This is a genomic window from Ruegeria sp. CDSB013, from assembly GCF_059611165.1.
In genome coordinates this window covers 112481-167659 of record NZ_JBXWPA010000002.1, presented here as the reverse complement: position 1 = coordinate 167659, position 55179 = coordinate 112481, and the positions used below count along the sequence as shown (strand labels likewise).

59 protein-coding genes and 1 tRNA gene (2 of these 60 only partly in view) are annotated in these 55179 nt (G+C 56.9%); 24 read left to right on the top strand and 36 right to left on the bottom strand.

Annotated features, from left to right (window positions below):
• From AC2FJF_RS04320 to AC2FJF_RS04300, 5 genes are all read right to left on the bottom strand, one after another.
• Window positions 1-534: the start of a vWA domain-containing protein gene (locus AC2FJF_RS04320; RefSeq protein ID WP_496723271.1), read on the bottom strand. Its footprint begins 651 nt before the window's first position; the window shows 534 of its 1185 coding nt (coding positions 1-534); it begins with the start codon at window positions 532-534; the stop codon falls past the left edge of the window.
• Between the two features lie 3 nt (window positions 535-537).
• Window positions 538-708, bottom strand: coding sequence for a hypothetical protein (locus AC2FJF_RS04315; RefSeq protein ID WP_186437468.1), 171 nt, complete (start codon window positions 706-708; stop codon window positions 538-540).
• Between the two features lie 3 nt (window positions 709-711).
• On the bottom strand, window positions 712-2079 hold the full coding sequence (locus tag AC2FJF_RS04310; RefSeq protein WP_496723269.1) for a DUF2927 domain-containing protein: 1368 nt from the start codon (window positions 2077-2079) through the stop codon (window positions 712-714).
• Window positions 2076-2525, bottom strand: a complete 450-nt coding sequence (locus tag AC2FJF_RS04305) for a GNAT family N-acetyltransferase (protein WP_496723267.1) — start codon at window positions 2523-2525, stop codon at window positions 2076-2078. Before AC2FJF_RS04305 ends, AC2FJF_RS04310 begins: the two co-directional genes overlap by 4 nt.
• Window positions 2526-2641: 116 nt before the next feature.
• Window positions 2642-3487 carry an AAA family ATPase gene (locus AC2FJF_RS04300; protein WP_496723264.1) on the bottom strand — a complete coding sequence of 282 codons (846 nt, stop codon included), beginning with the start codon at window positions 3485-3487 and terminating at the stop codon, window positions 2642-2644.
• 372 nt (window positions 3488-3859) lie between these two features.
• On the opposite strand from AC2FJF_RS04300, the gene dksA reads away from it, so the two are divergent.
• Entirely contained in the window at window positions 3860-4282 is a 423-nt protein-coding gene (gene dksA, locus AC2FJF_RS04295) for an RNA polymerase-binding protein DksA (RefSeq protein WP_058274529.1), read from the top strand.
• 70 nt (window positions 4283-4352) lie between these two features.
• Complete coding sequence (locus tag AC2FJF_RS04290; protein WP_496723262.1) at window positions 4353-5504, top strand: FAD-dependent monooxygenase; 1152 nt, start codon at window positions 4353-4355, stop codon at window positions 5502-5504.
• 4 nt (window positions 5505-5508) lie between these two features.
• On the opposite strand, the gene xth is transcribed toward AC2FJF_RS04290, so the two are convergent.
• The gene (xth, locus tag AC2FJF_RS04285; protein ID WP_496723260.1) at window positions 5509-6288 is read right to left on the bottom strand and encodes an exodeoxyribonuclease III; all 780 of its coding nucleotides are present in this window, start codon (window positions 6286-6288) and stop codon (window positions 5509-5511) included.
• Window positions 6289-6348: 60 nt separating this feature from the next.
• Window positions 6349-6672, bottom strand: coding sequence for a HesB/IscA family protein (locus tag AC2FJF_RS04280; protein WP_496723258.1), 324 nt, complete (start codon window positions 6670-6672; stop codon window positions 6349-6351).
• A 76-nt stretch (window positions 6673-6748) separates the two neighbouring features.
• Between AC2FJF_RS04280 and AC2FJF_RS04275 the strand changes: the two genes are divergently transcribed.
• Window positions 6749-7891 (top strand): deoxyguanosinetriphosphate triphosphohydrolase, encoded by a 1143-nt coding sequence (locus AC2FJF_RS04275; protein WP_496723256.1) that lies wholly within the window; start codon window positions 6749-6751, stop codon window positions 7889-7891.
• On the opposite strand, the gene AC2FJF_RS04270 is transcribed toward AC2FJF_RS04275, so the two are convergent.
• Complete coding sequence (locus tag AC2FJF_RS04270; RefSeq protein WP_496723254.1) at window positions 7892-8443, bottom strand: putative pterin-binding protein; 552 nt, start codon at window positions 8441-8443, stop codon at window positions 7892-7894.
• 131 nt (window positions 8444-8574) lie between these two features.
• Here AC2FJF_RS04270 and argS point away from each other — a divergent pair, with 131 nt between their 5' ends.
• From argS to AC2FJF_RS04240, 6 genes are all read left to right on the top strand, one after another.
• Window positions 8575-10320 (top strand): arginine--tRNA ligase, encoded by a 1746-nt coding sequence (gene argS / locus AC2FJF_RS04265; RefSeq protein WP_496723252.1) that lies wholly within the window; start codon window positions 8575-8577, stop codon window positions 10318-10320.
• 39 nt (window positions 10321-10359) lie between these two features.
• Entirely contained in the window at window positions 10360-11472 is a 1113-nt protein-coding gene (locus AC2FJF_RS04260) for an SPOR domain-containing protein (RefSeq protein WP_496723250.1), read from the top strand.
• Window positions 11469-12476, top strand: a complete 1008-nt coding sequence (gene nagZ / locus AC2FJF_RS04255; RefSeq protein WP_496723248.1) for a beta-N-acetylhexosaminidase — start codon at window positions 11469-11471, stop codon at window positions 12474-12476. Before AC2FJF_RS04260 ends, nagZ begins: the two co-directional genes overlap by 4 nt.
• On the top strand, window positions 12466-13260 hold the full coding sequence (locus AC2FJF_RS04250; protein WP_496723246.1) for a segregation and condensation protein A: 795 nt from the start codon (window positions 12466-12468) through the stop codon (window positions 13258-13260). Before nagZ ends, AC2FJF_RS04250 begins: the two co-directional genes overlap by 11 nt.
• Window positions 13253-13909: an SMC-Scp complex subunit ScpB gene (gene scpB, locus AC2FJF_RS04245; protein ID WP_496723244.1), complete on the top strand. Its 657-nt coding sequence runs from the start codon at window positions 13253-13255 to the stop codon at window positions 13907-13909. The genes AC2FJF_RS04250 and scpB overlap by 8 nt, the downstream gene beginning before the upstream one ends.
• Before the next feature lie 63 nt (window positions 13910-13972).
• Entirely contained in the window at window positions 13973-14143 is a 171-nt protein-coding gene (locus AC2FJF_RS04240) for a hypothetical protein (RefSeq protein WP_159089934.1), read from the top strand.
• A 52-nt stretch (window positions 14144-14195) separates the two neighbouring features.
• Here AC2FJF_RS04240 and AC2FJF_RS04235 read toward each other — a convergent pair whose 3' ends face one another.
• From AC2FJF_RS04235 to AC2FJF_RS04200, 8 genes are all read right to left on the bottom strand, one after another.
• Window positions 14196-15275 carry a 2'-deoxycytidine 5'-triphosphate deaminase gene (locus AC2FJF_RS04235; RefSeq protein WP_496723242.1) on the bottom strand — a complete coding sequence of 360 codons (1080 nt, stop codon included), beginning with the start codon at window positions 15273-15275 and terminating at the stop codon, window positions 14196-14198.
• 61 nt (window positions 15276-15336) lie between these two features.
• Window positions 15337-15413: transfer RNA gene (locus tag AC2FJF_RS04230), tRNA-Pro, on the bottom strand.
• 61 nt (window positions 15414-15474) lie between these two features.
• On the bottom strand, window positions 15475-16107 hold the full coding sequence (locus AC2FJF_RS04225; protein WP_496723240.1) for a MerR family transcriptional regulator: 633 nt from the start codon (window positions 16105-16107) through the stop codon (window positions 15475-15477).
• 18 nt (window positions 16108-16125) lie between these two features.
• A complete protein-coding gene (gene ihfA / locus AC2FJF_RS04220) occupies window positions 16126-16428 on the bottom strand; it encodes an integration host factor subunit alpha (RefSeq protein ID WP_496723238.1) in 303 nt (100 codons plus the stop codon).
• Window positions 16429-16524: 96 nt separating this feature from the next.
• Complete coding sequence (locus AC2FJF_RS04215; RefSeq protein ID WP_109311337.1) at window positions 16525-17496, bottom strand: beta-ketoacyl-ACP synthase III; 972 nt, start codon at window positions 17494-17496, stop codon at window positions 16525-16527.
• Between the two features lie 21 nt (window positions 17497-17517).
• The gene (gene plsX, locus AC2FJF_RS04210) at window positions 17518-18606 is read right to left on the bottom strand and encodes a phosphate acyltransferase PlsX (protein WP_496723236.1); all 1089 of its coding nucleotides are present in this window, start codon (window positions 18604-18606) and stop codon (window positions 17518-17520) included.
• A gap of 24 nt (window positions 18607-18630) precedes the next feature.
• Window positions 18631-18837, bottom strand: coding sequence for a 50S ribosomal protein L32 (gene rpmF / locus AC2FJF_RS04205; RefSeq protein ID WP_037316137.1), 207 nt, complete (start codon window positions 18835-18837; stop codon window positions 18631-18633).
• 206 nt (window positions 18838-19043) lie between these two features.
• Window positions 19044-19580 carry a YceD family protein gene (locus AC2FJF_RS04200; RefSeq protein WP_496723234.1) on the bottom strand — a complete coding sequence of 179 codons (537 nt, stop codon included), beginning with the start codon at window positions 19578-19580 and terminating at the stop codon, window positions 19044-19046.
• An 84-nt stretch (window positions 19581-19664) separates the two neighbouring features.
• Here AC2FJF_RS04200 and AC2FJF_RS04195 point away from each other — a divergent pair, with 84 nt between their 5' ends.
• From AC2FJF_RS04195 to AC2FJF_RS04185, 3 genes are all read left to right on the top strand, one after another.
• Window positions 19665-20138 (top strand): outer membrane protein assembly factor BamE, encoded by a 474-nt coding sequence (locus tag AC2FJF_RS04195; protein WP_496723232.1) that lies wholly within the window; start codon window positions 19665-19667, stop codon window positions 20136-20138.
• 98 nt (window positions 20139-20236) lie between these two features.
• Window positions 20237-20971, top strand: a complete 735-nt coding sequence (locus AC2FJF_RS04190; RefSeq protein WP_496723230.1) for a GNAT family N-acetyltransferase — start codon at window positions 20237-20239, stop codon at window positions 20969-20971.
• Window positions 20972-21038: 67 nt separating this feature from the next.
• On the top strand, window positions 21039-22847 hold the full coding sequence (locus tag AC2FJF_RS04185; protein WP_496723855.1) for an ABC-F family ATP-binding cassette domain-containing protein: 1809 nt from the start codon (window positions 21039-21041) through the stop codon (window positions 22845-22847).
• On the opposite strand, the gene AC2FJF_RS04180 is transcribed toward AC2FJF_RS04185, so the two are convergent.
• The 5 genes from AC2FJF_RS04180 to AC2FJF_RS04160 all read right to left on the bottom strand — a co-directional run bounded on the left by AC2FJF_RS04180 (window position 22844) and on the right by AC2FJF_RS04160 (window position 28194).
• On the bottom strand, window positions 22844-23395 hold the full coding sequence (locus tag AC2FJF_RS04180; RefSeq protein WP_496723228.1) for a sugar O-acetyltransferase: 552 nt from the start codon (window positions 23393-23395) through the stop codon (window positions 22844-22846). The two genes, AC2FJF_RS04185 and AC2FJF_RS04180, sit on opposite strands and share 4 nt — an antisense overlap.
• A gap of 9 nt (window positions 23396-23404) precedes the next feature.
• Complete coding sequence (locus tag AC2FJF_RS04175; RefSeq protein WP_496723226.1) at window positions 23405-24160, bottom strand: 3-hydroxyacyl-CoA dehydrogenase; 756 nt, start codon at window positions 24158-24160, stop codon at window positions 23405-23407.
• A gap of 520 nt (window positions 24161-24680) precedes the next feature.
• The gene (locus AC2FJF_RS04170) at window positions 24681-25463 is read right to left on the bottom strand and encodes a hypothetical protein (RefSeq protein ID WP_496723224.1); all 783 of its coding nucleotides are present in this window, start codon (window positions 25461-25463) and stop codon (window positions 24681-24683) included.
• Between the two features lie 117 nt (window positions 25464-25580).
• Window positions 25581-26834, bottom strand: coding sequence for a tyrosine--tRNA ligase (gene tyrS, locus AC2FJF_RS04165; protein WP_113790252.1), 1254 nt, complete (start codon window positions 26832-26834; stop codon window positions 25581-25583).
• Window positions 26835-26925: 91 nt separating this feature from the next.
• Window positions 26926-28194, bottom strand: a complete 1269-nt coding sequence (locus AC2FJF_RS04160; protein WP_496723221.1) for an MFS transporter — start codon at window positions 28192-28194, stop codon at window positions 26926-26928.
• Between the two features lie 209 nt (window positions 28195-28403).
• On the opposite strand from AC2FJF_RS04160, the gene AC2FJF_RS04155 reads away from it, so the two are divergent.
• Window positions 28404-29462, top strand: coding sequence for an anhydro-N-acetylmuramic acid kinase (locus AC2FJF_RS04155; protein ID WP_496723853.1), 1059 nt, complete (start codon window positions 28404-28406; stop codon window positions 29460-29462).
• Window positions 29463-29634: 172 nt separating this feature from the next.
• On the opposite strand, the gene AC2FJF_RS04150 is transcribed toward AC2FJF_RS04155, so the two are convergent.
• Window positions 29635-30156: a TetR/AcrR family transcriptional regulator gene (locus AC2FJF_RS04150; protein WP_496723218.1), complete on the bottom strand. Its 522-nt coding sequence runs from the start codon at window positions 30154-30156 to the stop codon at window positions 29635-29637.
• A 187-nt stretch (window positions 30157-30343) separates the two neighbouring features.
• Between AC2FJF_RS04150 and gntH the strand changes: the two genes are divergently transcribed.
• The 3 genes from gntH (at window position 30344) to AC2FJF_RS04135 (ending at window position 34634) form a co-directional block, all read left to right on the top strand.
• The gene (gene gntH, locus AC2FJF_RS04145; RefSeq protein WP_496723215.1) at window positions 30344-31537 is read left to right on the top strand and encodes a guanitoxin biosynthesis MBL fold metallo-hydrolase GntH; all 1194 of its coding nucleotides are present in this window, start codon (window positions 30344-30346) and stop codon (window positions 31535-31537) included.
• Window positions 31538-31768: 231 nt separating this feature from the next.
• Window positions 31769-33358, top strand: coding sequence for a hypothetical protein (locus AC2FJF_RS04140; protein ID WP_496723212.1), 1590 nt, complete (start codon window positions 31769-31771; stop codon window positions 33356-33358).
• A 52-nt stretch (window positions 33359-33410) separates the two neighbouring features.
• Entirely contained in the window at window positions 33411-34634 is a 1224-nt protein-coding gene (locus tag AC2FJF_RS04135) for a HupE/UreJ family protein (protein WP_496723210.1), read from the top strand.
• A 197-nt stretch (window positions 34635-34831) separates the two neighbouring features.
• Here AC2FJF_RS04135 and AC2FJF_RS04130 read toward each other — a convergent pair whose 3' ends face one another.
• The gene (locus AC2FJF_RS04130) at window positions 34832-35881 is read right to left on the bottom strand and encodes a GFA family protein (RefSeq protein WP_496723208.1); all 1050 of its coding nucleotides are present in this window, start codon (window positions 35879-35881) and stop codon (window positions 34832-34834) included.
• A 302-nt stretch (window positions 35882-36183) separates the two neighbouring features.
• On the opposite strand from AC2FJF_RS04130, the gene AC2FJF_RS04125 reads away from it, so the two are divergent.
• Window positions 36184-37215: a GlxA family transcriptional regulator gene (locus AC2FJF_RS04125; RefSeq protein ID WP_496723205.1), complete on the top strand. Its 1032-nt coding sequence runs from the start codon at window positions 36184-36186 to the stop codon at window positions 37213-37215.
• Here AC2FJF_RS04125 and AC2FJF_RS04120 read toward each other — a convergent pair.
• The 9 genes from AC2FJF_RS04120 to AC2FJF_RS04080 all read right to left on the bottom strand — a co-directional run bounded on the left by AC2FJF_RS04120 (window position 37193) and on the right by AC2FJF_RS04080 (window position 46237).
• Window positions 37193-38125 carry a 3-hydroxyacyl-CoA dehydrogenase NAD-binding domain-containing protein gene (locus AC2FJF_RS04120; protein WP_496723203.1) on the bottom strand — a complete coding sequence of 311 codons (933 nt, stop codon included), beginning with the start codon at window positions 38123-38125 and terminating at the stop codon, window positions 37193-37195. The genes AC2FJF_RS04125 and AC2FJF_RS04120 overlap by 23 nt on opposite strands.
• A complete protein-coding gene (locus AC2FJF_RS04115) occupies window positions 38125-38865 on the bottom strand; it encodes an SDR family NAD(P)-dependent oxidoreductase (RefSeq protein WP_496723200.1) in 741 nt (246 codons plus the stop codon). The genes AC2FJF_RS04120 and AC2FJF_RS04115 overlap by 1 nt, the downstream gene beginning before the upstream one ends.
• The gene (locus AC2FJF_RS04110; protein ID WP_496723197.1) at window positions 38865-40283 is read right to left on the bottom strand and encodes a gamma-aminobutyraldehyde dehydrogenase; all 1419 of its coding nucleotides are present in this window, start codon (window positions 40281-40283) and stop codon (window positions 38865-38867) included. Before AC2FJF_RS04110 ends, AC2FJF_RS04115 begins: the two co-directional genes overlap by 1 nt.
• A gap of 10 nt (window positions 40284-40293) precedes the next feature.
• Window positions 40294-41226: a 3,5-dioxohexanoate:acetyl-CoA acetone transferase gene (gene kce, locus AC2FJF_RS04105; RefSeq protein ID WP_496723195.1), complete on the bottom strand. Its 933-nt coding sequence runs from the start codon at window positions 41224-41226 to the stop codon at window positions 40294-40296.
• On the bottom strand, window positions 41226-42020 hold the full coding sequence (locus AC2FJF_RS04100; RefSeq protein WP_496723193.1) for an SDR family NAD(P)-dependent oxidoreductase: 795 nt from the start codon (window positions 42018-42020) through the stop codon (window positions 41226-41228). Before AC2FJF_RS04100 ends, kce begins: the two co-directional genes overlap by 1 nt.
• Before the next feature lie 5 nt (window positions 42021-42025).
• Window positions 42026-43525: a choline-sulfatase gene (gene betC, locus AC2FJF_RS04095; protein ID WP_496723191.1), complete on the bottom strand. Its 1500-nt coding sequence runs from the start codon at window positions 43523-43525 to the stop codon at window positions 42026-42028.
• 23 nt (window positions 43526-43548) lie between these two features.
• Window positions 43549-44670 (bottom strand): aromatic ring-hydroxylating oxygenase subunit alpha, encoded by a 1122-nt coding sequence (locus tag AC2FJF_RS04090; RefSeq protein WP_496723189.1) that lies wholly within the window; start codon window positions 44668-44670, stop codon window positions 43549-43551.
• Between the two features lie 241 nt (window positions 44671-44911).
• Window positions 44912-45814, bottom strand: a complete 903-nt coding sequence (locus tag AC2FJF_RS04085; protein ID WP_496723187.1) for a fatty acid desaturase — start codon at window positions 45812-45814, stop codon at window positions 44912-44914.
• A gap of 3 nt (window positions 45815-45817) precedes the next feature.
• On the bottom strand, window positions 45818-46237 hold the full coding sequence (locus AC2FJF_RS04080; protein ID WP_496723185.1) for a cupin domain-containing protein: 420 nt from the start codon (window positions 46235-46237) through the stop codon (window positions 45818-45820).
• 85 nt (window positions 46238-46322) lie between these two features.
• On the opposite strand from AC2FJF_RS04080, the gene AC2FJF_RS04075 reads away from it, so the two are divergent.
• The gene (locus AC2FJF_RS04075; RefSeq protein WP_496723182.1) at window positions 46323-47741 is read left to right on the top strand and encodes a protein adenylyltransferase SelO; all 1419 of its coding nucleotides are present in this window, start codon (window positions 46323-46325) and stop codon (window positions 47739-47741) included.
• An 11-nt stretch (window positions 47742-47752) separates the two neighbouring features.
• On the opposite strand, the gene AC2FJF_RS04070 is transcribed toward AC2FJF_RS04075, so the two are convergent.
• Together AC2FJF_RS04070 and AC2FJF_RS04065 are read right to left on the bottom strand one after the other, a co-directional pair.
• The gene (locus tag AC2FJF_RS04070) at window positions 47753-48724 is read right to left on the bottom strand and encodes a cation efflux transmembrane domain-containing protein (protein ID WP_496723180.1); all 972 of its coding nucleotides are present in this window, start codon (window positions 48722-48724) and stop codon (window positions 47753-47755) included.
• Window positions 48725-48820: 96 nt separating this feature from the next.
• Window positions 48821-49708, bottom strand: coding sequence for a DMT family transporter (locus AC2FJF_RS04065; protein ID WP_496723178.1), 888 nt, complete (start codon window positions 49706-49708; stop codon window positions 48821-48823).
• Window positions 49709-49912: 204 nt separating this feature from the next.
• Between AC2FJF_RS04065 and AC2FJF_RS04060 the strand changes: the two genes are divergently transcribed.
• The 6 genes from AC2FJF_RS04060 to AC2FJF_RS04035 all read left to right on the top strand — a co-directional run bounded on the left by AC2FJF_RS04060 (window position 49913) and on the right by AC2FJF_RS04035 (window position 54448).
• Entirely contained in the window at window positions 49913-50617 is a 705-nt protein-coding gene (locus AC2FJF_RS04060; RefSeq protein WP_496723176.1) for an endonuclease/exonuclease/phosphatase family protein, read from the top strand.
• Window positions 50618-50688: 71 nt separating this feature from the next.
• On the top strand, window positions 50689-51102 hold the full coding sequence (locus AC2FJF_RS04055; protein ID WP_496723174.1) for a Fur family transcriptional regulator: 414 nt from the start codon (window positions 50689-50691) through the stop codon (window positions 51100-51102).
• A 136-nt stretch (window positions 51103-51238) separates the two neighbouring features.
• On the top strand, window positions 51239-52120 hold the full coding sequence (locus tag AC2FJF_RS04050) for a DMT family transporter (RefSeq protein WP_496723172.1): 882 nt from the start codon (window positions 51239-51241) through the stop codon (window positions 52118-52120).
• A 145-nt stretch (window positions 52121-52265) separates the two neighbouring features.
• Window positions 52266-53543, top strand: a complete 1278-nt coding sequence (gene eno, locus AC2FJF_RS04045) for a phosphopyruvate hydratase (protein WP_496723170.1) — start codon at window positions 52266-52268, stop codon at window positions 53541-53543.
• Window positions 53500-54129 carry a GNAT family N-acetyltransferase gene (locus tag AC2FJF_RS04040; RefSeq protein WP_496723169.1) on the top strand — a complete coding sequence of 210 codons (630 nt, stop codon included), beginning with the start codon at window positions 53500-53502 and terminating at the stop codon, window positions 54127-54129. The genes eno and AC2FJF_RS04040 overlap by 44 nt, the downstream gene beginning before the upstream one ends.
• A gap of 151 nt (window positions 54130-54280) precedes the next feature.
• Window positions 54281-54448 carry a hypothetical protein gene (locus AC2FJF_RS04035; protein ID WP_199528541.1) on the top strand — a complete coding sequence of 56 codons (168 nt, stop codon included), beginning with the start codon at window positions 54281-54283 and terminating at the stop codon, window positions 54446-54448.
• 48 nt (window positions 54449-54496) lie between these two features.
• Here AC2FJF_RS04035 and AC2FJF_RS04030 read toward each other — a convergent pair whose 3' ends face one another.
• Both AC2FJF_RS04030 and AC2FJF_RS04025 read right to left on the bottom strand, forming a co-directional pair.
• Window positions 54497-54946, bottom strand: a complete 450-nt coding sequence (locus AC2FJF_RS04030) for a GNAT family N-acetyltransferase (protein ID WP_496723166.1) — start codon at window positions 54944-54946, stop codon at window positions 54497-54499.
• Window positions 54943-55179, bottom strand: the 3' portion of a protein-coding gene (locus tag AC2FJF_RS04025) for a nucleoside hydrolase (protein WP_496723162.1). 705 nt of this gene lie beyond the right edge of the window; the window shows 237 of its 942 coding nt (coding positions 706-942); the start codon falls outside the window, past its right edge; the stop codon is at window positions 54943-54945. Before AC2FJF_RS04025 ends, AC2FJF_RS04030 begins: the two co-directional genes overlap by 4 nt.

The following is a 55179-nucleotide window of genomic DNA, read 5'->3' as shown; positions in this document are numbered from 1 at the left end:
GTCCAGGTTCTTGAATTCACGCTTGTCCCACACCTTGACCGCGCGCTGATGGCGGCTTTCCTTTTGGCCGATACGCACACCTTCGGGGTTATAGCCATAAGCCCCGAACGGCGACGTCCCGGCGGTGCCGATCCACTTGTTGCCCCCCTGATGGCGGCCTTCCTGATCCTTGAGACGCTCGCGCAGCGTCTCCATCAGTTTTTCAAAGCCGCCCATGGCCTCGATCTCGGCTTTTTCTTCGTCTGAAAGGTGTTTCTCGGCCATCTTGGCCAGCCATTCGGCAGGGATATCGACAGCTTCGAGCACCTGATCAAAGCTGATCTCTTCCAGACCTTTGAAGCTGGCGGCAAAGGCCTGGTCGAACTTGTCGATATTGCGCTCGTCCTTCACCATCGACACGCGGGCGAGGTAATAGAACGCCTCAACATCATAGGTCGCCAGCCCCTTTTTCATGCCCTCCAGAAAGGTCAGGTATTCGCGCAGTGATACGGGAATGCCAGCTTTGCGGAGGTTTTCGAAAAAGGGCAGAAACATGCGTTAACCCACCAAACGAACCAGGATCAGGGAAAGCACCAGACCTACAATGGCAAATGCGATGCCGTAACCGGCCGCATATTGGGCAATATCTGCGCCGCTGCCATTGCGTTTGCGAGCCTTCATCGCGCCAAGGATCGCCCCTAACAACGCCATTCCCAAAACTACGACCATGCGTTACCCGCCTCTGTTGTTGGTGGGCGGACCTTCCGCAACTTCCTGCATCAGCGACCGGACCACGACTTCCGAGCCAAAGCCGTATCGCGCCCATGCAAGACTGTCCAGTCTGACGGTACGTGCCTGATTTGGTCGTCCGGCCTGATTGAGCGCTTCTGATTTCAACAAAAGTAGAGTAGCCAACTGAGCGGCGTTTTCGGCCTGCGACATGACAGCTATTGCCTTGTCTAATTCAGGCAGGACCTCCGGTCCCTTGCCCTGCGCAAGTGCGAAGGCAGCAGTTTGCGTAGTCACATAGGCCTGATGGATTTCGGTTCCCGGCGTCGCACGCAGATACTGCATGGCAATGTCGTATTGTTTGATCGCTTCGCGGGAATCGTCGAATTGTGCCATTCGGCCGAGGATATAGTACGGATATGCCCGCCGGTGGTCGGTCCAACCCTGTTCACGTCCGATCTGGACCGCTCTTTCCGCAGCTTTCACTCGGTTGCGGGTGCTTGGCCTTGATCCAAGCGATTTTTGGACGGCGTTGATCCACTCGCGCGGGGTGTCCGAAACGGGTTGCGCGGGTAAAGTGTCGCCGCGCGGGTTCAGTCGGCGAAGGATGCCGGGCAGGACGGACTGGACTTGTTCGCGAGTCATGCCGCTGCGCAGTTGGGGCGAGTAAGCCGTGCGCAGGATCAGCATGTCAAAGCCGGTCAGAATGGTGTGGATATTGTCGTCGTTGAACACAGAATCCGGCAGGTGGTACAGATCATTCAGCGGCCCCAGAGCCTGCGCCAGTTCCTCGTGCAGGCAGTCGCGTTTTTCCTGAGGGCTGACGTCATAGGGAATGAAAATGCCCAGCCGTTCACGGCTGCGCAGCGCGGTCCAACTGCTTTTGCGTTTGCGCCGGTCCTGTCGGTATTCCTCAAAGCTTGAGGCGTTGGGAACCACGAAACAGGCGGCTTGGGGCAGGATGCGTTGGATCTGCTCCTGGCTGACGGCCTCAATGGTGATATTGGCCTGGCCCTCCGTTATCTGGCGAATGTCGATCCCGGCCTCGCGTTGTAGACGCGTCAACAACCGGGTCAGATCGCGCTGCATTGACGGTGTGGGTGATCCCGTAAGTCGAACGGTGACGGGGACCTCGAACCGAGTGAAGACGGGTAATGTGGCGCCGCCTTCGAGCGCGAAGTGCAAAGAAAGGAAATCGGCTGCAATATTAGCGTTCGACCGGGCGGGTGGTCTGGGTCGGGTTGACGTGAACGCTTTGGCGGGCGGCAGGTTTGCCTCGATCGCCTTAACGCGTGATGGCGGTTCAGGGGGGGTAACCGCGGTGCATCCGGCGACGGCAAAGCCAAACAGGACCGCAGCGACCCTGATCATGGACGTTGATACCGGATAAAGGGCGTTTGTTTGCCGATCCGATCATAGAGCTTGCGCGCTGTGTGATTGAACTCTTGCGTCAGCCAATAGACGGATGGCGCTCCTCGCCGGTCGGCCTCATCATACACAGCTTGAATCAACGCGCGGCCAACACCGGTTCCGCGCGCCTCGGGCCGGGCAAACAGGTCTTGCAGATAGCAAACGCTTTCCTCTTTCCACGCATGGCGATGAAACAGGTAATGGGTCAGGCCAACAAGATGACCATCCGCTTCGGCCACGAAGCAGGAAAAATCGTTGGGATCATTACCCAGCAACCGTGCGAAGGTGCTGTCATATGTCTGCTCTGGCACTGTCGTTTCATAAAACGCCAGATAGTCGCGCCACATTCCGGCCCATTCGGCGCGGTCCTCGGGCTGCAACGCTCGGATATTGAGGGCGTCAGGCAAGCAATGGCTCCTATGTTGTCAGGTCGGAATGCCCGACAACGCCGGACGGCCTTTTGGTCAATGCTGACACCCGGCCCCCCGCAAGGCAAGCGGGGATCACCAAGTGTTCAATATTCTCAGCGTTTGCTGCGTGCCATGAAGGCGAGACGTTCAAACAGGTGAACGTCCTGTTCGTTCTTCAGCAATGCCCCATGCAATTTGGGCAACGCATTGGCCCCGTCGCGTTTGAGATCCTCGGCGGTCAGGTCTTCGGCCAGCAACAGCTTGAGCCAGTCCAACACTTCCGAGGTCGACGGTTTTTTCTTCAACCCCTGCGTTTCACGGATTTCGTAAAACTGGGTCAGCGCTGTGGTCAGCAATGCATCCTTGATGCCCGGGTGGTGAACTTCAACGATCCGGCGCATGGTCGCCTCATCCGGAAAGCGGATGTAATGGAAGAAACAGCGCCGCAGGAACGCGTCGGGCAGTTCCTTTTCGTTATTCGACGTGATGATCACAATCGGTCGGATTTTGGCTTTGATGGTGTCCCCGGTTTCGTAGACGTGGAACTCCATCTTATCGAGCTCTTGCAGCAGATCATTGGGAAATTCGATATCGGCCTTGTCGATCTCGTCGATCAGCAGCACGACTTTCTCATCAGATTCAAAGGCCTGCCACAGTTTTCCCTTGCGAATATAGTTCGACACGTCATGCACGCGCTCGTCGCCCAACTGGCTGTCGCGCAACCGGCTGACCGCGTCATATTCGTACAGGCCCTGCTGCGCGCGGGTGGTGGACTTGACGTTCCACTCGATCATCTTCAGCCCCAGCGCACCGGCAACCTGCTTGGCCAGTTCGGTCTTGCCGGTTCCGGGTTCACCCTTGACCAGCAGGGGGCGTTCCAGCGTAACGGCGGCATTCACCGCAATTGTCAGGTCATCGGTGGCAACGTATTCAACTGTACCTTGGAAACGTGCGGTCATGGGCCCCTCATTCAATATCGCGCGGCATGTGTCCTTGGGGTTATAGCGGGGTGAAAAATTTGACAAGACAGGTCGCTGCGTCGCGCAGGGCGAAATTGGTGTGCGACTCCAATGCCTTTGGTTGATTCGGGCGCTAACATAGGGCGCGACAATTTTGGGAGCGCCCAAAAAAAGCCTGCCAATTTTCACAGAAAAACAAGGATTTGTTGTTTTAAGTCTCACATTTAGATGACCTGAAACAGCACGCAGCCGGGCTAAGTTTCCATAGTGACATTCCCCCCGCTGTCGGATAAACGCTCCGCAGAAGGGGATTGCCGCATGTCAGGTGAAGCAAAGGTGACCGGCGTTGCAGGCCACACCGAGGGAGCAAAAATGAAGCAGGAAGTATTTCTGCCAGAGGATTATCGTCCAGCCGAAGACGAACCATTCATGAACGACAAGCAGTTAGAGTATTTTCGTCGTAAGCTGCTGGATTGGAAAACTGAACTTTTGGCAGGCAGCCGCGATACGATCGAAGGGCTGCAGGACAACACTCGCAACATTCCGGACGTCGCAGACCGCGCAAGCGAGGAAACTGATCGTGCGCTGGAACTGCGGACACGTGATCGCCAGCGCAAGCTGGTGGCCAAGATTGACTCGGCCCTGCGCCGGATCGACGAAGGCGAATACGGATATTGCGAGAAGACGGGCGACCCGATTTCGCTGAAGCGTCTGGATGCGCGCCCAATTGCGACCATGACGCTTGAGGCGCAGGAACGCCACGAGCGCCGCGAAAAGGTCCACCGCGACGATTGATCGCTGGAAAAATCAGAATTCTCAAACGCCGGGGTCTTTTGCTCCGGCGTTTTTGCTTTAAGCCAGTGATATGAATATCAACGGTCTGAAATTTGGCATCATCGGTGGTGGTATCGGTGGGATTGCCGCCGCTCTGGCGTTGCGGCAACGCGGCGCTCAGGTCGTGGTTTTTGAGCAGGCAGCCGAATTGACCGAGGTCGGCGCCGGTTTGCAGATCAGCGCCAACGGAATGGTTGTGCTGCGTGCCCTGAACGTTGTGGGTGAAACACCCGAGGCGAGCCAGCGGTCCTACGGAACGGTATTGCGCGACTACCGGGCAGGGCGGTCTGTCAGCGAGATACCGGCACCAGCCGCTGGACCCACCTACTACTACCATCGTGCTGACCTGCTGGGATTGCTGCGCAAAGCAGCGCTTCGGGGCGGTGTCGAGTTTCGACTGGGCGCACGAGTTGCGCAGGTGCGCAAACATCCCTACGAAGCCGAGATTATTCTGGAAGATGGTGCAAACCTGCGCGTTGATTGTGCGATTGCCGCCGACGGTGGGCGAAGCACGATCCGCGCAGGCCTGAACGGGCCCGAAGCACCAAAATTCACTCATCAGGTGGCCTGGCGCGCGACGATTCCTTGGGCGCGTCGCGATCCCAAACCGCGCGCCGTTCTGACGATGGGGCCGAGCCGACATGTTGTCACGTATCCTCTGCGCGATCACACTTTGATGAACGTTGTCGCGATCGAGGAACGATCCGATTGGCAGGAAGAAGGCTGGCGCCGACGCGGCGACCCCGAGGAACTGCGCGCTCGATTTTCCGACTTTGGCGGCGTGGTCGGGGAAATTCTGGGGCAGGTACAGGAACCTCACATCTGGGCGTTGTTTCTGCGACCCGTCGCAGAACGCTGGCAGAACGGGCGCATTGCATTGTTAGGGGATGCGGCTCACCCGACACTCCCATTTATGGCGCAGGGTGCCTGTCTTGCGCTTGAAGATGCGTGGGTCCTGGCCCGATCTTTTGGTGACCAATCCGGGATAGAGGAGGCGCTGTCCACCTATGAAACCCGCCGTCATCAAAGGACGCAACGCGTGGTGGCTGCGGCTGGGTCCAATGCCCGAAATTTCCACCTGCGCGGCCCGATGCGCTTGGCCGCACAGGCCGCTCTGATGGCGGTCGGGCCACGGTTGTCCCGGAAATACGACTGGATTTACAGCTACGACGCGACGGCCTGAGGTTTCACAGGTCCAAGTCGACCCAGACCGGGACATGGTCCGAGGGCTTTTCATGCCCGCGTATCTCGGCATCAATCCTGCAATCGCGCAACAGATCGGCGGCCTGCGGCGTAAGAAGGAAATGGTCGATACGGATCCCGTCATTCCGGTTCCAGGCACCGGCCTGGTAGTCCCAGAACGAATAATGCTCAGGACCTTGGGTGACGGCGCGGAACGCTTCCGTGAACCCCAGATTCAGGATTTTGCGAAACGCGGCGCGGCTTTCTGGCCGGAACAGAGCGTCCTCGCGCCACGCATCTGGACGTTTGGCGTCTTCGGCCTGCGGGATGATGTTGTAATCCCCAGCCATCAGCGCGGGCTCTTCGCTCGTCAGCAAATCGCGCGCGCGGTCATATAGCCGCTCCATCCAGGACAGCTTGTATTCGTATTTCGGACCCGGCACCGGGTTACCGTTCGGCAAATACAGACCGCAGATCCGAAGGGCTTTTTTGCCAATGACGGTCGCCTCAATCCAACGGGCCTGTTCGTCCTCGTCGTCACCAGGAAGGCCCCGAGTCACATCTTCAAGTGGCAGCTTGGACAGGATCGCCACGCCGTTGAAGCTCTTTTGCCCGTGGGTTTCGACGTTGTAACCGCGCTCTTCAAACAGCTCGCGGGGAAAATTCTCGTCGATCGACTTGATCTCTTGCAGCAAAACGACGTCCGGCTGCGCGTCATCCAGCCAACGGGGCAGGGCTTCGGCTCGCGCTTTGATGCCGTTGATGTTGAACGTGGCGATTTTCATGCGCGATCCTCCGGCTGGCTGCCGGTTGATCTATCCCTCAACCGCGCGGGCAGGGCAAGGTCACATTGAAAATGAAGTGCCGCAGCCGCAGGAAGAGGTAGCGTTGGGGTTTTCGATCACAAACCGCGCGCCGATCAGTTCCTGCGTGAAATCGATCACCGCGTTTTCCAGAAACGGCAATGAAATCGCGTCGACGATCACTTTCTGGCCTTTGCCTTCTAGCACAAGGTCGTCCTCTTGCGGTTCGTCCAGCGCGATTTCGTATTGAAATCCGGAACATCCGCCGCCTTCCACTGCGACGCGCAGGGCTTGTCCCTGATCGGCTGCGCCGATCTCGGCGAGACGTTCAAAGGCGCGTTCTGTAACTGTGGGGGGCAGATTCATGCCAAACTCCAAAGGTTTATTTCCTTTACGCCTTACAATATAGAAAGTGCAAGGACAGGCGACAAGGACAAGGCCTTTGAACATAGCGGGTTTTGCCTCGAACCCAGGCCGCGCAAGGGGGCGGCTTGTGCCAGAGGAGGAAAGCAGTTTCCGGTCATGCTTTCAACGCGACAGGGACCGGATCATTCACGCCAGCGCGTTTCGGCGGCTTAAGCACAAGACACAAGTGTTTGTAGAGCACGAGGGCGACAGCTATCGCACGCGCCTGACCCATTCTATCGAAGTTGCACAGGTCGCGCGAACAATCGCCGGAGCTTTGGGCTTGAACGGCGAACTGACCGAGGCCGTGGCATTGGCGCATGATCTGGGACACACACCGTTCGGACATACGGGCGAAGATGCCCTACATGCGCTCATGGAGCCTTACGGCGGATTTGACCACAACGCACAGGCCATTCGCATCGTCACGAAGCTGGAACGCCACTATGCCGAGTTTGACGGATGCAACCTGACATGGGAGTGCCTAGAGGGGATTGCCAAGCATAACGGGCCGGTCACCGGTGATTTGCCGTGGGCGCTGGCCGAGTGCAACGCGGGTTTCGATCTTGAGCTTTACACTCATGCCAGTGCCGAAGCACAAGTTGCCGCCCTTTCGGATGACATAGCCTATAACAACCATGACCTGTTGGACGGGTTGAGGGCGGGTCTGTTCACGGATGATGAAATCGGGCAATTGCCTATCGTCGGTGACTGCTATGCCGAGGTGGATCGGAGATATCCGGGTTTGGATTCTTATCGGCGCCGGCATGAGGCGCTGCGCCGTGTTTTCGGCGTCATGGTTTCCGATGTGATTGTCACGTCGCGTGGGCTGATCACGAGTTCGGGCGCGGCGACCGTCGAGGAAATTCGCAATCTTGGTTATCCGGTGATCCAGTTCTCGGGCGGTTTGTGGGCGCAACTCAGGGAAATCCGCGCCTTTTTGTTCAAGCAGATGTACCGCGCGCCCAGCGTCATGGATGTGCGCGCCGAGGTTAGCAAAGTCGTGGAAGATCTGTTCCCAATCTACATGAACGATCCGAAACAGATGCCCGCGCGCTGGCATGAGGATATTGAGGCGGCCAGCGATGAAACCGCGCTGGCGCGGATTGTCTCGGACTACATTGCAGGAATGACCGACCGATTTGCCCTGCAGGATCATGCAAGGCTGGCTGGTGCCTGATCACTCGACCCCGATGTAAGCCAACGCCCAGACCTGCTGGCCCGACTGTTCGGCGGCTAGGTCGGGGTCATCGGTTGGGGGGAAGACGATCATAGTGGGGCCATAGCCGCCAACGCCCATCGGTGAGCCGTCGGCATGGGTCGCGACGATAGGTTGATGGGCGGTGATGCAGTCCCAAGGAATTTCAGACTGATAGCCATCCATGGCCATTGGCTTGGCAGTTTTTCCTTCAGCCCCAGCCATGATCAACAGGTCCGACAGGCGTGGCCCGGAAAAGGCGATGTCACGCTGATTGTCTTCTGGACCGTAAGGAATAGTGATTTCAACTTGCTCCAGACCGTCCAACATGGCCGCATCAAAGCCCGCGGCCCCGTCGTGCTGAACCTCCAAGTATCCCAGCAGACCGCCATCGTTTTCGCCGCGGGCAGACAGGTTGGTTTCCGTGATTGCTCCGCCAAGGGTCAAAAGTACATGGCCTTGCGGTTCTGGCATGTCGGCCCAAAGCGGCAGGGCAGAAGTCGGAACAAAGGCGATGGGCAGGGCAAGGCGCATAGGGGTGTCTCCGGCTTGAATTTCCACCGACGTTAGCTGAGTCTACCGCTAATCCAAGCCCAAACTGATCGCTTCCATTGACCTTGCCGCTTTGCGTGGTAAACCGCCGGGCAAGCAAAAGGACATCCGAAATGAACCTGTTTTCCGAGATCCGCGGCCTCGTGCTGGACGCGCTGGCACAGATGCAGTCCGAAGGCGTATTGCCCGAGGGGCTGAGTTTTGACAACGTAGCGGTCGAACCGCCGCGTGATGCAGCGCATGGCGATATGGCAACCAACGCCGCGATGGTGCTGGCGAAACCGGCCAAGATGAAGCCGCGCGACATCGCTGACGTGTTGGCCGGAAAGCTGGCTGCTGATGATCGGATCACCAGCGCCGAGGTGGCCGGGCCGGGGTTCTTGAACCTGCGGCTTGCGCCGTCTGTGTGGCAGAGCGTCCTGGCCGCTGTGCTGGAACAGGGCACGGATTATGGCCGTTCCAACATGGGGCATGGCCAGAAGGTCAACGTCGAGTATGTCTCGGCCAACCCCACAGGCCCGCTGCATGTGGGCCATACACGTGGTGCCGTGTTCGGTGACGCCCTGGCGAGCTTGCTGGCGTATTCGGGCCATAACGTGACCCGTGAATACTACATCAACGACGGGGGCGCGCAGGTGGATGTACTGGCGCGGTCCGCGTATGAGCGCTATCGCGAGGCCAACGGTCTGAGCCCCGAGATTGCCGAGGGGCTGTACCCCGGTGACTATCTGATCCCGATTGGTGAGGCGCTGAAAGAGAAATACGGCGACAGCCTGATCGACAAGCCGGAAAGCGACTGGCTGGAAGAACTGCGCGAGTTTTCGACCGACGCAATGATGGATCTGATCCGCGCCGACCTGAAGGCGTTGGGTGTCGAGATGGATGTGTTCTATTCCGAAAAATCGCTTTACGGCACCGGAAAGATCGAGGCCGCGCTTAAGTCCCTGACCGATAAGGGCTTGATCTACGAAGGCGTACTGGAACCACCCAAAGGCAAAAAGCCCGAGGATTGGGAGCCACGCGAGCAAACCCTGTTCAAATCGACCGAACATGGCGACGACGTTGACCGCCCGGTGAAAAAATCAGACGGCAGCTGGACCTATTTCGCCCCGGATATCGCATATCATTACGACAAGGTGACCCGTGGCTTTGACGCGTTGATCGATGTGTTTGGTGCGGATCACGGTGGCTACGTCAAACGGATGAAGGCGGCTGTTTCGGCCCTGTCCGATGGCAAGGTTCCGTTGGATATCAAGCTGACGCAGCTGGTAAAGCTATGGAAGAATGGCGAGCCGTTCAAGATGTCCAAGCGGGCAGGGAACTTTGTCACTCTGCGCGATGTGGTCGATCAGGTTGGCCCGGACGTGACCCGGTTCGTAATGCTGACCCGCAAGAACGACGCGCCGCTGGACTTCGATTTCGACAAGGTGCTGGAACAAAGCCGCGAGAACCCTGTGTTCTACGTGCAATACGCCCACGCCCGTGTCATGAGCGTGCTGCGACGTGCCGCCGAGGCGGAAATCGCTACGGATGACGCGACTCTCAAGGGTGCTGACTTGGGCAAGATCGACCATGCCTCGGAACTGACTGTCGCTAAAAAGCTGGCTGAATGGCCGCGTCTGATCGAAATTGCCGCACGCACCAACGAACCGCATCGGGTTGCCTTTTACCTGTATGAGCTGGCAGGTGACTTCCACGCGCTATGGAATAAGGGCAACGATGAAACGCAACTGCGATTCATTCAGGATGGCGATGTTGCCACAAGCCAATCAAAAATCGCATTGGCCCGGGCCGTTTCTGTTGTGATTTCAGCGGGCTTGGGTATTCTTGGCGTCACTCCGGCGCAGGAGATGCGGTAACTAACACCGCCCGACGCGCCGGTACGAGGTAGGCAAGAAATGACCCGCGCGCCACTTTTTAAGGCGCAATCGGGCGGTGAGGCGGACATGGCAAGTTACGATTACTCGGGGCAGATGCGCCCCGAGGAGATGCATTACACGAATCAGCCGCATCCTGAGGATGGGTATGAGTATCCAGACGACTCCTATGGCTATGAACAGGCTCCGCGAGGGGCGGGGTTAGGCCGTTTCGTCAATGTCATGGGTGCGGTAGCATCGCTGGCACTGGTCGCCGGGATCGGTATCTGGGGTTTCAAGTTGGTGATGCGCGACGTTAGTGGTGTACCTGTAGTTCGCGCCATCGAAGGGCCAATGCGCATTCAGCCGGAAAACCCGGGCGGCACCCCGGCCGATCACCAGGGTCTGGCCGTCAATGCCGTGGCAGCCGTCGGAACGGCAGCGCCGCCAGCAGATCGCTTGATCCTTGCGCCGCGCCCGGTTTCGCTGACAGACGAAGATACGCCTGTTGAACCGCTGAAGCCGACGCAGGCCGTACATGTCGTCGAAGAAGAGATCTCGGATCAAGAGGCAGCGCAGCTGCGCCAGAATACAGTCGATGCCCTGGTTGCCGAATTGGCCGGTGGGGCCGTGAAAGCGGATGAACCGGCAGAGCAGGGCATACAACTCGCCTCGTTGGCACTGCCCGAGGAAGAGTCCGCCATTGATCCTGCTGATCTGGCCGCGCAATTGCCGGACCCGGAACTGGCGGCATTGCCCGGTGTCCGCCGGTCCTTGCGTCCGTCCACGCGCCCAGCCCGAGCAACGCCAAGTGGAATTTCATCCAACAGCAATACCGAAGCTGCGATCAACGCCGCTGTCAAAGCTGCCGTTGGCGTGGACGTGGATCCGAATACCCTGTCCAAAGGGACACGCATGGCCCAACTGGGTGCGTATGAAAGCTCGGATGTGGCCCGTGCGGAATGGGATCGTATGAATGGCCGTTTTGGTGAGTATATGGATGGAAAACAACGTGTTATCCAGAAAACTTCAAGTGGCGGTCGGACATTCTATCGTCTGCGTGTCCTTGGGTTTGATGACCTGAGCGACTCGCGTCAGTTCTGTGCCGCTCTGGTCGCACAAGGTGCAGACTGTATCCCGGTTGCCGTTCGGTGACATTCGGAGCTGCGATCACCGATGCCGAAGGGCTGCGCCTGACGTCAGAGGAAAAGAGACTATTCCAGCAAATGAACCCATTCGGGTTCATTTTGTTTGCGCGCAACATAGATACAGCTGAACAAGTTCGTGCTCTGTGCGATGACTTTCGTGATGCCGTAGGGCGCAATTGCCCTATCACCATCGATCAGGAAGGTGGCCGTGTGCAGCGTCTGCGCGCGCCATTGGCACGCGAATGGATGCCGCCCCTGGATCATGCGGGCCGCGCCGGGGATCAGGCGGAACGCGCCATGTATCTGCGGTATCGATTGATCGCAAAAGAGCTGTTCGAGCTTGGCATTGACAGCAACTGCGCCCCGATGGTCGATTTGGCGCGCGACGATACCCATGCGTTTTTGAAGAACCGCTGTTATGGCTCTGACCCCAAACGGGTTTCAGTTCTTGGGCGTGCGGTTGCCAAAGGCCATCTGGATGGGGGTGTTTTGCCGGTGCTTAAGCACATGCCGGGGCATGGATTGGCAACGCTGGACAGCCACCATGACCTGCCGCATGTGGACCTGACACAGGACCAGCTAGAGCAAGCGGATTTCGAACCGTTTCGGGCGCTGAACGATCTGCCGATGGGGATGACGGCGCATCTGGTCTATGACCGGATTGATCCGCAACCAGCTACGATTTCATCTGCGATGATCGGGCTGATCCGCGATAAAATCGGTTTCGACGGTCTGATCATGACCGACGATATCTCGATGAAAGCGCTGAGTGGCGCGCCAGAAGACATTGCGCGTCAGTCACTGGCCGCGGGTTGCGACGTTGTTTTGCATTGCAACGGAACGTTCGATGCTCGCGCCAAGGTGCTGGAAGCCGCCGGAGAAATGACTGCTCAGGCACAAAAGCGCGCGGAAAGGGCATTGTCGATGCGACAAAAGCCTGTGGAACTTGACATCCAAGCGACTGAGGCTGAACTATCTGCCCTAATGGGCAGGCAGGTATATGAACGATAATCTCTTCAGCGAAGACCCGGCCTCGGTCGCGGATCGTCTTGCGGCAGAGGCGCTGATTGTTGATGTCGATGGGTTCGAAGGCCCGTTGGATGTATTGTTGACCCTGTCGCGAACCCAAAAGGTCGACCTGCGGAAAATCTCGGTTTTGGCTTTGGCGCAGCAGTATTTGGCCTTCGTGGAAAAGGCCCGCGCGCTGCGGATTGAACTGGCTGCCGACTATCTGGTGATGGCCGCCTGGTTGGCCTTCCTCAAATCCCGGCTTTTGTTGCCACCGGACCCGGATGATGAAGGACCTTCGGGCGAGGAACTGGCCGCACACCTGGCGTTCCAGTTGGAACGGCTGCAAGCCATGCGCGACTCAGCCGCGCGTCTGATGGCGCGTGATCAACTGGGGCGCGATTTCTTCAAGCGCGGGCAGGGTGAGGATATCACTCGTATCCGTACCGTAACGTACTCTGCCACGCTGCTGGATCTGATGCAGGGCTACGCCCGTATCCGCACCCGTGACGAATTCCGCCCCTTTGTCATGGACCGCGATGCGGTGTTTACGATGGAACAAGCGCTGGAGCGAATGCGTCCGCTGATCGGGTTTGCGGGGACGTGGACCGATATGGAAACCTATCTGCCCGAGGGCTGGGACGCTGACCCGGTGCGTCGCCGTTCGGCCACGGCAGCGACCTTTGCCGCCTCGCTGGAGCTGGTGAAGGAAGGACATATGGAGATGAAGCAAACCGAGACGTTTGCTCCGATCCATTTGCGCAAAAGGACTGACACACGTGACTGACGAACCGCAAGACGAAGGCACCGGTACCCTGTTCGAAGCGCCACCCTTGGCGGAACAGGAACGCATGGTCGAAGCCGTGCTTTTTGCCAGTGCCGAGCCGGTAACGGTCGCCGATCTTGAGGCGCGGATGCCCCATGGAAGCGATGCGGCGCAAGCGGTTGAAATTCTTCAGAAACGGTATGAGGGCCGGGGTGTCCGTGTTGTGCGCGTGGGTGAGGCCTGGGCCATTCGCACTGCGCCCGATCTGGGTTTTCTGATGCAAAAGGAAACGGTCGAAACCCGCAAGCTAAGCCGCGCCGCCATCGAAACGCTGGCCATCGTCGCCTATCATCAGCCCTGTACGAGGGCTGAAATCGAAGAGATCCGGGGCGTCTCGGTCTCGCGCGGTACAATCGACCAACTGTTGGAAATGGAGTGGATCCGTCTGGGCCGTCGCCGGATGACACCCGGCCGGCCGGTCACCTTTGTTGTGACGCCACAGTTTCTGGACCATTTCGGTCTGGAAAATGCCCGCGACCTTCCGGGGCTCAAAGAATTGCGGGCTGCTGGGTTGCTGGAAAACCGGCCGCCCCCGGGCACGATGCCATTGGGCGAGGGGCGTGATGACAGCGAAGATGAGGACCAGACCGAGCTGTTCGAGGAAGAGTGATAACTTGGCCCTTTTGTTGCCGTTGGAATCACCTATGTTGTGGCCAAGCTGGGGAGTTGAGCAATGAATATGAATCGCATCATCGACATGATCATTCGGCAGATCATGCGGCGGGTCGTCAACAAAGGCATCGACAAGGGCTTTGATGTGGCGGGCCGGATGGGAAAGCCGAAACAAAGATCGGCTGTGCCTCATGACTCGGGCGCAAATGACGACAGCAACCGTCAAGCCTAGCAGATAACCCCGGCGCAGCGCGTGAAACGCATATGCGCCGGTTCAAGAAGTGTTAACCAACAGCCTTGAAGTGTTTGGACAGTTTCAGCCCCTGTCCCTGATAGTTTGACGCGATACCCGCACCGTAAAGCTGCGTGGGCATTTCGGACATCTTCTCATAGACCAGCCGTCCGACGACCTGCCCGTGTTCCAGAACAAACGGCGCTTCGTGGCAGCGTACTTCCAGCACGCCACGTGATCCCGCTCCGCCCGCTGCGGCGTGACCGAAACCGGGATCAAAGAATCCGGCATAGTGCACCCGGAATTCACCCACCATTGCAAGATAGGGAGCCATTTCAGCCGCATACATGGGCGGGATGTGGACTGCTTCGCGGCTGACCAGGATGTAAAATGCGCCGGGGTCAAGGATGATGCGACCGTCGGTGGTGCGTACCTCTTCCCAGTATTCCTGCGGATCATATTCGCCAATCCGGTCCAGATCGATCACACCGGTATGCGGCTTGGCCCGATAACCAACTAGATCAGTGTCGGGCAATTGCAGATCGACCGAGAACCCCAGCCCATCCTGAATGACTGCGGGTCCGTCGACCAGCGGCGAGTCGTTGTGCAGTGCGGTCAGTTCCGCGTCACTGAGCACTGCCTGACCCTGACGAAAGCGAATCTGGTTCAGCCGCATGCCCGGTCTCACCAGAACCGAGAATGAGCGTGGACAGATCTCGGCAAAAAGCGGCCCGGTATAGCCTGCCGGTACCCGGTCAAACTCGGTGCCACCATCGGTGATCGTGCGGGTCAGAAGATCCAACCGCCCTGTCGAGCTTTTGGCATTTGCTACCGCGCTGGTATCGGCGGGCAGGGCCAGCGATTCCATCAGCGGCACCAGATAGACGCAGCCTTTTTCCAGAACGGCTCCGTCGGTGATGTCGATGCGGTGCATCTCAAATTCAGCCAGACGATCCGCGACCGTGCGTCCTTCACCGGATAGAAATGAGGCGCGAACCCGGTAAGCAACTGTACCTAAACGTAAATCAAGGCTAGCGGGTTGGATTTGTGCCGGGATAACCTCGGGGCTTGCGGTGATCTCACTGCGGCCGATCATCGCCTCGATCTGTTGGTTTGGGCATACACCTGTCATTCCGATCCCCTCTGTTGCCAGAGCGGGATCTGGCCTGTCTGCCATAAACGTCGGTGTGATTTGGTCGGGCTAGCAGGACTCGAACCTGCGACCTTCCGTCCCCCAGACGGACGCGCTACCAGGCTGCGCCATAGCCCGACGTTGAGGTGTTCATAAAGACTTTCCCGGCAGGGGCAAGAGGAAATCATCGCCTTTTTTCTTATCCTGCCGACCGGTTCTCAATTCGGTTGATGACAGCGCGCAAGTCCTTGGCGATAGGCGCGATCCGACGCAGGAGGTCGTCGTCAAAATCGGTCCGTTCCCACGCTTGTGTGGCGATTCCGCCTATCAAGGGAGCTTCATCCAGATACTCGGGCGCGGGCTGAGGTGGCTCTGCTTTTGATTGCTGCGGGGGCGTCTCAGCTTGAGGGGCTTGTTCAGCCGGCGCAGTCGCCTTGGCCATCGGGGCCGGTTCGCCCAGGTCCAGATCGATCTGATCGCTGGGCGTGGCAGGCTTGGCGGAAAAGGGCACGACAACAGTGTCGTCTGCCGGGGCGCTTTCAGGCGCAGCGGGCTCATCCAGGCTGGGCGACAGCGAGGACACATAGGCCACGCCTTGTTCGCGCAGGATGCGCTGGACACCTTTGATGGTGATCCCGTCCTCGTGCAGCAGTTTCTTGATACCGCCCAAAAGGCGCATATCGTTTGGCCGGTAATACCTGCGGCCACCCGCGCGTTTGACGGGTTTTACCTGGCTGAAACGGCTTTCCCAGAAGCGCAGGACATGAGCTTGAACGCCCAACCAGTCCGCAACTTCACTTATTGTGCGAAAGGCGTCGGGGGACTTGCTCATGACCGTTTCGTCCCGAATTTACTTGCGATTCCCTGCGGCGACGCGATCCTTCATCAGGTGCGACGGGCGGAACGTCAGGACGCGGCGAGGCTGAATTGGCACCTCTTCGCCGGTTTTTGGATTACGGCCGATGCGGGCGGTTTTGTCCCGAACACTGAACGTGCCAAACGATGAAATCTTGACCTGTTCACCTTGGACCAGTGCGTCCGACATGTGGTTTAAGACGCTTTCGACAAGCTGCGCACTTTCATTACGTGAAAGGCCAACCTCGCGGAAAACAGCCTCGCTCAGATCCATTCGCGTCAGTGTTTTATCGCCCATACCATTTCCCCTGTTGATATAAGAGAATATGGTGATGGCAAATTCGCTGTCAATATCAATGAATTGCACGAGGCTGTGTAAGCCGTTTTGCGCCGGTTACCAGCGCAGAACCACCGCGCCCCAGGCCAAGCCGCCACCGATAGCCTCGGTCACGATCAGATCGCCGGTCTTGATCTGGCCCCGTTGTTTGCCCACGGACAGGGCCAGGGGAATCGATGCGGCAGACGTGTTGCCGTGATCCTGGACCGTTACGACGACGTTATCCATCGGCAGGCCCATTTTTTTAGCAGTGCCCTGAATGATGCGGATGTTGGCCTGATGTGGCACGATCCAATCGACGTCCGCGTTGGTCAGACCGGCACGCCCCAGAGCGGTTTCAGCGGTCTTCGCCAGCTTTTCGACCGCGTGGCGGAACACCTGATTGCCCTGCATTCTTAGATGCCCAGTCGATTGGGTCGACACACCGCCGTCGACATAGAGCAAATCCTTGTAGCGTCCGTCAGAATTCAGGTCGGTCGAAAGAATGCCGCGATCCTGCGCGGTTCCTTCGCTGTCCTGCAGCTCAAGAATCAACGCGCCGGCACCGTCGCCAAACAGCACACAGGTGGATCGATCTGTCCAATCCATGATGCGCGAAAACGTCTCGGCGCCGATGACCAGCACACGTTTGGCCTGACCGGACACGATCAAAGCGTTGGCGTTGCTGAGGGCAAAGACAAAGCCTGCACAGACGGCTTGCACGTCAAACGCGAATCCATGGGTCATGCCCAGGCGCGCCTGCACCATCGTCGCGGCAGAAGGGAAAGTCAGGTCAGCCGTTGATGTCGCCAGAATGATGGCGTCGATATCCTCGGCCTTCAGGCCAGCATCGGCCAGGGCGGCCAAGGCAGCGTTGGTCGCCAGATCGGACGTGGTTTCGCCATCGGCGGCAAAGTGGCGGCGTTCGATTCCCGAGCGAGCTTTGATCCACTCGTCCGACGTATCTAGCGTCTTTTCAAATTCAGAGTTCGGAACGATGCGCTCTGGCAAATAGTGTCCGACACCTACAACAACTGAACGGCCTGCCATTTGGGGGTACTGCCTTTATTGTTATTCGCCCGCCTTTGGCGGTACGTGCGCGGCATCTTGTGCAAGCTGGGCTGTCGATGCAACCCGTGCCGCCAATTTTTCGGCAAAACCCGACTCGGCCAGGGTAAAGGCCAGTTTGATCGCCGCCGAAACTCCGGTGGCATCTGCGCCACCATGTGATTTGACCACGGTTCCGTTGAGGCCAAGGAAGACACCACCATTCACGCGGCGTGGGTCGATGCGTTTCTTCAACCGTTGCAGCGAGGTGATGGCCAAAACCGATGCGAGCCGGGACAGGGGGGAATATTTGAAGGCCTCGCGCAACAGATCACCAATCAGGCTGGCCGTGCCTTCGCCGGTTTTGATCGCGACGTTTCCGGTAAAGCCATCGGTAACAATGACATCCGCCTTGTCGCCGGGAATGTCGCTGCCTTCCACGAAGCCTACGAAGTCAAAATTCGCCTGCTCTGCGAATTCCGTGATCATCGCGTGGGCTTCTTTCAGTTCGGCCCGACCTTTGTGTTCTTCGGTGCCGACATTCAGCAAACCGATACGGGGCCGATCCAGCGCCATGCCGTTGCGGGCATAAGACGCCCCCATCAGCGCGTATTGCAGCAGATCTTTGGCGTCGGCCCGCACATCGGCGCCGACATCCAGCATTACGTTGAACCCTTGCGGGTTGCGCGACGGCCACAGAATCGCAATTGCCGGGCGGTTCACACCTGGCAATTTGCGCAATCGCATCATCGACAGTGCCATCAGCGCGCCGGTATTGCCGCAGGAAACAGCGCCGTGGGCTTCGCCTTTGCGCACTGATTCCAGTGTCGACCACATTGACGTCTGCTTGCCGCTGCGGACGACCTGACTGGGCTTGTCCTCCATCGTGACTACGTCAGGGCAATCACGAAAAACGACGCGTCCCTGCAGGACACGCCGTTTGGCGACAAGTTTGCGCAGCTTTTGCTCGGGCCCGTGCAGAACGAAGGCGATATCGGGGTTCTTATTTGCCGATTTGGCAATGCCCGCAACAACAGTCGCGGGCCCCGAATCTCCGCCCATAGCGTCAACCGAGATGGTAATCCGTCCGGTTTGCGTGGGCTGTTCCGTCATGCCTTGGCCTACGAGTTATGAGGCTTAGGCCGCGTCTTCGTCCAGGTCGATTTCGTCGGCCTGAGCGACGACTTCACGGTCATCATAATGGCCGCAGGACGCGCAGACGTGGTGCGGGCGCTTCAGTTCGCCACAGTTTGCGCATTCGTTCGGGTTTGCAGCAACCAGAGCGTCATGTGCGCGGCGATTGTTGCGGCGCGACTTGGAAACTTTGTTCTGTTGGACAGCCATGGTCTCAACCTTTGTTTATTAGGGGTCAGCAGATTCGCTGCTGGCCGGGTTTCATTCTTCGTTTTTCTAGTGGTTTGACGCGCGTTTAGGGGACGGGCCCCGCAATGTCCAACCCAAATTCCGTTGAGCGCGCGAAAATACTGCGATTCTCGGCATGTTCAAGCGATTTTTCTGGAGGCCTGCTATGACAGGAAAACAGACCTATGTCACTCGTCTTTTTTCAAAGCATCGCGCAAATTCGCCAGTCCGGCAAACGGCTTTGCGTCTTTGTCCGTCATCGCCTGTTTGCCCGGCTCAGTATAGCCGGCCTGTTCCAATTCTGCGCCGTCCTTCCGTGGGTATTGGGGCAGGGCAAGCGACAGCGCCTCAATCATCACCAATGCAGGGTCGATTTCCGCGCCCAGTGCTTCGGTCTCATCGCCTTCGGGGATTTCGAATTCAGGCTCGTCGGGGTTTTGCCAGTCTTTCAGATAGACCCGTGACACAGGGATATCGATGCGCGTGGTTACGGGTTCAAGCGTCACGACACAGGGTTGAATCACCGTCGCCCCCAGTTTTCCGGCAAGAATCCAATCGCGTTTACCTTGTGCCCTTACGTCACCCACAAAGCTGAGCTTGCGCAGGCCCAACAATCCCAGTTCGGTTTTGATCGCGTCCAGGCCCTTGCTATCGGGGCGCAGATCAAACGGCGTGGGCGCGTTTTGGGGCAGGTCGGCCACCCGCAGAGATGTATTAGTCGTCATTCGTGACCCTTTCGTGTGTTGAACCGGGGCTGCGGTTTATGTAATCGGATAGGGTCCGCAAGGTCCCAAGGCAAGAGGATGTAAATGTTGAAGGTTGTGAACAGGTTGAAACCGGCGTCCAAAAGGCTTGTCTTTGCGGCCTGTTTGGTTGCGGCTGGCGCTTGCACGCCAATCTTCAAGAATCACGGATACGTCCCGCCGGCTGACCAACTGGCTGAGATCAAAGTGGGCGTCGATACCCGCGACAGCGTTGTTGAAACAATCGGAGCGCCCACCTCTGCCGGGCTGGTGAAGGATTCGGGTTTTTACTATGTCCGTTCTCGCGTGCGCCATTACGGTCCGAAGCGCCCCGAAGTGGTGTCGCGCGAACTGGTTGCGATCAGCTTTGACCAGCGTGGTGTTGTGCGGAACATAGAACGTTTTGGTCTTGAGGACGGATATGTGGTGGTACTGGACCGCCGCGTGACCGAATCCAGCGTTCAGAACCGTGGCTTCCTGCGCCAGCTGCTGGGCAATATCGGCAACTTCAACCCTGCGAACATTCCGGGCGCGAATTAAGTCTGCACTGCCTCTTGCGACGGTCACAGGACAGTCACATGTTCTGTGGTAGAACCGTTGCAACATGAAGCAGGTCAGCAACCGCGGAGGATGCGACCATGGCATTATTGCTGGGCAAGGGCAGATACCGGGCTCGTTTGGCGCAGTTCCCACAGGATGTGGCGGCGGCGCAGAAACTGCGAACCCTGGCATTCGGGACGGATCAGATTGACCGGGATGAATTTGATCCGGTCTGCGCGCATATCCTTGTTGAAGATTCGCGCTCCGATGGACGGCTGGTGTGTTGTTTCAGAATGCTGACAATGGAGCACGGGACCGAGGTTGACCGCAGTTACTCTGCCCAGTTCTATGACCTGTCTGCCCTCAAAGGGTTCGACGGCCGCATGGTCGAAATGGGCCGTTTCTGCATTCACCCGGAATGGACAGACCCGGATATCCTGCGGGTCGCCTGGGGTGCGATGACCAATTACGTGGACCAGAACAACGTCAAGATGTTGTTCGGCTGTTCATCCTTTGCAGGAACCGAAACGGTCGAGTATCTGGACGCCTTTGCTATGTTGAAGCAACGGCATCTGGCACCAAAACGTTGGTTGCCGCGGGTCAAGGCCCCCGATGTATTCAAGTTTGCCTCTCGCCTGCGACGCAGGCCCGATGTGAAAAAGGCGATGTTGCGGATGCCTCCATTGTTGCGCACCTATCTGATGATGGGCGGCTGGGTCAGTGACCATGCGGTGGTTGATCGGCATATGAATACGCTGCACGTATTCACCGGGCTTGAGATCGGAGCGATCCCCCCGGCCCGTAAACGGTTGCTGCGCGCAGTGGTCCGCTAGATTGAGTATTTTCGAAAAGGTGAAACAGGGACGTTGACGCCTTGTGCCCACCGGTTTAGCTGGCGGCATGGCGAGAATTCCTTTGTTGCAGATGTCCGGCATATCCCTGACTTTCGGGGGCGATCCGGTGTTTTCGGGGCTGGACCTGGTGGTTCAGCCGGGCGACCGCGTGGCCTTGGTTGGGCGAAACGGGTCGGGAAAGTCGACTCTGATGAAAGTCATGGCCGGTCTGGTCGAGCCTGATCAGGGTGACATCGTGGTTCCGCCTGGAAAATCTGTTGGCTACATGGAGCAGGACCCCGGCATGGAAGGGTTCGCGACATTGGGCGATTACGCGTCCAGCGGATTGGAGCCGGGCGAGCTGTACAAGGTCGAACGTGCGGGCGAGGGGCTGAAGTTCGATCCGTCACGCCCTGTTGAAACCGCTTCGGGTGGCGAACGTCGCAGGGCCGCCTTGGCGAAACTGATGGCCGAAGCGCCCGATCTGATGCTGCTGGACGAGCCGACGAACCATCTGGATATCGAAGCGATTGCCTGGCTGGAACGCGAATTGGGATCGACCCGAGCAGCCTTTGTTCTGATTTCACATGACCGTGCGTTTTTACGCGCTTTGACCCGCGCGACGTTGTGGATCGACCGCGGCATGGTACGGCGGCAGGAGCAAGGGTTCGAGGCTTTTGAAACCTGGCGCGACAAGATTTGGGAAGAAGAGGATCAGCAGCGTCACAAGCTGAATCGTCTGATCAAGTCCGAGGCCAAATGGGCTGTCGAAGGTATCAGTGCACGGCGCAAGCGGAATCAGGGTCGGGTGCGGGCTTTGCAGGCTTTGCGCGCTGAAAAGGCTGCGCAGATCAAGCGTCAGGGATCAGCGGCAATGTCGCTGGAAGGCGGACCAAAGTCTGGGCGAAAAGTGATTGAAGCCAAGGGTTTGTCCAAGACCTTTGGCACGCAGCAGATCGTTAGAAACTTTGATCTTCTGGCACAACGTGGGGATCGCGTGGCTTTTGTCGGGCCCAACGGTGTGGGCAAGACGACGTTGCTTAAGATGTTGCTCGGACAGGAACAGCCCGATGAGGGGACGGTGACGCTGGGCACCAACCTTGAGATTGCGGTGTTCGATCAGGCCCGCGCGCAGTTGGACCCCGAAATGACCCTGTGGGACAGCCTGACCGGGGACCCCGAAATGCGGGTATCAGGCAAAGCGGATCAAGTGATGGTTGGGGGCCAGCCCAAGCATGTGGTCGGTTACCTCAAGGAATTCCTGTTTGATGATGCGCAAGCAAGAGCGGCCGTTAAGTCATTGTCAGGTGGGGAAAAAGCGCGTTTGCTGTTGGCGAAACTGATGGCCAAATCCTCGAACCTGTTGGTGCTGGACGAACCGACCAACGATCTGGATGTCGAAACGCTGGACCTGTTGCAGGAACTGCTGGACGACTATGACGGCACCGTCCTGCTGGTCAGCCACGACCGTGATTTTTTGGACAGGGTTGCCACCACGACGATTGCGATGGAGGGCAATGGCCGCGCGACCGTCTATGCGGGCGGTTGGTCGGACTACATCGCACAACGGGGTGACGTTTCCGAAAAGAAAGCTGAAAAAGCAAAGACTTCGAAGTCAAAGCAAAAGCAAGAAGCGCAGCCGAAATCCGGGCTATCTTTCTCGGAAAAGCATCGGCTTGAGAAGTTGCCTGCCGAGATTGCCCGCCTGGAAGCCGAAATCGGCAAGCTGGAAGAGCTTATGTCAGATCCTGAGCTGTTCACCCGTGAACCAGTCAAGTTCCAGAAGGCGACCGATGCGCTGGTCGAACGACAAGAGAAACTGGCCGCCGCCGAAGAAGAGTGGCTGGTGCTTGAGGAAAAGGCCGAAGGCGCCTAGCGGCGCGTCAACGGTCGGGCAGGGTTGCCGACAACCGTTTCCCCGTCCGCGACGTCTTTGGTTAAAACGCTGCCTGCGCCAATAATGGCGTTGTCGCCGATGGTGACACCGGGCATCACGATGGCACCTCCGCCAACCCAGACGTTTCGGCCAATGGTCACCGGTATCCCGATTTCCAAACCTTGTGCGCGTTCTGCCGGGTCTTTGGCGTGCTGAGCACAGTAGATCTGGGCATGCGGGCCGAACATCGAGTCATCACCGATCTGAACCTGTGCGGTGTCCAAAATTACGCAGCCCGCGTTGAAATAGACACGCGCGCCGAGGTGGATGTTAAGCCCGTAGGCGCAATGAAACGGAGCCTCAAGTAAGCAATCCGGCCCGACGCGAGCGAACAACGCCTGCAACTCGGGTGCCATGGCACCACGGGCGTCAGGCGGGCAGGTGTTATGTGCGTGGACTGCGTGCCGGGCGCGGGTGCGCAGCGCCTCAAGTTCCGGGTCCAGGCAGTTATACCACTGCCCGGACTGCATCTTTTCCCGCTCTGTCATGGGACAGGCTTAACGCATACGAAGGGCTCCGTCGATGCGGATGACTTCCCCGTTCAAGTAGCCCATCTCGACGATGAAACCGGCCAACCGCCCGTATTCTTTTGGATCACCCAGACGTGCAGGGTTTGGGACATCTGCCGCCAGTTGTTGTTGAACCTCTTCGGGCAGACCGGCCAGCATCGGTGTCATGAAAATCCCCGGAGCGATGGTCATCACGCGAACGCCGGTTGAGGCCAGATCGCGCGCCATTGGCAGCGTCATCCCCACGACACCGCCTTTCGAGGCTGCATAGGCCGCTTGTCCTTTTTGTCCGTCGAAGGCTGCGATTGAGGCCGTGTTGATGATCACCCCGCGCGCGCCGTCCGGTTCGGGTTCGTTCTTAGCCATTTCAGCTGCGGCAAGGCGCGAGACGTTGAACGTGCCCACCAGATTGATGTCGATTGTGCGCTGAAACGCGTCCAACGGGTGGGGGCCATCCTTGCCGACTGTCTTGATCCCATATGCGATCCCGGCGCAGTTCACGGCAGCCGTAATGCGGCCCATCTTGCCCTTAGCGTGCTCGATGGCCGCCGCAACCGATTCTTCATCGGTTACATCTGTTTGTACGAAATGCCCGCCGATGTCCTCGGCGACCTTGGGGCCACGCTCGGCGTCGCGATCCAGGATCGTGACCTGCGCGCCTTGTTCGGCGAAGTACCGAGCCGTCGCCTCACCCAACCCCGACGCCCCGCCGGTGATAATTGTGGCTGAATTTGAAAGTTGCATTAGGCGACCTCTCAAGATTTTGACATTTTCCCGCCTCATTTAACTTTGCGGCTTGGGTAGATGTTGTATATTCACGACAAGAGATCGTCACAACTAGTGCCGTGATCATTGTAACGAGTTGTGGCGAGCCTTCATTAACGCATCTTTAGCGGGAACTTACCTGCGCTTCATTTGCGGCTCCCACAGTGTAACCGAAGACCCTGACGCACCTGGGTATTAAGGCGCAAGGAGCTAAGTGATGCGAATTAAACTGAAATCCACTGTTTCGGCATTGGTGGCCTCTCCATTCATAGGAGCTATGATAGTAACCACTGCGTATGCTGCGACGGATGTGTGCAATGCGAGAACTGCGCGGATAGCAGCCAACGCCGGCGACTATCAGACGCTTTGTGATTGTACGCACGTGACACCCAGTTTTTTGAAGCGGTTACAAACACGGTCAGATTTCGAATCAACACTAGCTTACACTGGCGAACAATGCCCGGGTTTGGCCGTATTGTTGACGGATTTGGAGACAGCTTCAGTCCGCGGAAATTCGGCACGAGGTGGCGAAGATCGGGACAGCGATCAAATTGCACAAGCTGACCCAAGCCCGCGCGGTGAGTCTGGTTCTGGCGATACCAGCAGTGGTTCGACCGGAGGTAACAACAACGGTGGCGGAAGCAACAGCCCTGGCGGTGGCGGAAGCAACAGCCCTGGCGATGGCGGAAGCAACAGCCCTGGCGGCGGTGGAAGCGACAGCCCTGGCGGCGGTGGCGGAAGCGACAGCCCAGGCGGCGGCAACGATGGCGGCGGCAACGATGGCGGCGGCAACGATGGCGGCGGCAATGATGGCGGCGGCAATGATGGTGGCGGCAACGATGGCGGCGGCAATGATGGCGGCGGCAACGATGGTGGCGGCAATGATGGCGGCGGCAACGATGGCGGCGGCAACGATGGTGGCGGCAACGATGGCGGCGGCAATGATGGCGGTGGCAATGATGGCGGCGGCAATGATGGCGGCGGCAACGATGGCGGCGGCAATGATGGCGGTGGCAAGGGCGGCGACGGTAAAGGTGGCGGCAAGGGCGGCGACGGTAAAGGTGGCGGCAAGGGCGGCGACGGTAAAGGTGGCGGCAAAGGCGGTGACGGTAAAGGTGGCGGCAAAGGCGGTGACGGTAAAGGTGGCGGCAAGGGCGGCGACGGTAAAGGTGGCGGCAAAGGCGGCAAAGGTAAAGGTGGCGGTAAGGGCGGCAGTAAAGGGAACAACGGTGGAGGCAACGGGCCGGAAGGCAATAGCCCGGGCCAGGGTAACAATGCCCACGATGATGAAAGGTGACGCAGTTCTTGCAAGGGCATCCCTAAGCTTAGCCGATACCTAAAACAAAAAACGGCCACCGCAAAGTGTGGCCGTTTCGTTTACTTCATGGTGAATGGCTCGCTAGCCCAGCTGAACCAGCGCGTGGCGCTTCTTACCTGCGCTCAGCTTGATTGGTGACGACAGAGCACCCGCGTCGATCATCAACCCGGCATCCGTCAACGGCGCATCATCCAACTTGGCGCCGTTTTCCGCGATCAGCCGTTTGGCCTCTTTACCGGACTTCGCCAGACCCGATTTCACGATGACCTGCACGATGGACATGCCGTCACCCAGCTCATCCGCGCTGAGGGTCAGGGTCGGAAGATCGTCCCCGACACCGCCCTTTTCGAACACTTCACGGGCCGTGGCCTCTGCGTTGGCTGCAGCTTCGGCACCGTGCAGTAGGGCGGTGACCTCGTTAGCAAGGCGGATTTTGGCCTCGTTGATCTCTGATCCTTGCAGCGCGCCCAGTCGGTCACACTCATCCACCGGCATTTCGGTGTAAAGCTTCAGGAACCGGCCAACATCCGCGTCGGTCGTATTGCGCCAGAACTGCCAGAATTCGTACGGCGAGCGCATCTCGGCGTTCAGCCAGACCGCACCGTCCTGAGACTTGCCCATCTTCTTGCCGTCGCTGGTGGTCAGCAGGGGCGAAGTCAGGCCGTAGATCTCGTGATCCAGCACCCGACGCGTGAGGTCGATCCCGTTGACGATGTTGCCCCACTGGTCCGAGCCGCCCATCTGCAGCACGCAGCCATAGCGGCGGTTCAGTTCGAGGAAGTCATAGGCCTGCAGGATCATGTAGTTGAACTCAAGGAAGCTCAACGATTGCTCGCGGTCCAGCCGGGATTTCACCGATTCAAAGGCCAGCATTCGATTGACCGAGAAATGCCGCCCGATATCGCGCAGGAAATCAAGGTAGTTCAGGCCATCCAGCCATTCGGCATTGTTCAGCATCAGCGCCTTGTTTTCGGCATCGCTGTCATAGTCGATATAGGCCGAGAACACCTTTTTGATGCCCGCAATGTTTTCGTCGATCTGCTCGGGGCCCAGTAGGGGGCGTTCATCCGCGCGAAACGACGGGTCGCCCACCTTGGTGGTGCCGCCGCCCATCAGAGTAATTGGCTGGTGACCGGTTTTCTGGAACCACCGCAGCATCATGATCTGGATCAGGCTGCCCACATGCAACGACTTGGCCGTCGCATCAAAGCCGATATAGGCCGGTTTGCACCCACTGATCAGCGCTTCGTCAAGGCCCTGATAATCGGTGCAGTCGGCGAGAAAGCCGCGCTCGATCATCGTGGCGATGAAATCCGATTTGGGGTGGTAGGTCATATCGTGCCCTTTGGGTTTATGTTGCGGGGCACTGTATAGGCGGCGCGTCAGCCAAGGAAAAGCCACCATTTCCAAGAAAACGCGGGCTGTGTCAGCTTTTGACCGGGGGCAGGCGGAAGGCATAAAGCATTGCGATAATGTTCAACACCACAAGGACAACAATCGGCGTGATCGGATCATGCAAATGTGCGACTGCGCCAAGGATCGCAGCAAAGACAATTCCAACGAGGCCAGCGCTGACATCCCCTAGTGCAACTAGGTAGGGGCGCTCTTTTTCGACGCTCATCTGAATGAGATACAGGTAGCGCCCATAGATCACTCCGTTCCCGCCCAGCGATAGCAGCAGGATCACCAGCGCGTAGACCCAGACGTTCTGAGCGTAGCCGAAGAATGTAAAGCCAAGCGCCATCAGGGCCGAAATTGTGGCGATCATGCACCCCAACCACATCACAGGTTTGACCGAGACACGATCGCTGAGCCATCCCCACAGAAGCGAGCCGATCACCATTCCAAGGCTGGCCCCTATGACAAAATAGCTGAGCGAATGCTTGGTCCCCATATGCAGGGTCGCCGCATGGATCGTGTAGAAGGGCATCGCCAGCTCGACCGATACAAAGATCAGCCGCGCCGAAAGAAACTTGCGATACCAGGGATAGGCCATGCCGGTTTTGAATCCGGTCGCCAGTTCGGCCAAGGGTTTGGGTTTTTTCTTCGGCTCCGGCAAAGGGGCGCGTTGTTCATCCTCAAGCAATCGCACCCCTGCAAAGGCAACACCTGCGGCGAACATGGCGATCACGCCGCACCACAAGACGACGATGTGACGCTGCATCGGTTGATCCCCGGACAGCAGGTCGCGCGTGACCAGAACGACGATGATGGCCAAAATGCCCGAGATGGTGGCTTGCGCAAACACCATCCTGTTCCGTTTCGCTTCGGGGACAGAGATGCCGTAGATCTGGCTGGTTCCAAGGCTGGTGATCCCCTGACACAAACCCAGGACCATCGCAGTAGTCAGGAACAGCAGCACGATCATCACGCTGGGCAGTTTTGTTGAAAACAGGGCCACCGCCGCCAATACCACGGCCGTCAACAGGTTCGGTGCGTAAACGGCAAGCTTGGCGCGGGTCGCCCGATTGATGAAGGGCGAGACAAAGATCTCGGCAATCAGGCGCGACCCGGTGACAAAAGGCAGAAGCAACCCCGCAAAGAACGTTGGCGCACCCAAAGCCAGATATAGGAACGGAAGCACCAGATTGGGGTTGATCAGCTGCCCTCCGATCGTGGCCAGGGCGCCGGACCAGAAGATCAGGAAATAGTTCCGGCTTTCGGATGGTTGTTTCTGTGAGTATGTGTCTGACATATGCACCTAAAACCGATTTGTGTTCCTTATACCAAATTGTCGGGAAAAAGCGCGACACTCGTGTGATCTGGCTTGCCTTGGCTTCGGCGGTAGGGGCAGGTTAAACGGGCTGTGCCGATCAACCATGACGGTACAAACAGAATTCGGCAGGAGAGATCAAAGTGGGGCGGGCCATCAAACGAACAGGTGCGATCAGGGTTTTGGGCGCGATGTCTGGCACCTCGATGGACGGGGTGGATGCTGCGGTCGTCGAAACGGACGGGCACCGGATTATCGACTTTGGTCCAAGTGGGTATCGTGCCTACTCCGATCACGAGCGCGCGGTATTGCGCGCCGCTTTAGGGCAGTGGCACGGGCCTGACGTGGATGCCGCGGCAGAGCTTGTTACCCTGGCCCATGCCGAGGCGCTGTCTGAATTCGATGAGGTCGATCTGATCGGTGTGCACGGCCAAACTCTTGCGCATGAACCAAGTGGGCGCGGGACGTTGCAGGTGGGCGACGGGAAAGGGCTGGCTCAGGCATTGGGGGTGCCAGTCGTCTGGGATTTTCGCAGCGACGATGTGGCGATGGGCGGCGAAGGCGCCCCGTTGGCGCCGTTCTTTCACTTTGCCTGCGCCAAGTGGATCGAGGCAACCCAGCCGCTGTGCTTTCTGAACCTCGGTGGTGTCGGGAACCTGACGTATGTGGACCCCAGTTACGATGGCCCCGAAGCCCCCGGCGCGTTGCTGGCTTTCGACACTGGTCCCGCGAATGCACCGGTCGACGATCTGATGCAGGCGCGTCTGGGCCTGCCGATGGATCGCGACGGAGCCGTCGCGCGCGGCGGAACCGTCGAGATGGGCGCACTCGAGCTGTTTTTGTCCGAGCCTTACTTTACACGCATGCCGCCAAAATCACTGGACCGGAACGACTTTTCCGAGATGATCAAACTGGTGCAGGAACTCAGCGATGCGGACGCGGTGGCCACGCTGACCGGCATGTGTGCCGCGGGCGTGGTGCAGGGGATGGAACATTGCCCCAAACCACCCTCGCGCATGTTGGTCACCGGCGGCGGGCGGCACAATCCAGTATTGATGGAGATGCTGCGCGTTGCATTGGACTGCCCGGTCGAACCAGTCGAGGCCGTGGGTCTGGACGGAGATATGCTTGAGGCGCAGGCCTTCGCCTATCTCGCGGCACGCGTCGCCCGCAGGCTGCCGACGTCGTGTCCGGGGACGACAGGTGTGAAAGCGCTGGTCGGCGGTGGGGTAGTGAGTTCGGTTGCGTAATGGGGCGGTGGGTTAAAAGCTAATTGCCCGGTTTCTGCTTTCGCGGACGAAGCGGTCCTTGATGGTCACAGACTGAACGTCGGCTTCTGGCACTGTTGCGTGTGCTCTTCCTACAGGGCACTTAAAAACTGGCGGTCCGTTTCGAGCAAACTAACAATGCCGGGCGATATACTTATTCTGTCTTCTTCTTTCCGACAAGAATTGCATGTTCCCTCTCTATAACCTTTTCCCAATCGCCTTGCGCTTTCAGACCGGTTGAAGAGTCTCCCATTAGCGAAGTAACCATCAATCTTCCACGCGCTTTCGCTTCCTCTTTCGAGAACCCGGCCTGTTCAAACATCCAGGCGGCGAATTGGAACCGTTTGCCGATGGTTCTTTGATACGATTCTTTCACCTTCTCATCGGTATTCGCCCACACTGAGACAGCGTGATCCGGCAAGGCGGCGTCCTCTTCAATGACTTTTTTCATAAGAAGAAGAATGCGGTCTTCCGGGGGGCCGCCAAATGTCTTTGCCTTTGCGATCACTTTGTCAGTCAGTTCTTGCTCCCAATATCTGAGGACCTCATCCAAAAGCTCACTGACGTTTTTGAAATGCCAGTAAAAGCTGCCGCTTGTCAGGTTCAGTCGCTTTGCCATTGGCACGACCTTTATCGCGGAAACGCCGCCCTCATTGAGTACTTTGTAGGCCAGCAATATCCAGTCTTCTTTGGTCGCGGCGTTTTTGGGTGAGTTTCGAGTTATAGATTCTGACATTCAGATTACAGCATTCTTTATTTGACATAGAGTAGTCTATGGATCTACCGTAGAGATGTCTATGGTGAACGAGAGGTTCACGAATTCGTGTTCTCTTAAGAGGCTTCGCTTTGAAAAGGGGGGATCAATGAATAACTTAATGAAAACCGCAGCCGGTACATTGATGGCCTTAGGCATGACACTGGCTGGCACAGCCACGGCGCAAAACGCCTTGCCGACGGGTCGGAGTGCCACTGAAATCGAAAACGGTGTTTATCCCGCTTCTTACTTTCCCAACACAGAAATCCTCGGAGAGGATGAGATGCGAATTACGGCACTGGGTACGGGGATGCCAAATCAAACCAAGGCTGCAGTTTCTATTTCGTTTTATGTGGAACTTGGGAATGGTGACGTCTTTCTGTTTGATGTGGGAACGGGCGCAACGGGCAACCTGTTCTCGCTGCGCCCGGACTTTGCAAAGGTCGACAAGGTCTTTTTCAGCCATTTGCATGTTGACCACGTTGGAGATTTCATGGGCCTCCACGTTGGGGGGTGGCTTTCAGGCAGATATACCCCGCTCCGCATCTTCGGCCCGTCCGGATCAGAAGATGAACTGGGCACCAAAGCCTATGTTGATGGCATGTCCATGGCTTACGCCTGGGACTTGGCCACGCGAACGGGCGCGCTGCCGGACGATGGCGCAAAGCTTGATGTCACTGAATTCGACTACATGCAGGAAAACGAAATTGTTTATCAGGAGAACGATGTCACGATCCGGTCCTGGCCAGCGATCCACAGCCTTGATGGTTCCGTGAGCTACTCACTGGAATGGAATGGGCTAAAATACGTCTTTGGTGGCGATACTTACCCAAACAAATGGTATGTCGAATATGCCAAAGGGGCGGACATCGCTTCTCACGAGGCTTTTCTACCACCGGATGCGCTGGCCCCTTATTTTGGCTGGGACATGAAACAGGCGACTTATGTAGCTACGCGCGTTCATACGGAACCTGCGGCTTTCGGCAAAGTTATGTCCGCTGTCGAGCCACGCATGGCCCTAGGGTATCACTCTGTTCTTTCGCCCGAAAACTATCAGGCAATCCTGGAAGGTGTCCGTTCGACATACGATGGACCGCTCACGCTGGCGCGAGATCTACAGGTGATAAACGTAACCAAGGATCAGATCGTTGTTCGGGAAGCGAGTGTTGACGACTATGCGCTGCCACCAGCTGTGAGCGACGAATACATCAATGCACCGCGTTCAAAAGAAAAAGAGCCTTCTGAAAAGGTTCAAGCCGGCAAATGGGATGGTTACACGCCACCGCCAATGCCGGACAATTAACCTTCAGGGGTGAACAAAATTCCAATTTGGCGGTATCTGTGCCGACTATTCTTGATGCTGAGTGTGATGGCCTCGGGTGCACAGGCCGTTTCAGCAGATGTCGTTTTGACAAACGGTTCGGAAGTCGCACCCAACATTGCTGTCCTTCATGTCAAAGATGATGGGGTTTACGTCGACCTTGAGGTCTATGTCGAAGATATTCCGTTGTTTGCGGATATGCTGCCAATCGGATTGTCATCCGATTTCGTCGAGGGTGAGCCGAAGGTCGAACAAGAGTCCGATCAAGGTTCTGCCCAAGCCAAAAGTCGGGCACTGTCTATTGTTGCAAGGGACGAACAGCCCCTACACGCTGAAATCAGAAAGCTAGAATACCGAACGCGCATCGACCGGGCCTCGCCGCTTGCAGGTCAGCGCGACCCATTCTCGGGTCAAATTGTTCCCAGCCCGCCAAAAGATCCGCGTGTCCTGTTCGTCGAAGTGTTCTTTCCGTTTCAAAACTCAGTTCCCAAGGAGCTGACTATAGTGCCTCCATCGTGGGATGGTGTACCACTGGCGACTATCGGGATGCAGGTTTTTGACCGAGAGGTTCCGGTCACGGATTTCAGCTTCTTGTCAAAGCAGGCAGAGTTAAAGATTTCCTGGCCTGACCCTTGGGAAACCCGATTTTCCGCAGAAAGCCTGAATCGAAAAGCCCAGGACGGAACTTCAACATTTCTTTATATCGAACCTCGTGAAGTTCGGCATGAGACGCTGATCCGCTTGCGTGAACTGGCGCCTTGGATCGGTGAAACTTTCGACGTAGGGCAGACACTTTCGCCACAACTTAGCGCCTTGATCGTAAACCAGGCAGCGCCCTTCCTGGCTTCTCGTAACCCGGTGACAATTGATGGCAAATCAGTGCAACCGTCAAACGCAACAGCAAAGCTCCTGGAGCTAACATCGCAAGGTTTTCAGGTTGTCGAGCCTGGAAAGGAAGTGTCCGTGAACAATGCGTTTATCGGAGCTATCCTGTCTTTCTCATCGGCAGAACTTCCCGAACAGGTGACAGTCACATGGGATATGTTTGACGAGGAAATTACCCGCGTCGCGACCATTTCAAACGATATCGCCGGGCCGTTCTTTGGAGCTGTGACACCAGTGGACCCTCAGTTTCAGTGGCAGAACCACTTGCTCCAATACGAAAAAGCATCTGTCACTCAGGTTCCAGTCGAGCAGCAGATACAGCAGAACCCGGCAATCGCTTTAATCACCGGAGTTATCAGTGCCGTCTCACTTGGTTTCTTCCTCATGTGCAGGGGCAAAGTTGCAAAGCGCGCCAGTTGCGCAACCATGATTGCCGCAACATCGGCAACCGTCGCATTTTCGGGATATTTGCCGGACTTGCCTTGGAAGAAGTCTGAGCCCCCTGAGCTGCAGGCTGCGGAAGATATACTGCGCTCAATGGTCGAGAACTTGAGCACGGTGAGTCTGGAAATTTCGCCGGCCGCAAGAAAGGCAGAGCTGGCGCACATTGTAACGGAAGCGTCTCTAGGTGACATCGCAACAGAGGTTGAACGTGGTCTCGCGATCCGAACGCCAGGAGGCAGTCTTGCTACGGTTACTGATATCAGCGACCTGAAATTGGAGCGCATTAACCCAACCCACACGCCGGGAGGATTTAGTGCCCTGACCAAATGGACAGTGAAAGCACAAGGCGGTCATTGGGGGCACGCCCACATACGCGCCGTTACATTTCGGGTGCTGGCGGAGGTCATACCTGAGTCAGGGCAATGGAAGCTGGATGGATTAACTGTAATCGAGGCTCGCGATCCAAATGCGTAAGTGTTTAAGACCAAAGGTTTTTGCTTTCGGCGCTTTGTTTGTCGGTGTGTTCTTGTCACTGACGCTGTCAGCCTCGGCACATTTTTTGCTTAACCTCAACGTTCGAATTTCGCATGTCGAGCATTCCGAAGACGGTCTGCGCGTCTACATCCGTACGCCCATGCCTTATCTGGTTGCAGACAAGGTCGGTGATCAGGAAGGTGATGCCTTGCCGATAGCTGCACCATTCACGACTAATGCCATGAGCGACGGTCAGTTGGTCCACTTTGTCGACTTGCAGGCTGTCATGAGCGATCCCAACGGTCTGGGGCAATTCGCCGAAGGTGGGTTGCATCTGTTGGTCGACAATCAGCGCATAAGAGGAACAGTTAAGTCCGTTCGCTTGCATCGAATTGGAAATGAGCCCGGATTTGCAACTTTGGCCGAAGCTCAACAGGCCGAGGACAGCGAAACGGCCCTAACGCCACCGCTTTTTGTTGGTGACACAATTGTCGATCTCGTCCTGCATTATGACACGGACGGCCCGGTCCAATCGTACAGCATTGCCAACGTGCTGGACCCCGGCTTGCCGGATCAGGACCAAACGGCCAACCTCATTCTCGATTACGCTTCGGACACACCGCAGATATTCCGATCTCGGGGCCTGATGACTGAACCATTGGTGGTTCAGCAAGAGGGGTATGGAGGATTCCTGAGTTTTGTTTGGGAAGGTATACGACATATCCTCGAAGGATTGGATCATGTTCTTTTTGTTGTGTGTTTGGTCATTGGAGCGCAGACACTCAGGGCGCTATTGCTGCGTGCAACCGGTTTTACCATTGGGCATAGCGTGACGCTGTCTCTGGGGTTCTTCGGGTTTGTGCCATCGGGCGCGTGGTTTGTTCCTGCCGTCGAAACTGGGATCGCGCTTTCTATCATATTTGCAGCCGTCGCAGCGTTTGTGGGTTTTAAGGACAATGCGCGCTCTGAAGTCACGATGGTGCTTCTGACAACGCTGATTGGCCTCTTGCACGGGCTTGGGTTTAGCTTTGTGTTGCACAAGATTTTGCAGGTTACATCCCCAAACATCTGGCAGAGCTTGCTTGCTTTCAATCTTGGCGTCGAGCTTGGCCAGGTCGCCATTATTCTTGCGCTCTGGCCTGCCTTAATAATGTGTCGGCGCGTGAACTCCAGTTTGTGGATGTCCTTACGAGTGGGCTTAGCCGGTGGATGTGCGGCTATCGCCTGCTTTTGGACCTTTCAGCGAGTTGCCGAGGTTTATTCCACGTTGGCTTAAGGTCATTGCGATGGTGCGTGCCGTGATGGTTTCCTGAGAGAAATGCGGACATTCGGCTGTTCCGCAGCATAAGACAGATTGGGCTCTCCTGACACCTTCGCCGGGATCTGCACCAAGGGCCGGTTTGGTATGGATCGACATTCGCTGCGCGTCGCATGAACAGGCAAGACGCGGACAAAGCCGACATCGCGCGGGTTCTAGAAAACTTCAGGCGGTTTGGCCAGAGGCCCCCAAGTTTCCGGGTCAGGTAAGCCGACACTTGACCATGCCTCCAATAATACCTTGGAATCTGCTGACCGTGTACGAGGCAAGTCATCCAAAATGTCGAACCAAGGCATTTTGCTTTCTATCCCGGAGTGGACCGATGGAGCGAAGTTTTCTGGGTTATCGAGGCTCGAAGTGTGCATAACCAAGTAAGCCGTTTCCCTCGGCTGAACGAGTTGGTAGGTCAGGCTTGCTCCGCATTTGGCGCAGAAGCCCCGTTTGGCTATTGGCGTAGTCGCGAAATACACGGGCTCTTCATCAAGAAATCGAACAGCAGAAACGGGAAAAGCCGTCCACGCATTGACCGCTGACCCAGAGAATTTTCTACAGCAGCTGCAATGGCAATACCCTGTACTGATCGCTGGTGCATTGACTTCGTACCGGACGGCTCCACAAATGCAGCCGCCCTTTTCCATAGTCTTTGCCAATTCATCCTTGTCGAAATCCAGAAACCCGCCTTCTTCACCGTGCTTTGACTGGGTCATGTAAACATGGACTGAAGTATCCGTGCTTTTCAGTTTTTTGTGCCCGCAATCCGCAAGTGGAATGTCTACCTTACCATTTATTTGCGCCATCACTTCGCCGGAGACCGCTATTCCTCCTGGCTCGGCCATTGCTTCGAGCCGAGCGGCAATATTAACACCATCTCCCAATATATCTGCCCCATGTACAACGACATCACCAAGAGAGACCCCGATACGCAAGATGAGTGCATTTTCCGTGTTCGACTGACGGGCTTCGAGCGCAGACGCTTTTTGAATGCCAATTGCACAGTTGACCGCCTCAATAACGCTTGAGAACTCAGCCAAGAATCCGTCGCCAGTAGACTTGAAAACACGGCCTCGGTTCGCCTCAACTTGCATGCGGATGATTTCACGTTCCAGACGTACCAACTCGGCCAATGTTCCGCTCTCGTCGCGCGAAACCAGCCCCGCGAAACCAACAACATCCGTGGCCAGTATGGTCGCCAATTTGCGTTCCATCTCTATTCCTTAGAACTGTTATGTCTCTGCTGGTTTCTGTAAAGCTTAACATAAATCGCCATAGCCCGAGGGATGATCATTCAGACGTTTGTTTTGACTTTCAAAAAAGCTGCTCTGGGCTCAAAATGAACCTTCGTTGCGGTGGATCGAATGTCGGCTTTCTAGCTTCAGAAACTGATTTAGATCTGATCCCCTCGGCCTAGCCTTCGCACTTAGGCAGTGCTTGGCTCAGTACATTGGTGTTTTTTGCGTAATTCCGAAACATAATTGACAATTTTGGACGCTGTTTTACAAAATCGGTCATGACGCAGCCATTAGATCGCAAGTTAGACATAGTTGTTTTGGTGAGTTCGCATTTTAATGTTTCGGCGACAACGTCTTTCGTGGATCCATTCAGAGTAGCAAATTACCTGTCAGGTTCGGCTCGATTTTCTTGGACCTATGTCTCAGACCCTGGTGGTCCAATTGAATCCAGCAGCGGCTTGGTCGTTGACACTGCCCCATTGGCGGAGGTGGTGGCGCGCAATCCTTGGATGGTTCTGGTGAGTACAAGTTGGACACCTGAGCGTCACGGGACACCTCAGTTCAAGGTAGCCCTACAGAAATGGGAATCGGGTGGAACGATCCTTGGCGGTTTGGATACCGGCGCGATTGTTCTTGCGACGGCTGGACTACTCAAAGGAAAGACCGCAACGGTTCACTATGAACACATCGACGCCTTTGCCGAAACGGCCCATGACACCACCGTGTCGGAGAACATGATTGTTATGGATGGAAAGATTTTCACTTGTTGCGGGGGTTCTGCAGCAACAGATCTGGGATTGCGGTTTATACATTCTGTCGCTGGTGAGAGTATCGCTAATGCATCTGCTCGATACCTTTTTCATCACAACGTGCGGGGTGAAGGCCAATCACAGAACCCCAAAGACGTAGAGCCGCTGGGGTATGTCACCTCTGGGGTGGTAAGGGACGCGATCGACTTGATGGAAGCGCATTTGGAAGCCACTTTGTCGATCCCTGAAATATCAGCGAGGTTGAAAATTTCGCAACGACAACTTAGCCGATTGTTTCAGCAATATGTCCATAAGTCACCGATCGAGTATTACCGCGACATACGCCTTGATCGCGCGCGCGGATTAGTGACGCAAACTGAGCTTAAGTTCAGCGAGATTGCGGAAGCATCAGGGTTTAATGGACAGGTTCATTTCAGCCGGGCATACCGCAAACGATTTGGATTGACACCCAGTGCGGATCGCATTGAAGGCCGCACCCCGTTCGAGTTTCGCGCTTGGCCAATGTTCAAACCTGACATCAAGTCCGAAGGTGTTGGGTAGCTTTTTGCATCGCCGTAAGCATCTTGTCGCGTTGCGCTGATAACTCTTCGGTACTTTGCCCCTGTGTCTGATCCTTTATGCCGTCGACCAGTTTATTGATGACATCCTCATCAAGACGAGGGTCGCCCAGGTCGTCCCACCAGCCATTGAATGTGTCTTTGAAATGGTCACAGAAGGCCTGCAGGCCACCATCGCCTGCACCCAAGTGAAAAAGCGTTGTGGGACCCATCACGGCCCATCGGAGTCCCGGACCAGCCCACATCGCTTTATCGATGTCTTCGACACTGGCGACACCTTCGACCGCCATATGAACGGCCTCGCGCCAAACTGCGGCTTGCAAACGGTTCGCGACATGCCCTGGCATGCCTTTCTTGATCCGGATCGTGATTTTACCAATGTCTTTGTAGAAAGCTTCTGTGCGGTCCAAAACATCTGAACTGGTGGAATCGTTGACGGTCAATTCGACCAGTGGGATGAGATGCGGTGGGTTAAATGGATGACCTAGGATCAATTTGCTAGGATCGCGCCATCCCTCTTGCAAGGCTTCGAGCGTCAGGCCGGAAGTTGAGCTTGAAACTATTGCGTTAGGGTTCAACTCTGGCTCAATCCCGGCATAGGTCGAATGCTTAATTGGCAGTCTTTCTGGCACGTTCTCCTGAACGAATTGTGCGCCCTGGACAGCCGCCTCGGCGGTTGAAACGAAAGTGATAGCGTCAGGTGTGGCCCTATCTGTGAGATCCAATTCGTCCAATGTCGGCCAGGCTTTTTCGATATAAGAGCGGACGGATGCTTCGGTATTCGGATCGGGGTCAAAGACCGTCACGCTACGGCCCGAGGCGAGAAACAAAGCTGCCCAGCTTGCCCCGATGACACCGGCTCCAAGAATGGCGGTTCTTTCAATTTCTGACATCATAACAGTCCCGGATTAAGGGGGGAGGCCGCCGTCAGGCCACCGTCCACCGTGAACAACTGGCCGGTTGCAAAAGACGAGTCGTCAGAGGCCAGCCACACGGCCATCGCTGCAATATCGGCAGGTTTGCCAAAGCGTTTGACCGCGTGGCGAGCCAGCGCGTCGGATTTAGCTTTTTCCGAGTCATGGGCGAGGTCGAACGCTGCGTCCAGCATGCCCGTTTCAATCCACCCCGGGCAGATCGCATTGCAGCGCACCGCTGGTCCGTGGTCCACTGCGATAGAGCGTGTCAGCCCATGCACAAACGCCTTTGACGCATTGTAGAGCGCCATCGATGGGTCCGCGGCATTGCCCGAGATCGACCCGATGTTGATGATCGAGCCACCTTGCGACATTTCTGGAATGAAGGCGCGACAACAGTTAAAAACGCCTCGCGCATTTACGCCCATCACTAAGTCCCAATCCGCGTCAGTGCTTTCGGTCACTGTTTTTTCGACCTGAACACCGGCGTTGTTTACAAGGATATCAGTCCCACAGACTGTCATGGCGATCTCTGCAACTGCGTCGGCTTCGGACACATCCAGCGTGTACCAAATTACGTTTTCCGGCAGATCATCGGGTTGAGGGCCACGCCCGCAGGTAGTGACAGCGGCCCCTTCAGCCACGAACGCCTCAACGATGCCCCGCCCAATGCCCTGCTTGCCGCCTGTGACAAAGGCACGTTTTCCAGCCAACCGCATCAGTGTGCCACCATAACGTGACGGACTGCGGTGTAAGCATCCAGCGCATAGACCGACATATCGCTACCCGTACCGGACCCCTTCATAGCGGCCCATGGCATCTCGGGGGTCGCGACCCCATGCGTGTTTACCCACGTAAACCCATAGCGCAGCTTGGATGTCATTTGCATCGCGCGTCCAACATCTCGTGTCCAGACCGATGAGGCCAACCCGTAAGGCCCGTTATTGGCAATCTTCAACGCCTCTTCTGCGTCAGAAAAACGGGAGACTGTTACAACAGGTCCAAACACCTCGTTGCAAGCTATCTCCGCAGTATTGTCTACGTCAGCGATGACTGTCGGCTGGTAGAAAAAGCCGTCTACTTCGCCAGATGCCCCACCGGAAACGATTTCAGAGCTGCAGCGTGCGCGATCAACAAAACCCGCTACACGATCCCGCTGAACTGCAGAGACAAGCGGGCCCATTTCCGTTCCTTCAGCTTTCGGTGCACCTGTCTGGATCTGGCCTACCTGATCGGCAATCGCAGCCACAAGTTTGTCGTAAACACTGTCTGCAACCATCACGCGGCATGGCTGTGCGCAGTCCTGACCGGCATTGAAGTAGCTGCCATATCGGATCGTCTCGGCCACAGCATCGAGATCAGCATCATCAAAGACTATGACCGGTGCCTTGCCGCCCAATTCCAGATGAACGTGTTTAATTTTCTGGGAAGCAGCCCGCATTGCAGCCATGCCTGTCGCCGGAGAACCCGTTACACTGATCCCTTCCATCTGTGGGCTGTTCATCAGGGCATTCCCCACGCCGAGCCCGCGACCATGGATTACGTTTAGCACGCCTTTTGGCAGAACATCTTGTAACAATTCTGCAAGTCGCAGAGTAGATAGGGGCGTTATCTCGGACGGTTTCAACACAATGGAACATCCTGCCGCAATTGGTGCGGCAATCTTCCAGGACGCCATCATCAGCGGATAGTTCCAAGGCGCTATGGCCGCTACGGGACCAATTGGATCACGCCGGATCATCGAGGTATGACCCGCAACATATTCGCCAGCAGCAGATCCCATCATGGTTCGCGCAGCACCAGCGAAAAAGCGAAAGACATCAATCGTCAGCGGCATCTCGTCATCATGAGCGGATGGCCAAGGCTTTCCCACATCCAGGCTTTCAAGTTCTGCCAACTCCTGGCTGTTCGCCTCGATAACATCAGCTATGTGAAGCAACATCGCGGCTCGTTCTGCAGGGGGCGAGGTTGAAAAAGCTTCAAATGCCTCTGTAGAGCCGCGCACGGCCGCCTCGATCTGTGCATCGCTGGCCTCTTTTACTTCGCCTATAGTCTCGCCTGTTGCAGGGTTCAGGATGTGCAAGGCTTCCCCGGTACCTTCCACCATTTCACCGTTGATCAACATTTTGGTCTGCATATGCGTCTCCTTAGAACCCAACCTGATCGCCGCCCTTAAGTGCAAGCCGCACGCGCGCCTCAGCTGGGGTCGCGACCGTTAGGCCAAGGTTTTCAATAATTGATCGGATGCGCGTGACCTGCTCCGCGTTAGATCTGGCCAACTCACCTTTGCCGATGAACAGGCTGTCTTCGAGACCCACCCGAAGGTTTCCGCCGCGCAATGCACTTTGGGTTGCAAAAGGCATTTGGTGACGGCCAGCGGCAAGGACAGACCATTCGTAGTTCTCTGCCCCGAACAGCTTGTCCGCTGTGTTGTGCATGTGGGTTAGATGGTCTGCATCGGCGCCAACGCCACCCAAGATGCCGAACACCATCTGAATGAAAAAAGGCGGTTTGATCAGGCCTTGATCCACGAACCATTTGACGTTGTAGAGATGGCCAAGATCATAGCATTCGAACTCGAACTTGGTGCCATGATCACCACCAAGTTTTTCAATGGCGTAACGAATTGTTTTGAAGGTGTTGGGAAAGATGAAGTCCTCTGTCATCTCCAGGAATGGCTGTTCCCAATCGTGCTGAAACTCAGTGTATTTCTGCAGCATCGGAAAGATGCCAAAGTTCATGGAACCCATGTTGAGAGATGCCATCTCTGGGCTAGTCGAGGTCGCCGCCAGCAGGCGCTCATCCATCGACATACCCAAACCGCCGCCGGTAGAGACATTCATCACCACATCAGTGGACTGTTTGATCACAGGTAAAAATTGCTGAAACAGCTCGGGTCGGGGGTCGGGTTTGCCGGTCTCTGGATGCCGTGCATGCAAGTGAATGATCGACGCTCCGGCTTGGGCCGCTTCAATACTTGCTGTCGCGATCTCGGCAGGCGTTATCGGCAGATGTGGTGACATCGACGGCGTATGGATGCCCCCTGTGGGTGCGCAGGTGATGATGACGGATTTGGGCATCAGAGTTTCATCTGCTGCACTTGTGCAGACAGCCCCCCGTCCAGAACCCACAACTGGCCAGAGGCATACCGTGCTTCGTCGGAAGCAAGCCAGTTAACCAGGTTTGCAATGTCCTGTGGCGTCCCGTAGGTGCGCGTCGGATGAACATCGCGCACGGCCTGTTGCAGCGTTTCAATATTGCCGCCGCCGCCACCAGATCCATCTCCGTTGAAGAAGCTCTGCAGCATTGGGGTATCGATATAGCCGGGGCAGATGGCGTTTACGCGGATACCTTCGGGGCCATGATCGCAAGCCATTGCGCGGGTCAAAGCGTGTACTGCACCTTTGGTTGCGCAATAGGCCGCAAGACCCGGATCAGCAATGAACCCATCGTAGGAGCCAAAATTGATGAGGCTTGCGCTGTTGCCTGATTTCGCCGCTTCGCGCATCAATGGGATGGCGTATTTCGAGGTCAGGAACGTGCCTGTGGAATTAACCGCAAAGCTTTGGTTCCATTCCTCCAGCGTAGTCTCTTCAACGGTTTTTTCGATCTCGATCCCGGCCGCGTTCACCAGGATGTCCAACTTTCCGTGTGTGGCGCGCACATGATTCATCGCCGCAACCGAATCTGCCTCTTGAGTCACATCCAGCTTAACAAAATGACTGCCATCTTCGTCGTGCTGGTCTAACGATCCTTCCGGTGTGAGGTCTGCGGCAAATACTGTTGCCCCTTCTTTTAGGAACCGCGCGACAATTGCACGCCCGATGCCACCGCGCGCGCCGGTCACAAGGGCAATTTTTCCGTTCAGCATCATTGGCTTCAATCCTTTAAAGGCGGATAGCGGTAGCGACTAGCGGCCACCGTCCAATCCAAGTTGTTGCGGACATACTGCTGACTTGCATCAGATGGTGGGTTGTAATCCCATGACTCGCTGGCACCTGCTTCCATCGCGGCATGTAACGCGCGGCGTGATCTCTGCGTGGCGATAATCTTTTTTCGCAATTCACCACCGTCCCACCGTTCCGCGACTTCGGCTGCAAAGCGGGCTGCCGGGTCAGCATAGTCAGGGTCTGTGGCAACATTTTTTGTTTCCAGCGGGTCGGCGTTTAGATCGTAGAGCTGCGGCGGATCGCTGTCGCAATGAATGTATTTTAAAGGGCCGCGCCGGATCATGATTACGGGATAGCCCGTCATCTCGGCACAATACTCACCGATGGCTTCATCAACTGGGTCGTATTCGCCACGGGCCAAAGGCATTAGACTGCGGCCGTCGATCGGTTCTCCGATCATCGCCTCATTACCGCCGCCAATATCGATAAAGGTCGGCAGCAAATCGACCAGCGACACTGCATTCTGCGTTGTCCCCACTGCAACGCCCGGCCCGGCCATGACCAGTGGAACGCGCGCAGAGTGTTCAAAGAAATTCATTTTATACCACAGCCCACGTTCGCCCAGCATGTCGCCGTGATCCGCAGTTACAAACACTATGGTGTTGTCCAACTCGCTCGTCTCTTCGAGGGTCTGAATCAGCTCCCCGATCTTGCTGTCGAAGTAGCTGACATTGGCCAGATAAGCATGACGCGCGCGACGGATTTCTTCGTCGCTGAGCGGCACATATGATGCTTCGATCCCATCCATCAACCGACGCGAGAACGGGTCCTGATCCTCCGTCACGGGTGTAAAGGACGGCATGTCGATCTCATCGTCCGAATAAAGATTCCACCATTCGGGCCGCGCAACGTAAGGATCATGCGGGTGAATGAAGCTTACCACCATCGCAAAGGGTGCATCGTTCCCACGTGCTTTGTCTCGGGCCACATCGAAGAGCCAGCGATTGGCGGCAAAGCCAACTTCATCGTCATAGTCGATCTGGAAGGTCGCATGGGCCAAACCGCTTTCCTTGACGGTTTGCATGTTATGATACCACTTATCGATCCGCTCATCCGGCGCTTCCCAATCCGGGGTCCATGCAAAATCTGCGGGGTAGATATCGGTTGTTACCCTGTCTTCGAACCCATGCATCTGATCTGGGCCAACGAAATGCATCTTGCCTGAAAGGCAGGTCCGGTAGCCTAGCGATTTAAGGTAGTGCGCAAATGTTGGCACCGATGCTCTGAACTCGGATGCATTGTCGTAAGCTGCAATGCGGCTGATGTGCTGGCCCGACATAAAGGCAAACCGTGAAGGTGCACAGAGTGGAGAATTGCAGTAAGCCGCATCAAAGCGCATGCCGCGCGCGGCTAACGCATCAAGGTGGGGTGTCTTGGCAACCTTGTGCCCGTATGCCCCAGTGAAGTGCGGTGCCAATTGGTCCGCCATTATCACGAGGATGTTTGGCCGCGTCACGCAGCACCTTTTGCGTAAGCATCCAGGACTAAGCCATGGAAGTGATGTACGGCGTGCTCGGACTTGCCGGAACCATCCGGGTCATTGACGATCCGACCTTGGGTGAACGCAGGTGTGTTCATCCCGCGCTGCACACTTTCGACAAGGCTGATATCTTCGACCTGAAGAACTTCGTCCAGATAACGAATTGCGTCCAACTCCATCGCGTCGGGTTCCGGCGTCTCAAGGAAGAAGTCGTAAGTTTCAAGCGTCCGATCTGGCCCAACGGGGATGATGTTCAACACGATCATGCTTGACCGTCCCGGATACCGCATCAGGCAGGTCGTCGGATAGAGCCACCAAACCGCATGGGTTTTCACGGTGGCATTCGACACGTCATATGCGGAATTCGGACTTGTGCCCGCGTCAGCCATATGGCTGGAGTAAATGCCGTAGGTCGTAACCTTGTAGGTATCCATATCCACGAGGTCACAAAAATCTTTGTGCGCTGTAGGACAGTGATAGCACTCTAGGAAGTTGTCCACGACGTTCTTCCAGTTGGATTTGATGTCATAGGTCAGACGATGGCCAAAAGTGAGTTGATCCACATCCGGTGCCCAATGGCGCACTTCGGTTTCCAAGTTGCCGGATTGTTCTGACAAAGAAGCTGCCATCGGATCCAAATTGACGAAAACAAAGCCGCAAAATTCCTCGACCTGCACTGCATCGAGACAAATCTCGTCTTTCCTGAAATCTTCGAGGTTTTCGGTATGTGGTGCGCGGGCCAATTGCCCGTCAAGTTTATAGACCCAAGCATGATAGGGGCACATGATCCGCGTTGTATTGCCTTCGCCCGACAGCAATTCATGCGCACGGTGTTTGCAGACATTATAAAAGGCACGAAGCTTACCCTCTTTGTCACGCACAACGGCAATGGGTTGGCCGGCAATATCCACTGCTACATAAGATCCCGGCTCACGTGTTTTCTCAACATGACATACCCATTGCCAAGTTTTGGAGAGGATGGCGCAAAGGTCTGCGTCAAACCACTTGCGCTCGGTGTAGGCAGCAGCCTGCAATGAGCTGGAGCGCGATGGATCAGCATGATAGCCAAAGAAAATTGTATCTGTATCAGTCATGATTGCGTCTCCGATGTTAGGTTAAATCTATTTCAAATTGGATTCGGAGCTATGTTTAATCAGCCGCCAGTTTGATTATTTTCGCCAAGTATTCGGCATTTGGGGACACCGTAGTAATCCATCAAGCATTGCATTTAGTTGATAAGCGAATGCTGGGTCCTTGCCTGCACCTGTTCAGCGGTCATTCGTGCACATTGCAGCAATCGGCAAAATGGGCTCAAAGCAGCCAATTCGTAACCAACTAGCTGAATGATTGCCGCTTAACACTGCGTACATAATCAATCGTAAACTCCGAGTATCCGTCCGAAGTCGATCTCAGATGTTCCCGTGTCCAGTGATGCAATGCGGGCAACTGATGGAACGGAACATTCGGAAACGCGTGGTGCTCTGCATGATAGGGCATGTTCCAGGCCAAAAAACGCACGATCCGGTTGGTGAATGTGGTGCGCGAGTTCTCGAGCATGTTGGCGACTGGCGGACACAGGCCGTGTTCTGCCAGAAGGTAGAGGCGCAAGAATGGTTGCCCAAGTAAAACCGGTAAAATCCAAAGCCAGAAGAGCAGCGGTGACAGGAACAAGCTTAGGGCTGCGACCGCGTAGAGTATCAACAGCAAAAGTGCCTCAGACCGCATGGCGGCGTGTTGGCGCGCAGGTAGGTACGGGGCGTCGATGCGACCAAAGGCGTTTTGTAACAGGAGAAGTGCCATGCCTTTCCAATAGGGCCAGCCGGACAGATAGATCAGCAGGCTCAGCCGGTCCTGGGGTCGTGGCTTGCCGCCAAGCTCGGGGTCTTTCTCTGGGTGGTTCGTCCATTTGTGGTGCGCAAGGTGAAAATATCGAAACCACGTGAAGGGCAGGGCGATCGGGACTGAAACAAGATGCCCAACAGCGTCGTTCAGCCAGCCGGTCTTGAACGGCGTTTTGTGGGTGCATTCATGGCTGAGCGTGAACAGAAACACCAACAAGACACCCTGTGGCAGGATCAGGAGCGGCCAGAGCGGGACCTGCCAGGCGATACCCGCGCTGGTGGCGGACAGTAACACCAGGTAGCCCAGAAGGTGCCGCAGACCTGCTGCGTCCGAGCGCCGTTGTAGCTGATCTTTGGCCTCAGGTGGCAGCGACGCTATGAGGGCGCGGTGATCCATGCATCATCCGCGCGCTATGTCGAACCCTGGCTCCGCCAGTTCGAACCCGTCAAACTGGAACCCGGGAGAAACAGAGCAACTGACCAACGTATAGTCTCCGGTGGTGCGTGCCGCCTGCCAATGGTTTTCGGGCACGATCAGTTGCGGTGCGCCTTGTGACAGGTCGGGGCCTAGGATGTGATCGGTGGCTGGACCGTCATCCGTAGCGCTCAGCGACAGGATCAGCGGCGCGCCAGCGTGGTAGAGCCAGATCTCGGTCGCATCCACGCGGTGCCAGTGGCTGCTTTCACCAGCGGCCAGCAGGAAATAAATGCAGGTGCCGGTGGCGCGGCCTTCGTTATCTGCGCGCCAGGTTTCGCGAAACCAGCCGCCCTCCGGGTGTTGTTCCAGTCTCAGGTGGTCGATGATCTCTTGTGCGGTCATGGGGCCTCTTGTCTTTTGCGATGATTATGCACGGGAAGGTGCGATCCGCTATGGTATTCGTGTACGCAAGGAATATGTTTGCCGCATGACCCTGACCATCCCGTTTGATAACAGCTACGCCCGCCTTCCCAACAGCTTTTATGCGCGGCAGGCGCCGATTCCCGTTCGTGCGCCACGCCTGATCGCCTTCAACACGGAATTGGCCAAGATCTTGAAAGTCACACCGGGAGAGGTAGAGGAGATGGCCGAAGCCTTCGCCGGCAACACGCTGCCCGAAGGCGCAGAGCCGATTGCGCAGCTTTATTCGGGACATCAGTTCGGCAACTATAACCCGCAGCTTGGCGACGGCCGCGCTGTACTGCTGGGCGAAACGATCGGGACAGATGGTCTTCGTCGGGATATCCAGCTCAAAGGGTCGGGACCGACCCCGTTCAGCCGTCAGGGGGATGGCCGCGCTTGGCTGGGACCCGTGCTGCGGGAATACGTGGTGTCCGAGGCAATGCATGCGCTGGGCATCCCGACGACCCGCGCGCTGGCGGCGGTTGAGACTGGAGAGATTGTGCTGCGCGAGGGGCCGATGCCCGGTGCGGTTCTGACCCGTGTGGCGAAAAGTCATCTGCGGGTCGGGACATTTCAGGTTTTCGCCGCGCGTGGCCAACTGGACAGCCTGCGCCGCCTGACGGAATACGCAATAGACCGCCACTATCCTGACGCGGATGGCCCGATGGGCCTGCTGCGCGCGGTGGTGGAGGCGCAATCGCGGCTGATCGCGGCATGGATGAGTGTTGGCTTTATCCATGGGGTGATGAACACCGACAATTGCTCAATCGCGGGTGAAACCATCGATTATGGGCCCTGCGCCTTTATGGACAGCTATCATCCGAACACGGTCTACAGCTCGATTGACCGGATGGGGCGCTATGCTTTTTCCAACCAGCCCGACATTGCCGTTTGGAACGTGGCACAACTGGCGACGGCACTGATTCAGCAGATGGAAGACAAGGACGCTGCCGTTGAAGAGGCGACCGAGATCGTACACGCCATGCCTGTGCAACTGCAGGAGCACTGGTTGAAGCGGTTCCGCGCCAAGATCGGTTTGGTGACCGTGGAAGAGGGCGATCTGGAGCTGATCTCGGACCTGCTGACACGCATGGCGCAGAATCAGGCAGATTTTACCAACACCTTCCGTGCGCTGGGCGATGATGCCGCACGTGATCAGTTCACCGATCCCACGGCGTACGACACCTGGTCCGAAGGGTGGAACGCGCGTCTGGGGCGTGAGCAGGACCCATCCGCCGTAGTGTCCGCCGCAAACCCGGCGTTCATTCCGCGCAATCACCGTGTTGAGCAGATGATCCAGTCTGCCGTTCAGGGCGATTATGCGCCGTTCCAAAGGCTGAACAGTGTATTGGCGCGACCTTATGAGGAACAGCCTGATGCGGATGATCTGAAGCGTCCGCCGACCGACAGCGAAGTGGTGCACGCCACGTTCTGTGGAACCTGAATTTTGACCCCTCAGGCCTCATCACGATAGGGATTGACCTCATCCGGCCAACGGCGGGCGTATTGCGAGATCATTAGGTAAACGTCCGCCCCGTCGATTGCCTTGCGCGCATCGCGGACCATGCGCAGGTTAAGCGTGTCGACCTCGTCGGCGGTGATGGCGCGCAGGGGGTTGTAGTAGACGGTGATCAAAATGGTCCGACCTTGCTTGGTTACGGACATGTCCCGCAATGCGCCACCGTCCTCTGCGATTGCCGGGCGCAAGGCACGACGCGCAGCAGCAAGAAGTTCTGGGCTGGCGGTGGCGTTTGCCAACTCTCCCAGCCCGCCGCGGAAGTCGCGCAGATATGATCCGATGGCTAGGATGCACAGGAAAAGTACGATGATCGAGTCACCGACGGGTGCGATCGCCGATAGGGCACCATCCCGGAACAGGTATATTGCACCAAGGCCAATTGCTGCAGCAGCGGTGAACAGGCCATCGAAAAGTGCCGCCTTGGATTCCAACCGCAGGATTGCACTGGCCTTCCCGGTCTTCCGCCAAGTGAAATAGTGAAACGCCCACAGTAAAACACAGGTCAGGCCAATGGCGGCAAAATAGATGAACATCGGTCCGAATATCAGCGGTTCAGGCATCATGCCGTTGTAGTAGCTGTAGATGTTTTTAGTCGCGTTCGAGATGGCGAACAGCACCAGTCCTAACAGAGACAGAGAGCGGAAGGTGGAAAAGATCGCCTCATCCGCTGCATAGCCAAAGGGGCGGCGTTTGTCGGGGCCTGCATCAATCTTCAGGCTAATACGACGGCCAAGGAATGCCGATCCAAAGCCGACCAGCGAATACAGCCCGTCCATCATGATCGCGTTGGAGTTCGACAGGATCCCGGCCAGAATACCCGCGGCACCCATGAACAGGTTGCCGCCCATGGCAACGACGAGCGCGCGCCCCTCAAGCTGTTTTCTACGTTCCGCGTTTGGCGTCGACATCTGGTAACGTCCTGATAGGGCAACAAACTCGGCAACAGATAAACACTCGAAAGGGATAGGCCAACAGTAGCTTTGAAGGTCAAAGCGGTTCGTTGCCTAGTCCCGTATGATTTCTAGCACTGCGGCACTGACAATCAGGATGGCGCCTAAAAGCTCGCGCAACCCGAACGGCTCGCCCGAGAACGCGGCGGCCGAGGCCAGGCCAACGACCACCTCGCTCATAAGCAGGATGCCAACGCGGGCAGGGGACAGTTTGGTTGCGGGCCAGATTGTCATGAACACCATGGGTAAGGTGTAGAAGGCCGACAGCAGTACGAACTGAAGGGTCCAAAGAAGATCCGCCTGCACAATTGTCGGCAACACAGGTTCGGGCAGGACCGTGAGGCTGACCAGAGAAAGGATCAGCGCGCCTGCGACAAAGGCAAAGACCTGACCCGAGGCTGAGATCTTGCTGGTTCGGTACAGCCCCAACGTACCCAGCGCCCAGCACATGCCAGAGGCCAACGCCATCCAGTCGCCGCTGTTTTGGGGCAGCGGAACACCGCCTGAGTCGCCTAACACGACGAACAGGCCACCGACTCCGCAAGTAAGACCTGCAAGCCGCCCCAGACTCAGGCGTTCGCCCAGGAACACGCGGCCCAGAATCGTGCCCCAGATCGGTGTGAGGTAGAACAAAAGGATCGACCGCACCACATCCGTATAGACAAGGCTGATGGAATAAAGACTGAAGGCCGCGCCGGTGAACATTCCGCTGAACACCAGATCGCGCCATTGCAGGGCCAGCGTCCCTCTCTCTTTCCAGATGAAGGGAACCAGGCCCAGCAGCGCAACGCTATACATCGCAATACCCGGCCAGGGCCCGGTCAGGCCCAGGTCAAAGAGAAACCGAACGGGGATCCAATAGAGACCCCACATCATGCCACCGATCACCAGAACGATGCTTGCCCAGGTGCGGTTGTTCGAGAGTGTGTTGCTGGAAACCACTTCAGGCCTCAATTGGACGCGTTCCACGGGGATAGAGTATCGGCACCCCGTTGATCAAGCGCAGCATTCCTGATCTCGCGATCTGCCGAATTTTCGGGCAAATGGTCAGGATAATCAGCGTTAATTTATCGACCTTAGAAAGACTGGGGTTGCACCCCGCAACCAGCATGGCACTTTGGGAGTCGACCATTTGATCGGAACCCTATGTCGCCTCATTCAACCCTGCGGATTGCAAGCTATAACATCCAGAAATGCGTGGGCTTGGATTTTCGCCGCCAACCGCAGCGCATCATGCAGGTCATTGAAGGCATGCAGGCTGATATTGTGGTGCTGCAAGAGGCCGACAAAAGGCTGCCGCCGCGACCCGCGGCCTTACCGCATTTCATGTTGGATGAAGCCGGTTGGCAGATTGTCGATCTGGGGGGCGCAGGCAGCTTGGGCTGGCACGGCAACGCCGTCATCTGGCGCGGAGACAAAATCGACGTGCGCAAGACCGGTCACCATGATTTGCCTGGGTTGGAACCCCGCGGTGCCGTGCGGGTAGAGTTCGATACCCAGATCGGGCCGCTTCGGGTGATGGGGATGCATCTGGGCCTTCTGCCCGCTTCTCGGCGGCAGCAGATTCACCAGCTCCGGCGCTGCGATGAGGATCTGGATCAGATGCCTACCGTATGGGCCGGAGATTTCAACGAGTGGTCGCGCCAGCCAGTGCTCGATCATCTTGCACCCGACATGCGATTTTTACCCCCGGTTCCCAGTTTCCCGGCTGCACAGCCTCTGGGCGCACTGGATCGGATCGCGCTGGGCGCTGGGCTTGAGGCCGTGGTGCATGGCGTCCACAAAGCGCGGCCTGCGCATATCGCATCAGATCACCTGCCGATCTGGGCTGATCTTCGCCGGGTTGCTTAGGCGCAATTCCCCTGTGGCGCCAGCGGCGCAGACGTATTAAGACAGAAACCCGAACTACTCTGAGGGTCACTATGTCCGACACGATCATCACCCGTTGCGAAGCCAAAGGTTTGCGCATGACGGGTCAGCGCCGCACGATTGCTCAGGTGTTGCAGCAAAGCGATGACCATCCGGATGTAGAAGAGCTGTATGCGCGCGCCTCAAAAGTGGATTCTGGTATCTCGATTGCCACGGTCTATCGCACCGTAAAGCTGTTCGAAGAGGCAGGGATTCTGGAGCGGTTGGAATTCGGTGATGGGCGCGCCCGCTATGAGGATGCTGAGAGAGACCACCACGACCATCTGATCGACATGCAGTCGGGGGAAGTGATCGAATTTGTCGATCCCGAGATCGAGGCTCTGCAGGAAAAGATCGCAGCCAAGCTTGGGTACAAGCTGAAAGGGCACCGGCTGGAACTGTACGGCGTGCCGCTGGAACAAGACTGATTCATCACGAAACGCGATTGGGTGCCGCACGGCAATTCATGAAACATGTCGCAATATCGCTTGCGGCGTCGTCGATGTTACGGTTTTGCTGACTTAAGGTCGCGGAATTTCCCGCGCCATTTCAACGGACACGCGTATGAACAACGTACACGGCATCTTGCTGATCATCGGATCGATGGCGGCCTTCGCGCTTGAGGACATGTTCATCAAGCATCTGTCGGTCACTGTCCCTACGGGCCAGATCATGATCGCATTGGGGTTGGTATGTGGACTGGTATTCGTCGCGATGTCGTTGACCACGCGCAAACGCATCCTAGATCCGGTGGCGTGGCAAGGCCTGCCGCTGGCGCGGGCAGCGACAGAAGCGGTTGGTGCCCTGACCTTTGTCACTGCGTTGTCTCTGGTCGAGTTGTCTACGGTTGCCGCCGTATTTCAGGCCATGCCGCTGGCCGTGACCATGGGCGCCGCGCTATTTCTGGGCGAGCAAGTCGGTTGGCGACGTTGGAGCGCCATCGGGATCGGCTTTATCGGTGTCCTGATGATTATTCGTCCGGGTCTGGAGGGGTTCCAGCCCGAGTCGCTGTTCGTGGTGGCGACCGTTATTGCGATCGCCGCACGTGATCTGATCACACGCAAGCTGGACGTCCGTGTGGCCTCGTCCGTTGTTGCCATGCAGGCGTATATCGCCGTTGCCCTTGCCGGGGTGGTTCTGATGGTATTTTTGGCTCAGCCCATTGTCCCGCTGCAGAACGCCCAGATTGGTCCGTATCTGGGGGCAATCGGCTTTGGCGTCCTGGGATATTACGGCATCGTGACGGCCATGCGGATCGGTGAGGCCTCGGCCCTGACACCTTTCCGGTACAGCCGGCTCGTGTTTTCCATCGCGGCAGGGATGTTGATGTTTGGCGAACGGCCTGATTTGATGACTGTGGCCGGTGCCGCGTTGATCCTCGGCTCTGGCATGTACACCTTTGTTCGCGAACGCCGGCTGGCGCGTGCAATGGTGGTTGCGGCCTGACGGATCGTCGCACGTTGGCGCAAACACGTTGCTGTTAGCCCTAAACCCTCATGAATATACCTGTTAGCGGTAACATGACTGGTTTACTTTTGGCCCGGTGATGTTATGAGGCATGCAACTAAATGCAGCCACAGGGACGGGCCTCATGAGCACCATCATCGACATCCACGCACGCGAAATCCTGGACAGCCGGGGCAACCCAACCGTCGAAGTGGACGTGATTCTGGAAGACGGCACCATGGGCCGCGCCGCTGTGCCTTCGGGTGCGTCAACCGGTGCGTATGAGGCGGTGGAAAAGCGTGACGGTGATAAATCCCGCTATATGGGCAAGGGTGTGCTTGAAGCTGTCGCCGCTGTGAACGGTGAGATCGCCGAAGAACTGGTCGGCTATGACGCGACCGAACAGGTGGCCATCGACGGTGCGATGATCGAACTGGACGGGACCGAGAACAAGAGCCGTCTGGGCGCTAACGCCATTTTGGGGGTCTCATTGGCCACGGCAAAGGCCGCAGCGGATTTCACGACGCAACCTTTGTACCGTTATGTCGGCGGCACCTCGGCCCGTGTATTGCCGGTTCCGATGATGAACATCATCAACGGTGGTGAGCATGCCGACAACCCGATCGACATTCAGGAATTCATGATCATGCCGACCTCGGCCGCGAATATCCGCGAAGCCGTGCGCATGGGCTCCGAGGTGTTCCACACGCTGAAACGTGAGTTGTCGGCGGCTGGTCTGGCCACCGGTGTTGGCGACGAGGGCGGCTTTGCCCCCAATATCGCATCGACCCGCGAAGCACTGGATTTCATCCTGCAGTCTATTGAAAAGGCAGGCTACAAGCCGGGTGAGGAAATCCATCTGGCGCTGGATTGCGCGGCGACCGAATACTTCAAAGATGGCAAATATGTCCTGTCGGGCGAGAACATCTCGCTGACGTCCGAGGAAAACGCCGAGTATCTGGCGGCTTTGGTCAAAGACTATCCGATCATATCGATCGAAGACGGTATGTCCGAGGATGACTGGGACGGCTGGAAAGCCCTGACCGACGCCATAGGCGATAAAGTCCAACTGGTGGGGGACGACCTGTTTGTAACCAACCCGGCGCGTCTGGCCGAAGGGATCGAGCGTGGTTGCGCCAACTCGATGCTGGTCAAGGTGAACCAGATCGGATCGTTGACCGAAACGCTGCGCGCCGTCGATATGGCGCACCGCGCAGGCTACACCAACGTCATGTCGCACCGCTCTGGCGAAACCGAAGACGCGACCATCGCCGATCTGGCGGTTGCGACCAACTGCGGTCAGATCAAAACCGGCTCTCTGGCGCGGTCGGACCGGTTGGCCAAGTATAATCAGCTGATCCGTATCGAGGAATCGCTGGGTGAAGTCGCGGAATACGCAGGCGCGTCAATCCTTCGCAACTGAGATCAATAATGCTAGACTGATCCTCGTGTTTTTCGAGGATCGTGTTTTGCTTAAAGTTATCGAAGCTGAAACGCCGGACCACTTTGATGAGGTTCGGCGTTTGTGTTGGGAATATCGCGACTTCCTGCTGACGTTGGACGCCAAGTCCGTGCGCGTCGTAAAAACCTTTTATCCCCGCGCCGTTTATGCCCGGTTGATGGACGAGATCGAAGTCGAACACGCCCCACCGGGCGGTGGTGTACGGCTGGTACTAAAGGATGGACATGCCGTTGGGTGCGGAATGTTCCGGACAATCGGGCCGGGCATTGCCGAAATTAAACGGGTGTTTGTAAATGACGCCGCCCGAGGGACAGGGGCAGGATTTGCGGTCATGATGTCCTTGATTGAACAGTGCCGAAAACAGGGGTTCGACTGTATTCGCATGGACACGGGCAAACCATTGGAATCGGCAACGCGTCTGTACCTGTCGATGGGCTTCCAACTGCGCGACGCATATTCCGAGATTCCGGAGATCGCGAAAGACACATTATTGTTTTTTGAGATGCCTTTGTCCGGTGCTCAGGCAGAAAACTCGCAAATTGAGTGATTTTTTTTCAAAGCCTTACGTGCTGTTTTCGCTTGTAAAAATCAAACTTGTTAGAAATATACCTACATAAATTCAATTTTGTGTGAACTTTTACCTATTTGTCCGATCCCGGTGTCTCGTAATGTGCCTGCATTACAGAAAGGGGAACGACATGACTGGTTCGAAAATCCTTCTCGTAGCTTCAGTGATCAGCACTGTATTTTTGGCGGCCTGTGCGGGGCCGGGTACTTATCCGATCACCGGGGAGGCGGTGTCCGCAAGTGACCCGGTTTTGGCAATGGAATCGCCGACCTACATGTATCGCGGTGAAGCCCGCTAGGGCATTCACGGGGGGACGGGCGGCGACGCCCGTAAGTATCTGACCGATTTAGAGCGTTCGGCTCATCAAGACATAGCGATCGCGCGGTTTGAAGCCGGTGCGCAAGTACAGTTTATGCGCGGCCTCGTTCGTGCGATCGACTTCTAGGTGAAGGGCGGTCAGACCGGCCTCGGCCAGAGCTTTTGGCAGGTCAAGCAACACTTCGGTGGCGATGCCACGGCCGCGTACGGCTGGGCGGATGTAGATTTCGTCTATGAAGCCGTCCATGCCGCCAAATTCGACCGACCAGCCGAAGGTCAGGATGACGTAGCCCAGCGGCGCACGTCCTGGACCGATCAGGTAGACGCAACCGTGGGGAATACCCTCTAGCAAGGGGGTCAGCGCATTGCGGGTCTGGTCCATGTCCTGCGCGATCCCGGCTTCGGTGTGGAACGCGGTCACCAGGCCCATCAGGCGATCCAGATCTTCGGGGCGCGCAAGGCGAAGTGCGGCGCTCATAGCCGGGCCAGCCGTTCGGTCAGCAGGGCAAAGAAACCGTCAGCGTCGATTTCCCCAATGAACAATGCATTGGGCGGGTGGTCTGTCACGCGCCACCAATCAGCGACGGTCATACCCATCGTCAGTTCGGACTGCGTTTCGATCTGGACGTTGATGTGTCGGCCCGAGAACAGCTCCGGCCGGATCAGATAGGCGGTCACGCACGGGTCGTGCAGCGGCGCGCCTTCCGAGCC

Excerpts from the sequence above, each read along its gene's own strand:
- AC2FJF_RS04315 (WP_186437468.1), bottom strand. The coding sequence starts at position 708 with ATGGTCGTAGTTTTGGGAATGGCGTTGTTAGGGGCGATCCTTGGCGCG.
- AC2FJF_RS04310 (WP_496723269.1), bottom strand. The coding sequence starts at position 2,079 with ATGATCAGGGTCGCTGCGGTCCTGTTTGGCTTTGCCGTCGCCGGATGC.
- AC2FJF_RS04300 (WP_496723264.1), bottom strand. The coding sequence starts at position 3,487 with ATGACCGCACGTTTCCAAGGTACAGTTGAATACGTTGCCACCGATGAC.
- dksA (WP_058274529.1), top strand. The coding sequence starts at position 3,860 with ATGAAGCAGGAAGTATTTCTGCCAGAGGATTATCGTCCAGCCGAAGAC.
- AC2FJF_RS04290 (WP_496723262.1), top strand. The coding sequence starts at position 4,353 with ATGAATATCAACGGTCTGAAATTTGGCATCATCGGTGGTGGTATCGGT.
- xth (WP_496723260.1), bottom strand. The coding sequence starts at position 6,288 with ATGAAAATCGCCACGTTCAACATCAACGGCATCAAAGCGCGAGCCGAA.
- AC2FJF_RS04280 (WP_496723258.1), bottom strand. The coding sequence starts at position 6,672 with ATGAATCTGCCCCCCACAGTTACAGAACGCGCCTTTGAACGTCTCGCC.
- AC2FJF_RS04270 (WP_496723254.1), bottom strand. The coding sequence starts at position 8,443 with ATGCGCCTTGCCCTGCCCATCGCCTTTGTTCCGACTTCTGCCCTGCCG.
- argS (WP_496723252.1), top strand. The coding sequence starts at position 8,575 with ATGAACCTGTTTTCCGAGATCCGCGGCCTCGTGCTGGACGCGCTGGCA.
- AC2FJF_RS04260 (WP_496723250.1), top strand. The coding sequence starts at position 10,360 with ATGACCCGCGCGCCACTTTTTAAGGCGCAATCGGGCGGTGAGGCGGAC.
- AC2FJF_RS04250 (WP_496723246.1), top strand. The coding sequence starts at position 12,466 with ATGAACGATAATCTCTTCAGCGAAGACCCGGCCTCGGTCGCGGATCGT.
- AC2FJF_RS04240 (WP_159089934.1), top strand. The coding sequence starts at position 13,973 with ATGAATATGAATCGCATCATCGACATGATCATTCGGCAGATCATGCGG.
- AC2FJF_RS04235 (WP_496723242.1), bottom strand. The coding sequence starts at position 15,275 with ATGACAGGTGTATGCCCAAACCAACAGATCGAGGCGATGATCGGCCGC.
- AC2FJF_RS04225 (WP_496723240.1), bottom strand. The coding sequence starts at position 16,107 with ATGAGCAAGTCCCCCGACGCCTTTCGCACAATAAGTGAAGTTGCGGAC.
- ihfA (WP_496723238.1), bottom strand. The coding sequence starts at position 16,428 with ATGGGCGATAAAACACTGACGCGAATGGATCTGAGCGAGGCTGTTTTC.
- AC2FJF_RS04215 (WP_109311337.1), bottom strand. The coding sequence starts at position 17,496 with ATGGCAGGCCGTTCAGTTGTTGTAGGTGTCGGACACTATTTGCCAGAG.
- plsX (WP_496723236.1), bottom strand. The coding sequence starts at position 18,606 with ATGACGGAACAGCCCACGCAAACCGGACGGATTACCATCTCGGTTGAC.
- rpmF (WP_037316137.1), bottom strand. The coding sequence starts at position 18,837 with ATGGCTGTCCAACAGAACAAAGTTTCCAAGTCGCGCCGCAACAATCGC.
- AC2FJF_RS04200 (WP_496723234.1), bottom strand. The coding sequence starts at position 19,580 with ATGACGACTAATACATCTCTGCGGGTGGCCGACCTGCCCCAAAACGCG.
- AC2FJF_RS04195 (WP_496723232.1), top strand. The coding sequence starts at position 19,665 with ATGTTGAAGGTTGTGAACAGGTTGAAACCGGCGTCCAAAAGGCTTGTC.
- AC2FJF_RS04190 (WP_496723230.1), top strand. The coding sequence starts at position 20,237 with ATGGCATTATTGCTGGGCAAGGGCAGATACCGGGCTCGTTTGGCGCAG.
- AC2FJF_RS04185 (WP_496723855.1), top strand. The coding sequence starts at position 21,039 with ATGGCGAGAATTCCTTTGTTGCAGATGTCCGGCATATCCCTGACTTTC.
- AC2FJF_RS04180 (WP_496723228.1), bottom strand. The coding sequence starts at position 23,395 with ATGACAGAGCGGGAAAAGATGCAGTCCGGGCAGTGGTATAACTGCCTG.
- AC2FJF_RS04175 (WP_496723226.1), bottom strand. The coding sequence starts at position 24,160 with ATGCAACTTTCAAATTCAGCCACAATTATCACCGGCGGGGCGTCGGGG.
- tyrS (WP_113790252.1), bottom strand. The coding sequence starts at position 26,834 with ATGACCTACCACCCCAAATCGGATTTCATCGCCACGATGATCGAGCGC.
- AC2FJF_RS04160 (WP_496723221.1), bottom strand. The coding sequence starts at position 28,194 with ATGTCAGACACATACTCACAGAAACAACCATCCGAAAGCCGGAACTAT.
- AC2FJF_RS04155 (WP_496723853.1), top strand. The coding sequence starts at position 28,404 with ATGTCTGGCACCTCGATGGACGGGGTGGATGCTGCGGTCGTCGAAACG.
- gntH (WP_496723215.1), top strand. The coding sequence starts at position 30,344 with ATGAATAACTTAATGAAAACCGCAGCCGGTACATTGATGGCCTTAGGC.
- AC2FJF_RS04130 (WP_496723208.1), bottom strand. The coding sequence starts at position 35,881 with ATGGAACGCAAATTGGCGACCATACTGGCCACGGATGTTGTTGGTTTC.
- AC2FJF_RS04125 (WP_496723205.1), top strand. The coding sequence starts at position 36,184 with ATGACGCAGCCATTAGATCGCAAGTTAGACATAGTTGTTTTGGTGAGT.
- AC2FJF_RS04120 (WP_496723203.1), bottom strand. The coding sequence starts at position 38,125 with ATGTCAGAAATTGAAAGAACCGCCATTCTTGGAGCCGGTGTCATCGGG.
- AC2FJF_RS04115 (WP_496723200.1), bottom strand. The coding sequence starts at position 38,865 with ATGCGGTTGGCTGGAAAACGTGCCTTTGTCACAGGCGGCAAGCAGGGC.
- AC2FJF_RS04110 (WP_496723197.1), bottom strand. The coding sequence starts at position 40,283 with ATGCAGACCAAAATGTTGATCAACGGTGAAATGGTGGAAGGTACCGGG.
- kce (WP_496723195.1), bottom strand. The coding sequence starts at position 41,226 with ATGCCCAAATCCGTCATCATCACCTGCGCACCCACAGGGGGCATCCAT.
- AC2FJF_RS04100 (WP_496723193.1), bottom strand. The coding sequence starts at position 42,020 with ATGATGCTGAACGGAAAAATTGCCCTTGTGACCGGCGCGCGCGGTGGC.
- betC (WP_496723191.1), bottom strand. The coding sequence starts at position 43,525 with ATGGCGGACCAATTGGCACCGCACTTCACTGGGGCATACGGGCACAAG.
- AC2FJF_RS04090 (WP_496723189.1), bottom strand. The coding sequence starts at position 44,670 with ATGACTGATACAGATACAATTTTCTTTGGCTATCATGCTGATCCATCG.
- AC2FJF_RS04085 (WP_496723187.1), bottom strand. The coding sequence starts at position 45,814 with ATGGATCACCGCGCCCTCATAGCGTCGCTGCCACCTGAGGCCAAAGAT.
- AC2FJF_RS04080 (WP_496723185.1), bottom strand. The coding sequence starts at position 46,237 with ATGACCGCACAAGAGATCATCGACCACCTGAGACTGGAACAACACCCG.
- AC2FJF_RS04075 (WP_496723182.1), top strand. The coding sequence starts at position 46,323 with ATGACCCTGACCATCCCGTTTGATAACAGCTACGCCCGCCTTCCCAAC.
- AC2FJF_RS04070 (WP_496723180.1), bottom strand. The coding sequence starts at position 48,724 with ATGTCGACGCCAAACGCGGAACGTAGAAAACAGCTTGAGGGGCGCGCG.
- AC2FJF_RS04060 (WP_496723176.1), top strand. The coding sequence starts at position 49,913 with ATGTCGCCTCATTCAACCCTGCGGATTGCAAGCTATAACATCCAGAAA.
- AC2FJF_RS04055 (WP_496723174.1), top strand. The coding sequence starts at position 50,689 with ATGTCCGACACGATCATCACCCGTTGCGAAGCCAAAGGTTTGCGCATG.
- AC2FJF_RS04050 (WP_496723172.1), top strand. The coding sequence starts at position 51,239 with ATGAACAACGTACACGGCATCTTGCTGATCATCGGATCGATGGCGGCC.
- eno (WP_496723170.1), top strand. The coding sequence starts at position 52,266 with ATGAGCACCATCATCGACATCCACGCACGCGAAATCCTGGACAGCCGG.
- AC2FJF_RS04035 (WP_199528541.1), top strand. The coding sequence starts at position 54,281 with ATGACTGGTTCGAAAATCCTTCTCGTAGCTTCAGTGATCAGCACTGTA.
- AC2FJF_RS04030 (WP_496723166.1), bottom strand. The coding sequence starts at position 54,946 with ATGAGCGCCGCACTTCGCCTTGCGCGCCCCGAAGATCTGGATCGCCTG.